This is a genomic window from Streptomyces sp. NPDC041796 (genome assembly GCF_055590785.1).
The window spans coordinates 57,202-114,005 of sequence record NZ_JBVJAH010000014.1; the positions used below are offsets into that span (position 1 = coordinate 57,202).

Below are 56,804 nucleotides of genomic sequence, written 5' to 3' on the forward strand. Positions count from 1 at the left end.
CACCATGTGAGCGGTCCAAGGAAGGCGACCCTTACGGACGTAGGGTGGGCCTTGGGACGGCTGGTGGGCCGGCCGTCTCCCGAGCGTTCTCCCGCCGACGGCGGGGAGGCCCCTTGTCTCGAGGGAGGTCCAGTTCAGTGACCAGCCAGGTCAGTAGCCCAGCCGATCAGGCCGACGGGTCAGATGGGACCCGGAAGGCCAACGAGGCTGTCGTCGGGGAACAGCGTGGCGGCCCCGGCCAGCATGGTGCGGAGAAGGAAGTACGCCGTCTGGACCGGGTGATCATCCGTTTCGCGGGTGACTCGGGCGACGGTATGCAGTTGACGGGTGACCGTTTCACGTCGGAGACGGCGTCGTTCGGCAACGACCTGTCGACCCTGCCCAACTTCCCGGCCGAGATCCGGGCCCCCGCCGGCACCCTGCCGGGTGTCTCCTCGTTCCAGCTGCACTTCGCCGACCACGACATCCTCACGCCGGGCGACGCTCCGAACGTCCTGGTGGCGATGAACCCCGCCGCGCTGAAGGCCAACATCGACGATGTGCCGCGCGGCAGCGAGATCATCGTCAACACCGACGAGTTCGCCAAGCGGGCCATGGCGAAGGTCGGCTACGAGACCTCTCCGCTGGAGGACGGTTCCCTCGACGGGTACCGGGTCCACCCGGTACCGCTCACGACGCTGACGATCGAGGCGCTCAAGGACTTCGGTCTCTCCCGCAAGGAGGCCGAGCGTTCCAAGAACATGTTCGCGCTCGGGCTGCTGAGCTGGATGTACCACCGGCCGACCGAGGGCACGGAGAAGTTCCTGCGGCAGAAGTTCGCCAGGAAGCCGGAGATCGCCGAGGCCAATGTGGCCGCGTTCCGGGCCGGGTGGAACTTCGGCGAGACCACCGAGGACTTCGCGGTCTCCTACGAGGTCGCCCCCGCCACGAAGGCGTTCCCCTCCGGCACCTACCGCAACATCTCCGGGAACCTGGCCCTGGCCTACGGTCTGATCGCCGCGTCCCGGCAGGCGGACCTGCCGCTGTACCTGGGCTCGTACCCGATCACCCCGGCCTCCGACATCCTGCACGAGCTGTCGAAGCACAAGAACTTCGGTGTACGGACCTTCCAGGCCGAGGACGAGATCGCCGGTATCGGCGCCGCGCTGGGCGCGGCCTTCGGCGGGTCGCTGGCCGTCACCACCACCTCCGGCCCCGGTGTGGCGCTGAAGTCCGAGACGATCGGGCTCGCGGTGTCGCTGGAGCTGCCGCTGCTGATCGTGGACATCCAGCGTGGCGGCCCGTCGACCGGCCTGCCGACCAAGACCGAGCAGGCGGACCTCCTCCAGGCGATGTACGGGCGCAACGGAGAGGCCCCGGTGCCGGTCGTGGCGCCGCGGACGCCGGCGGACTGCTTCGACGCGGCGCTGGAGGCGGCGCGTATCGCGCTCACCTACCGCACCCCGGTGTTCCTGCTCTCCGACGGCTACCTGGCCAATGGTTCGGAGCCGTGGCGCATCCCGGACCTGGACGAGCTGCCCGATCTGGGTGTCCGGTTCGCCACCGGCCCCAACCACACCCTGGACGACGGCACCGAGGTCTTCTGGCCGTACAAGCGCGACCCCGAGACGCTCGCCCGCCCATGGGCGCTGCCCGGTACGCCGGGCCTGGAGCACCGCATCGGCGGCATCGAGAAGCAGGACGGCACGGGCAACATCTCCTACGATCCGGCCAACCACGACTTCATGGTCCGCACCCGTCAGGCCAAGGTCGACGGCATCGACGTGCCCGACCTGGACGTCGACGACCCGAGCGGCGCCGCCCGGACCCTGGTGCTGGGGTGGGGGTCGACGTACGGGCCGATCACGGCCGCCGTACGGCGGCTGCGGGCCGCCGGCGAGTCCATCGCCCAGGCCCACCTGCGCAACCTCAACCCCTTCCCGAAGAACCTCGGGGATGTGCTGAAGCGGTACGACAAGGTCGTCGTGCCCGAAATGAACCTGGGCCAGCTCGCCACTCTCATCAGGGCGAAATATCTGGTCGACGCGCACAGCTACAACCAGGTGAACGGTATGCCGTTCAAGGCCGAGCAGCTCGCCACGGCTCTCAAGGAGGCCATCCATGACTGAGGCGCTGAAGCTGGTGCCCAAGGCCGAGGCCAAGCAGTCCATGAAGGACTTCAAGTCCGACCAGGAAGTGCGCTGGTGCCCCGGTTGTGGTGACTACGCGATCCTCGCCGCCGTGCAGGGCTTCATGCCCGAGCTCGGTCTGGCGAAGGAGAACATCGTCTTCGTCTCCGGTATCGGTTGTTCGTCCCGCTTCCCGTACTACATGAACACCTATGGGATGCACTCGATCCACGGCCGTGCGCCGGCGATCGCGACCGGCCTGGCCTCCTCCCGCACGGATCTGTCCGTCTGGGTCGTCACCGGCGACGGAGACGCGCTCTCCATCGGCGGGAACCACCTGATCCACGCCCTGCGGCGCAACGTCAACCTCAAGATCCTGCTGTTCAACAACCGGATCTACGGCCTGACCAAGGGCCAGTACTCCCCGACCTCCGAGGTCGGCAAGATCACCAAGTCGACGCCCATGGGCTCGCTCGACGCACCGTTCAACCCCGTGTCCCTCGCGATCGGTGCCGAGGCGTCCTTCGTGGCACGGACCGTCGACTCCGACCGCAAGCACCTCACGGAGGTCCTGCGACAGGCGGCCGACCACCCCGGCACGGCGCTGGTGGAGATCTACCAGAACTGCAACATCTTCAACGACGGGGCGTTCGACGCCCTGAAGGACAAGGAGAAGGCGGAGGAGGCGGTGATCCGCCTGGAGCACGGGCAGCCGATCCGCTTCGGTCCGGCCGGCGGCAAGGGTGTCGTCCGGGACCCGGCCACCGGTGATCTGCAGGTGGTCACCGTGACTCCGGAGAACGAGAGCCAGGTCGTGGTCCACGACGCGCACAGCGCGAGCCCCACCACGGCCTTCGCGCTGTCCCGGCTCGCGGACCCGGACACGCTGCACCACACACCCATCGGTGTGTTCCGCTCCGTGGCGCGCCCCGTCTACGACACCCAGATGGCCGACCAGCTCGACGCGGCCGTCGAGCAGTACGGCAAGGGTGACCTCGCCGCGCTGCTCGCGGGCAACGACACCTGGACGGTCATCGGCTGACGTCCACCGCCGGCGCCCTCGCCGGCTGCCACGGGCCCGGGTCCTCCGTCAGGAGGCCCGGGCCTCGTCGTGGACGTCCCGCGCCCGCTGGACGGCGTCGACGTTCCGCTCGGTCCACCGCGCGAGGGCCCAGACCTGTTCGGCGACCTCCCGGCCGAGCACGGTGAGCGGAGGCCGTCCGGCAGCTGTGACGCATGTGTCATGACCGTATCGCGGTACGGGCATGACAGGCCGCCCCGCACGGCGCTACCTTCGTCCGCAGGCACGTGCCGGGCGTGTGCAGGACAGGGCAGGGCGGCAGGCGGCGGAAGGGCGGCGGCCAATGGCGGCGAAGAGCGGCGGCGAGCAGCGGGCTGGGTTCCTCTACGGCGTGAGCGCCTACGGCATGTGGGGCCTCGTGCCGCTCTTCTGGCCACTGCTGAAGCCGGCCGGAGCGGTCGAGATGCTGGCCCACCGCATGGTCTGGTCCCTGGTGGTCGTCGGAGTCGCACTCCTCGCGCTGCGCCGCTGGGGGTGGATACGCGAGCTGCTGCGGCAGCCCCGCAAGGTCGGGCTGATCACCCTCGCCGCGGCGGTGATCACCGTCAACTGGGGCCTGTACATCTGGGCCGTGAACGCCGGCCAGGTGGTGGAGGCCTCGCTCGGCTACTTCATCAACCCGCTGGTCACCATCGCCATGGGCGTCCTGCTGCTGAAGGAGCGACTGCGGCCCGCGCAATGGGCGGCGGTCGGCACCGGCTTCGCGGCGGTCGTGGTCCTGGCCGTGGGATACGGCAGGCCGCCGTGGATCTCCCTGGTCCTCGCCTTCTCCTTCGCCATCTACGGCCTCGTGAAGAAGAAGGTCAACATCGGCGGCCTGGAGTCCCTGGCGGCGGAGACGGCCGTCCAGTTCCTGCCGGGGCTGGCCTACCTGCTGTGGCTGAGCTCCCAGGGCTCGGCCCACTTCGGCACGGAGGGTGCGGGCCACGCGGCGCTGCTCGCCGCGACGGGTGTGGTCACCGCCGTACCGCTGGTCTGCTTCGGCGCGGCGGCGATCAGGGTGCCGCTGTCGACGCTGGGGCTGTTGCAGTACCTGGCGCCGGTGTTCCAGTTCCTGCTCGGCGTCGTCTACTTCCACGAGGCGATGCCGCCCGAGCGGTGGGCGGGCTTCTCGCTGGTGTGGCTGGCCCTGACGATCCTGACGTGGGACGCGCTGCGGACATCACGGCGTACGAGGGTGGAGGCGGCCGCCCTGCGCCGGGCGGCGGGCCGCCCCGTGGAGGCGGACGGCGCGCCGGTGGACCTGTCGGCGGGCGTGTCGAAGGCCTAGGCCCGTAGCGCCTCCTCCACCCGGCGCATGACGCCCTGCCAGTGCGTACGGCGTCGCTCGCGCTCCTCGGCGCTCGTGAGGTGCTCCTGGTGGAAGCGGAGTACGGCCTTCCCTGGGCCGGCCCCGGAGACGGCGACCTGGACCGTCGTGCCGCCGCAGGTGAGGCGCACCCGGTCGCCGGGCCGGTAGCCGCGCACCTCGCCGGTCACCCCGTCGGCCGTCCCGTACGCCGCGCCCTTCTCCGTGGGCAGCCCTCCCCGCACGACACCGAGCCACAGCGCGACGCCGTCCGGGCTCACGATGAAGTCCCACACGGCGTCGGCCGGCAGCGGCAGCGTCTTCGACACGCCGATCTCCCAGCCTGCGTCGCGGGTCAGTCCTGTGGGCATCACGTTTCTCCTTCCGTCCGGGTACGGGCGCGGTGGGCCCGGACCTTGTGGCGGTTGCCGCACCGTTCCATCGCGCACCAGCGGCGGCGGCCGGGGCGGGAGGTGTCGACGAAGAGCAGGTAACAGTCGTGGGCGCCGCATTCGCGGATGCGGCCGGCCGCCGCGTACGGACCGGTGAACAGGTCGATCGCGTCACGGGCGATCGTCGACAGCAGCCCCGCCACGCTCGCGCCGGGCGCCCACTCCCTCCCCCCGGCCGCCGTCATGCGCATGCCCAATGGCGGCCCGTGGGCGGCGGCGTTCGCCACGGCGAGGCCGGCCGCCGGGAACGCACGCCCGTGCGCCCGAGCCGCGGTGAGCCCGTGCAGGGCGTCTCGCACTTCCCGTACCGCCGCCAGGTCCGCCGCGCCGACGGGCGGCAACCGCAGACCCGGCGGGTCGAGCCGGCTGGCCGCCACCCAGTCGAGCAGCCCGGCGGGGGTGTCGAGCACCTCGAACCGGGCGAGCGGGCCCGGACCGCCGGTGAGCAGCAACTCCAGGCACAGCGCGCCGGGATCGAAGCGGAAGGAGCCGCCATCCGGCGGGTGCAGGGTCATGCCTATTGCGGGCTCGTTCACGTAACCAATATAAGTGGTTACATGACACCACTCCAGTGGAAGCTCGTGATCGACGCGGCCGATCCCCACCCCCAGGCCGACTTCTGGGCCGAGGCCCTGGGCTATCTGGTCGAGGACAACAGCGCCCACATCGACCGGCTGATGGGCCTCGGGTACGTGACGGACGCGGACACCGTCGAAGCGCACGGCCGTCGCGCGTTCCGGGATCTGGTCGCCGTCCGGCATCCGGACGACCCGTACGACGAGCGGACCGGCACCGGCCTCGGCAGGCGGGTGCTCTTCCAGCGCGTGCCGGAGCCGAAGAGCGGGAAGAACCGCCTCCACCTCGACCTGCACGCTCCGCCCGGCCGGCGGGAGGCGGAGGTGACGCGGCTGGAGGCACTGGGCGCGACCGTACTGCGCCACGTCAAGGAGCCGGGTGGCGAATGGACCGTCATGGCCGACCCGGAGGGCAACGAGTTCTGCGTGCAGTAGGCGCGGCGCCCACCGCCGCCGCTCCGCGCCCGGGGCCGCGCCCGCACTCGCCACCGTCCCGGGGCCCGTGACCGCCCACGGAGGTCCGTGCAAGACGACGAAGGGGTTCTTGGCCGAAAGGCCGTGCAGTGGTGCTCGTTTCGCGACTACTTCGAGGGCACAACGGTCCGATATGCGAACGCTCGTGACCGGATTACGCCCTTGACGGTAGGTCAAACTCTCGTTGAACATTCAGCACGCACATCGCACCAGAAGCTTCATCAGCTCCAACGCCCCGCGCCCCCAAGGCCGCGGGGCGTCTCGCACGTTCCGTTCCCATCCCCGTACGGAATCCGGAGCCCCCACATGAACGTCTCCGCGCGCCACCACATACCCAGACGCACCGCCGCGGCCGCCGCGCTCGTCGTCGCCGGCCTCCTGGCCACCGCCGTCCCGGCAGCCACGGCAGCCCCTGCCGCACCCTCCGCCCCGGCAGCCGCAACAGCGGCCGCGGCCGCCGCGCCCGACATACCTGTCGCCAACGTCAAGGCGCACCTCACCCAGTTCCAGTCCATAGCCGGCGCCAACGGCGGCAACCGCGCCCACGGCCGCCCCGGCTACAAGGCGTCGATCGACTACGTGAAGGCCAAGCTGGACGCGGCCGGATTCACCACCACGGTCCAGCAGTTCACGTACAACGGCACCACCGGCTACAACCTCGTCGCCGACTGGCCCGGCGGCGACGCCAACCAGGTCCTCATGGCCGGTGCCCACCTCGACTCGGTCTCCTCGGGTGCCGGCATCAACGACAACGGGTCCGGCTCCGCCGCCGTGCTGGAGACCGCGCTCGCCGTCTCACGCGCCCAGCTCAAGCCCGCCAAGCACCTCCGCTTCGCGTGGTGGGGCGCCGAGGAGCTCGGCCTGGTCGGCTCCAAGTACTACGTCAACAACCTCCCCGCCACCGAGCGCGCCAAGGTCTCCGGCTACCTCAACTTCGACATGATCGGGTCGCCGAACCCCGGCTACTTCGTCTACGACGACGACCCGACGATCGAGAAGACCTTCAAGGACTACTTCGCCGGCCTCGGCGTCCCGACCGAGATCGAGACCGAGGGCGACGGCCGCTCCGACCACGCCTCGTTCAAGAACGTCGGCATCCCGGTCGGCGGCCTGTTCACCGGCGCGAGCCGTACGAAGACCAGCGCCCAGGCGCAGAAGTGGGGCGGTACGGCGGGCCAGGCCTTCGACCGCTGCTACCACTCCTCGTGCGACAACACGTCCAACATCAACGACACCGCGCTCGACCGGAACAGCGACGCCGTGGCGCACGCCATCTGGACGCTGTCCGCCGGTACGACGGAGCCGCCGACGGGCGACACGTACGAGAACACCGCCGACGTCGCCATCCCGGACAACGGCACGGCCGTGACGTCGACGGTCACCGTCTCCGGCCGCACGGGCAACGCCCCGGCGGCGCTCAAGGTGGGCGTCGACATCATCCACACGTGGCGCGGCGACCTGGTCGTCGACCTGCTGGCGCCGGACGGCACGGCGTACCGCCTCAAGAACTCCAGCGGCAACGACTCGGCCGACAACGTCCAGACCACCTACACGGTCGACGCGTCGAGCGAAGCCGCCAACGGCGCGTGGAAGCTGCGCGTCCAGGACGTGGCGGCCCAGGACACGGGTTACATCAACGCGTTCCGCCTCACGTTCTGAGCAGGCCCGTGCCCCGCTCGGAGAGCGCGAACCGCTCCGAGCGGGGCACGTCCACGCTGTCCGTTACTTCGTGCCGTTCGCCGCGTCGACCAGGGCCTCCGGGGTCACCGCGCCCACGTAGACCTTGCCGTCGTCGGTCATCAGGGCGTTGACCAGACGGGTCTTGAAGACCGTGCCGGAGCCGAACTTCCCGGTCACCTTGTCACCGAGCGCGTCCAGGAACTTCTGCGCCTCCGCGGGGACCTCGGACGGGGCGTCGGACGGGGCGTCGGACGGCACGCCGCCCGTCGGGCCGGTGAGCTGGGCGATGGAGGTCCAGCCCTCGCCGATGACGTTCAGGCCCTCCGCGCCCGGGGACTCCCCGGTTTCGCCCTTCGGCACGAAGGGCGCCACCGCCGGTCCCTCGCCCGGACCCGCACCCTCACCCGGAACCCCGGCCGGCGCCTCCGTCACCTTCGCGCCCTTCGGCGGCGTGAAGTCGAACGTCGACGCGGCCGGCTTGGCGAAGTCCACCTTCGTGAAGCCCGCGTCGATCGCGGCCTTGCCGCCACCGCTCGGGGTGAGCGTGAACTTCAGCGGTACGCCGTTGTCCGCGTCCACCGCGACCTTGATCGAACCGATCGTGGAGCCGCTCTGCTTCGGCTTGATGACGAGCTGGTACGCGTCGCGCCCGGCGATCCGCGCCGTCCCGTCCACCGTCACCGACGTCGTGTCGTCGACGGCCTTCAGCGCCTCGTCCACCATGTCCTTCGGGGTCACCGGCGGGGCCGGCAGCTCGGACTCCGAGGCCTTGCCGCCGCGCTCGGTCGAGTGGACCGCCTCCTTGGACGCGCCGTCGTACGCCCATACGTCGTTCCCGTTGCGCACCAGGCTGTACTCGCCGGAGGCGTCGTCCACGACGGTCAGCCGCTGCTTGTCCGGCCCGTCCGCCGCCACCCGCAGGGTGTGCGTGCCCGAGGCGAACTCCATCAGCTTCCCGACGCCCTCACCGCCGCCCCCGAGGTCTCCCCCGAGGCCCGACAGCGACGGAAGCCCGAGGTCCGCCGTCACCTTCACCGTGCCGGACAGCTGCTGCACGTCCGACGCGGCGATCTTCTCCACCAGTTGCTGTGCCGTGATCTCCGGCAGTTCGGGGTCCCCGGATGCCGCGAGCGCCGGGACGAGCCCGATCGTCGCCGCCGCCACCCCCGCCACCGCGACCGGGACCGCGTACCGTGCCGTCCTCCGGCGCCCGGCGCTGTCGTTCGGTGCCATGTGTGCCTACCTCCGTGGTCAGCGATCCGTCTGCCTCAACGTCCGGTATCCATCTGACCAAGGCGGCACCCCCCGGGGCGTCAGTCCCCGGGCTCAACTTCCGTACTGCTCAGGGATGACACCGACCCCGAGACGCCCAGGGCGCTTCTTTTGGATCAGGCCGGATCAGGGAGCGGGGTCTGGTGCGTGCGGACGCAAGGCGGAGCAGGGAGCCACTGCGGAGCATCGGCGACTGACGACAACGCCACAGACGCGCGTGCCAGGGCGGGCGAGCCCGGCGAAATCTGAAAGAAGCGCCCTAGCCCGCGCGGTGCACCACCAGGTCGCACAGCTCCTCCAGCGCGGCCTTCGCGTAGCAGTCCGGCAGCGGCGCCAGCGTCGCCCGCGCGTCCTGGGCGTACCGGACGGTGTCCCGCCGCGCCTGCTCCAGCGCCGGGTGGACGCGCAGCCGTCGCAGCGCCTCCGCGTGCCGGGCGTCGTCCGTCAGGTCGCCGTCCAGCAGCGCGACCAGCTCCTGGTCCTCCGCCGCGCCGCCCGAGGCCGCGCGGGCGCGCAGGTGGAGCACCGGCAGGGTGGGGATGCCCTCCCGCAGGTCGGTGCCCGGTGTCTTGCCCGACTCGTGGGAGTCGGAGGCGATGTCCAGGACGTCGTCGGCGAGCTGGAAGGCGACGCCGAGCCGCTCGCCGTACTGGGTGAGGATGTCCACGGTCCGCTCGTCGGCGCCCGACATCATCGCGCCGAAGCGCCCCGAGACGGCGATCAGCGAACCGGTCTTGCCCGCGATGACGTCCAGGTAGTGCTCGACCGGGTCGCGTCCGTCGCGCGGGCCGGCCGTCTCCAGGATCTGTCCGGTGACCAGGCGTTCGAATGCCTGCGCCTGGATGCGTACGGCCTCGGGTCCGAGGTCCGCCAGGATGTGCGAGGCGCGGGCGAAGAGGAAGTCACCCGTCAGGACGGCCACCGAGTTGCCCCATCGGGCGTTGGCGCTGTCCACCCCCCGGCGTACGTCGGCCTCGTCCATGACGTCGTCGTGGTAGAGGGTCGCGAGGTGGGTGAGCTCGGCGACGACGGCAGAGGGCACGACGCCGGGGGCGTGCGGGTCGCCGAACTGCGCGGAGAGCATCACCAGCAGCGGGCGGAAGCGCTTGCCCCCGGCCCGTACCAGGTGCTGTGCCGCCTCCGTGATGAACGGCACGTCGCTCTTGGTGGCATCGAGGAGGCCTGCCTCGACGGCCGCCAATCCGGTCTGGACATCGGCCTCAAGAGCCTGGTCCCGCACGCTCAGCCCGAACGGCCCGACTGCGGTCACGAGGGGGTCTCCTGTCTGCTGACGATCACACGGATTGTCGATGTGTCGCTGGATTCACTCAAGTCAGCGTATCCGGTCCCCTTTCGATCACCGTGGGCGCCTTCCACCCTCCCCCGGTATGTTCAAGAACAGCTCATATGATCAGATGCAGCCGTTTTGCCCGATACCACCGAGGAAGACCGTAAAGCCCGAGAAAGCCCACTGAACCCGGAGCACAACCCGGAGCACATCGACGAGACGGGTCCCGAGGCCCCATGAAGATCCGCACCTCCTTCCCCCACGAGACGACCCACGAGGACGTCCGCATCCCCCTCACGGACGGAACGAGGCTCTACGCCCGCGTGTGGCGCCCCCTCACCGACGAGCCCGTTCCGGCCCTCCTCGAGTACCTGCCGTACCGGCTGACCGACTGGACGGCTCCCCGGGACCGGCAACGGCATCCCTGGTACGCGGGCCACGGCTACGCCTCGGTACGGGTCGACGTGCGCGGACACGGCAACAGCGAAGGGGTGCCGGGCGACGTGTACTCCGAGAGCTTGATCACCGACGGCGCCGAGGTGATCGACTGGCTCGCCGCCCAGCCGTGGTGCACCGGCCGTGTCGGGATGTTCGGCATCGGCTGGGGCGGCACCACCGCGCTCCGGATCGCCGCCCTCGCACCCGAGCCGCTCCGGGCGGTCGTCACCGTCTGTTCCACCGACGACCGGTACGACACGGGCGTCCACTACCTGGGCGGCTCCCTCCTCGCCGCGGGCACGCACGCCCGGGCGGCGGCCCTCCTGGCCTTCACCGCCCGCCCGCCGGATCCCCTGTACGCCGGTGACGCCTGGCGCGACATGTGGCTGAAGCGCCTCGAGACGCTGGAGCCGCCCGTCCACACGTGGCTGGCCCACCAGGACCGCGACGAGTACTGGCGGCACGCCGGCGTCCGCGACCGCTACGGCGCCGTGCGGGCCGCGGTCCTCGCGGTGGGCGGCTGGCACGACCCGTACCGCGACAGCGTCCTCCGGCTGGTCGAGCACCTGCCGGACGACCGGGTCCGGGGGATCATCGGGCCCTGGCCGCACCAGTACCCGGACCGGGAGCGGCCGCCCGGACCGGCGATCGGGTTCCTCCAGGAGACGCTCCGCTGGTGGGACCACCACCTCAAGGACGAGCCCACCGGCGTCATGTCCGAGCCCCTCCTCCGCTCCTGGATCAGCGCCCCGCACCCGCCCACGACCGCCCCGCCCGAGCTCCCCGGCCGCTGGGTCGGCGACCCCGCCTGGCCGTCCCCGAACGTCACCCCCGTCACGTACGCCCTCCAGGGCACGCCCGTCCTGGTCCGCTCCCCGCAGCACACCGGCCTGGACGCCGGACGCCTCGTCCCGTCCGGCGACGACGCCGACCTGCCGCCCGACCAGCGCGCCGAGGACGCCCACTCGGCCTGCTTCGACTTTCCCGTCCCACCGGACGGGACACCCCTCGAGATCCTCGGCCGCCCCCGCGTCACCCTCGCCCTGCGCACCGGCGCGTCCACCGGCCGGCTCGTCGCGCGCCTCTGCGACGTCGCCCCGGACGGCACCTCCACCCTGGTCACACGCGGCGCGCTCGCCCTCACCCAGAAGCAGCACGGCGAGGAGCACGTGGACCTCGAACTGAACGGCATCGGCCACACCTTCCCACCCGGCCACCGCGTCCGCCTCGCGGTCTCCTCCGCGTACTGGCCCTGGATCTGGCCCGCCCCGCACGCCACGGGGTTCACCCTCGACCCCGACGCCGGCGCCCTCCGACTCCCGGTCCGGCGGTACACCACCGAGACCGTCGCGTTCGACGCTCCCGAACAGGCCGAACCCCTCGGCGTCACCGTCCCCACCACCCTCGACGACACCGCCACCAGGCGCCCCGGGCGCCTCATCGTCCGTGACGTCGCCAAGGGCGAGTGGCGCCTCGAGGACGACCCCCGCCAGGACGGCACGCGCGCCTACCCGGACGGCCTGGAGGTCACCGAGGAGGCTCTGGAGACCTGCACCATCAACGAACGGGACCCGCTCTCCGCCCGCACCCGCTCCGAGTGGAGGATCCGTCTGCATCGCCCCGACCTGCCCTGGAACGTCACCGTCGAGACGCGCTCGGAGATCGCGTGCGACGCCACGCACTTCCTCACCTCCAACGAGGTGATCTGCGCGGAAGGCTCCGAGGTCCTCTTCCATCACACCTGGGAGAAGCGCGTTGCCCGCCGGCCGGGCTGATCTAACGTGTCCCCCACACACGTGGAAAGCGAGGCAAGCACCGATGCCCGAGCAGAGCCCGCTCGACCTGACCGAAGGCGACCCCTTCGGCCCGCACAACCTTCCGTACGGCGTCTTCACCACCGCCGACGAGCCCGGCCGCCGCCGGCTCGGCGTCCGCATCGGCGACCACGTCCTGGACGCGGGGGCGGCCGCGCAGGCGCTGGGCTCGCCGTACGCGGCACTGCTGGCGCAGCCGAGCCTGAACCCGCTGCTCGCCGCCGGCCGCACCGCCTGGCGCGACGTCCGCCGGGCGCTCACCGCGTGGCTGACGGTTCCGGCCCACCGCCCCGCCATAGAACCGCTGCTGCACCCCCTCACCAGCGTGACGCTCCACCTGCCGTACGAGGTCGCGGACTACGTCGACTTCTACGCCTCGGAGCACCACGCCACCAACGTCGGCAAGATCTTCCGCCCGGACGGGGAGCCCCTCACCCCGAACTGGAAGCACCTGCCGATCGGCTACCACGGCCGCTCCGGCACGGTCGTCGTCTCCGGCACCGACATCGTCCGGCCCAGTGGGCAGCGCAAGGCGCCCTCGGACGCCGCCCCGGTCTTCGGCCCGTCCGTCAAGCTGGACATCGAGGCGGAGGTCGGCTTCCTCGTCGGTGCCCCCTCCGAGCTCGGCCGGCCCGTCCCCCTCGCCTCCTTCCGCGACCACGTCTTCGGCCTGACGCTGCTCAACGACTGGTCGGCGCGTGACATCCAGGCGTGGGAGTACGTTCCCCTCGGCCCCTTCCTGGGCAAGTCCTTCGCGACCTCCGTGTCCCCCTGGGTGACCCCGCTGGAGGCCCTGGACGCCGCCCGGGTGGCGCCGCCCGCCCGGGACTTCCCCCTCCTGCCCTACCTGGACGACAGCTCCGACGAGGAGCCGGGCGGCTTCGACCTCCACATCACGGTGCGCATCAACGGCGAGACGGTCTCGGAACCCCCCTTCTCGTCGATGTACTGGACGGCCGCCCAGCAGCTCGCGCACATGACCGTCAACGGCGCCTCCCTCCGTACGGGCGACCTCTTCGGCTCCGGCACGGTCAGCGGCCCGGAGGTCCACCAGCGCGGCTCGCTCCTGGAGCTCACCTGGAACGGCCAGGAGCCGCTGGAACTGTCCACCGGCAAGCGGACGTTCCTGGAGGACGGCGACGAGGTGACGCTCACCGCCTGGGCACCGGGCCCGGACGGCACGAAGGTCGGCCTCGGCGAGGTGACGGGCAGGATCGCTTCCGCACACTGAGCCGCGACGGCGTACGGCGCGGGCGGGACCACCGGAACGGCAGCCTGGGGGGCGCCCGCAGGGTCTCCGCCCCGCCCTCTCCCGGGAAGCACGAGCCGACACACGTGTGCGGGGGGGGGGGGGGGGGGACCCCCCCCCCCCCCCCCCCCCCCCCCCCCCCCCCCCCCCCCCCCCCCGCACACGCATCCGGTTCCGGTCGGCGCCGCCAGCGCCGTCAGCGAACGAAGACCCCCGCCTGCCCCGCCAGATCGAGGAAGTACTGGGGTGCCACGCCCAGTACCAGCGTCACCGCGACGCCCACACCGATCGTCGTCATCGTCAGCGGTGACGGCACGGCGACCGTCGGACCCTCGGGCTTCGGCTCACTGAAGAACATCAGCACGATGACCCGGATGTAGAAGAACGCGGCGATGGCCGACGAGATGACGCCGATCACCACCAGGGCCCCGGCGCCACCCTCCGCCGCCGCCTTGAAGACGGCGAACTTGCCGGAGAACCCGGAGGTGAGCGGGATTCCGGCGAAGGCCAGCAGGAACACCGCGAAGACAGCCGCCACGAGCGGTGAACGCCGCCCGAGACCGGCCCACTTGGAAAGGTGCGTCGCCTCGCCGCCCGCGTCGCGCACCAGGGTGACGACGGCGAAGGCGCCCACCGTCACGAACGAGTACGCGCCCAGGTAGAAGAGCACCGAGGACACACCGTCCGGCGTCGCCGCGATGACGCCGGCGAGGATGAACCCGGCGTGGGCGATCGACGAGTAGGCGAGCAGCCGCTTGATGTCGGTCTGGGTGATCGCGACGATGGCGCCGGCGAGCATCGTGACGATGGCGACGCCCCACATGACGGGCCGCCAGTCCCAGCGCAGCCCGGGCAGCACCACGTACAGCAGCCGCAGCATCGCGCCGAACGCGGCGACCTTCGTCGCGGCCGCCATGAAGCCGGTGACCGGAGTCGGGGCGCCCTGGTAGACGTCCGGGGTCCACATGTGGAACGGCACCGCGCCGACCTTGAACAGCAACCCCATCAGCACCATCGCGAAGCCGATGAGGAGCAGCACGTCGTTGCCCATGGTCTGGGCGAGCGCCGGGGTGACGGCGGTCACCGACCCGTCCACCACGTCGGCGATACGGGCGTACGACACGGAGCCCGCGTACCCGTACAGCAGGGCGATGCCGAACAGCAGGAACGCTGACGAGAAGGCGCCGAGCAGGAAGTACTTCACGGCGGCTTCCTGCGACATCAGCCGCTTGCGGCGGGCGACCGCGCACAGCAGGTAGAGCGGAAGGGAGAAGACCTCCAGCGCGATGAACAGCGTCAGCAGGTCGTTGGCCGCCGGGAAGACGAGCATCCCGCCCACGGCGAACAGGACCAGTGGGAAGACCTCGGTCGTCGTGAAACCCGCCTTGACGGCGGCCTTCTCGTGGTCGCTGCCGGGTACGGCGGCGGCCTCGGCGGCGAACGAGTCGACCCGGTGGCCGTGATGCGCCGGGTCGAGCCGGCGCTCGGCGAAGGTGAACACCGCGACCAGCGAGGCCAGCAGGATGGTGCCCTGGAGGAACAGCGCGGGCCCGTCGACCGCGATCGCGCCCATCGCGGCGATGCCGGCCTTGGTGGTGGCGTACCCACCGGCCGCCAGGGCGACGACCGCCGCGAAGGCGGCGGCCAGCGCCACGACCGTCAGGAACACCTGCGCGTAGTAGCGGGCGCGGCGCGGTACGAAGGCCTCCAGCAGGATGCCGACCACGGCGGCGCCCACCACGATCAGCGTGGGGGCAAGCTGGCCGTACTCGATGGCCGGCGCCCCGATCTTGTCGGCGGCGGCCGGTTCGGACGCCGTCGTCCACAGGCTGTGGACAGCAACTGCGGCTGTAGCGCTCACTTGGCCGCCTCCACTTCAGGTTGCGGGTCCTTCTGCTGTACGTCGGACATGGTGTGCCGCACCGCCGGGTCGACGATCTCGGTCAGCGGCTTGGGGTAGACGCCGAGGAAGAGCAGCAGGGCGATCAGCGGGGCCACCACAGCCAGCTCGCGCGCCTTGAGGTCGGGCATCGCCCGTACCTCCTCCTTCACCGGCCCCGTCATCGTCCGCTGGTAGAGCACCAGCGTGTAGAGCGCGGCCAGCACGATGCCGAACGTCGCGATGACGCCCGCCACCGGGTACCGGGCGAACGTGCCGACCAGCACCAGGAATTCGGAGACGAACGGCGCGAGACCGGGCAGCGACAGCGTGGCCAGACCGCCCACGAGGAACGTCCCGGCGAGCACCGGCGCCACCTTCTGCACACCGCCGTAGTCGGCGATGAGCCGCGACCCGCGCCGCGAGATCAGGAACCCGGCCACCAGCATCAGCGCGGCCGTCGAGATCCCGTGGTTGACCATGTAGAGGGTGGCCCCGGACTGGCCCTGGCTGGTCATGGCGAAGATGCCCATGATGATGAAGCCGAAGTGGGAGATCGACGCGTAGGCGACCAGCCGTTTGATGTCCCGCTGGCCGACCGCGAGCAGCGCCCCGTAGACGATGCTGATCAGCGCCAGCACGATGATCGCGGGTGTGGCCCACTTCGACGCCTCCGGGAAGAGCTGGAGGCAGAAGCGGAGCATCGCGAAGGTGCCGACCTTGTCGACCACCGCCGTGATGAGCACCGCCACCGGCGCGGTCGCCTCGCCCATCGCGTTGGGCAGCCAGGTGTGCAGCGGCCACAGCGGGGCCTTCACCGCGAAGGCGAAGAAGAACCCGAGGAACAGCAGCCGCTCGGTGTCGGTCGCCATCTCCAGTTCACCGCTCGCCCGTGCGGCGGCGATCTCGGTGAGGGAGAAGCTCCCCGCCACGACGTACAGGCCGATGACGGCGGCCAGCATGATGAGGCCGCCGACCAGGTTGTAGAGCAGGAACTTCACCGCGGCGTACGAGCGCTGGGTCGCCGCGGCCGCATCGCCGCCGGTGTGCGCCCGGTCCCCGAAGCCGCCGATGAGGAAGTACATCGGGATGAGCATGGCTTCGAACAGGATGTAGAAGAGGAAGACGTCGGTGGCCTCGAAGGAGAGGATCACCATCGCCTCGACCATCAGGATCAGGGCGAAGAAGCCCTGCGTCGGCCGCCACCGCTTCGACTGCGTCTCCAGGGGGTCGGCGTCGTGCCAGCCGGCCAGGATGATGAAGGGGATCAGCAGCGCGGTGAGCGCGATGAGCGCCACCCCGATGCCGTCCACGCCCAGTTCGTACCGCACGCCGAAGTCCGCGATCCATGCGTGGGACTCGGTGAGCTGGTAGCGCTCGCCGCCGGGATCGAACCGGACGGCCACCAGCGCGGCCAGGACGAGCGTGCCCAGCGAGACCAGCAGAGCCAGCCACTTGGCGGCCGTGCGGCGGGCCGCCGGAACGGCGGCGGTGAGGATCGCGCCGACGGCCGGCACGGCCGCCGTCAGCGTCAGGAGGGGAAACGACATCGTGGTCACACTCCCCTCATCAGCAGGGTCGCGGCGATCAGCACCGCCGTACCTCCGAACATCGAGACCGCGTAGGAGCGGGCGAAGCCGTTCTGCAGCTTGCGCAGCCGGCCGGACAGTCCGCCGACCGAGGCGGCGGTGCCGTTGACCACCCCGTCGACCAGGGTGTGGTCCATGTACACCAGCGAGCGCGTGAGGTGCTCGCCGCCGCGGACCAGGACGATGTGGTTGAAGTCGTCCTGGAGCAGGTCGCGCCGGGCGGCGCGGGTGAGCAGCGAGCCGCGCGGGGCGACGACCGGGACGGGCCGGCGGCCGTACTGCGCGTACGCGATGCCGACGCCTACCAGCAGGACGACCACCGTGGAGGCGGTCACCGCGCCCGCGCTGATGGGCGGGTGCCCGTGCTCGAACTCGGTGACGGGCTTGAGCCAGTTGACGAACGCGCTGTTGAGCGAGAAGAGCGCGCCCGCGAAGACCGATCCGAAGGCCAGCACGATCATCGGGATGGTCATGGACTTCGGCGACTCGTGGGGATGCGGCATCTCGCCCGGGTGGACCTCGACGCCGGGCTCCACACTGGGCGCCTTGTCCGGGTCCGGGGCGGGCTGCCAGCGCTTCTCGCCGAAGAACGTCATGAGCATCACGCGGGTCATGTAGTACGCGGTGATGCCCGCGCCCAGCAGGGCGACCCCGCCGAGGATCCAGCCCTCCGTACCGCCCTTGGCGAAGGCCGCCTCGATGATCTTGTCCTTGGACCAGAAGCCGGACAGGCCCGGGAAGCCGATGATCGCCAGGTAACCGAGCCCGAAGGTCACGAAGGTGACCGGCATGTACTTCCTGAGGCCGCCGTACTTCCTCATGTCGACCTCGTCGTTCATGCCGTGCATGACCGAACCGGCGCCGAGGAACAGCCCGGCCTTGAAGAAGCCGTGCGTCACCAGGTGCATGATCGCGAAGGCGTACCCGATCGGGCCGAGTCCGGCCGCCAGGATCATGTAGCCGATCTGCGACATCGTCGAACCGGCCAGCGCCTTCTTGATGTCGTCCTTGGCACAACCGACGATCGCACCGAACAGGAGTGTGACCGCGCCGACCACCACGACCGCGAGCTGCGCGTCCGGAGCCGCGTTGAAGATGGCGCCCGACCTGGTGATCAGGTAGACGCCCGCGGTCACCATCGTGGCGGCGTGGATCAGGGCCGAGACGGGGGTCGGGCCCTCCATCGCGTCACCGAGCCAGGACTGCAGCGGCACCTGCGCCGACTTGCCGCACGCGGCGAGCAGCAGCATCAGCCCGATGGCCGTCATCATGCCCTCGCTCGTCTCCCCCGTCGCCGCCAGCACCGGCCCGAAGGTGAACGTCCCGAAGGTGGTGAACATCAGCATGATGGCGATGGACAGGCCCATGTCGCCGACCCGGTTGACCAGGAAGGCCTTCTTCGCGGCGGTGGCCGCGCTGGGCTTGTGCTGCCAGAAGCCGATCAGGAGGTACGAGGCGAGACCGACGCCCTCCCAGCCGAAGTACAGCAGCAGGTAGTTGTCGGCGAGGACCAGCAGCAGCATCGCCGCCAGGAACAGGTTCAGGTAGCCGAAGAAGCGGCGCCTGCGCTCGTCGTGCGCCATGTACCCGATCGAGTACACGTGGATGAGCGTGCCGACACCGGTGATGAGGAGGACGAACGTCATCGACAGCTGGTCGAGCTGGAAGGCGATGTCCGCCCGGAAGCTCTCCACCGGCACCCAGCTGAACAGGTGCTGGTGCAGCGCCCGTTCCTCCGTGCCCCTGCCCAGCATGTCGAAGAAGAGCACCGCCCCGATGACGAAGGAGGCGGCGGCGAGCAGGGTGCCGAGCCAGTGCCCGGCCTTGTCCAGCCGCCGGCCGCCGCACAACAGGACGGCCGCTCCCAGCAGAGGCGCCGCCACGAGCAGCGCGATCAGATTCTCCACTTTCAGCCCCTCACAGCTTCATCAGGCTGGCGTCGTCGACCGAGGCCGAGTGGCGGGAACGGAACAGCGACACGATGATCGCGAGCCCGACCACGACCTCCGCGGCGGCGACGACCATCGTGAAGAAGGCGATGATCTGGCCGTCGAGATTGCCGTGCATACGGGAGAAGGCGACGAGCGCGAGGTTGCAGGCGTTGAGCATCAGCTCGACGCACATGAAGACGACGATCGCGTTCCGCCGGATCAGCACCCCGGCCGCGCCGATGGTGAACAACAGGGCGGCCAGGTACAGGTAGTTGACCGGATTCACTGCGCGTTCTCCTCCTCACGGTCCTGGGGGCGGGACGCCTGCGGCTCCGACGGGCCGCGCCCCAGGCGCTCCTCCGCGCGCTGCTCCAGCGCCTTGAGGTCCTCCAGCGCCTGCCTCGACACATCGCGGATCTGCCCGCGCGCCCGCAGCGTCTTGTTGACGGTGAGCTCGGAGGGCGTGCCGTCGGGCAGCAGACCGGCGATGTCCACGGCGTTGTGCCGGGCGTAGACACCGGGCGCCGGCAGCGGCGGCAGGTGCTTCCCCTCCCGTACGCGCTGCTCGGACAGTTCCCGCTGGGTGCGGGCGCGCTCGGTGCGCTCCCGGTGCGTCAGCAGCATCGCGCCGACGGTCGCGGTGATCAGGAGCGCGCCGGTGATCTCGAAGGCGAAGACGTACGTGGTGAAGATCAGCTCCGCCAGGCCCTCCACATTGCCGCCGGCGTTCGCCGTGCCGAGGCCCTCGAACGTGTCCAGCGACGCCCGGCCGATACCGGCGACCAGGAGGATGCCGAAACCGAGCCCGCAGGCGGCGGCCAGCCAGCGCTGCCCCTTGATGGTCTCCTTCAGCGAGTCGGCGGCGGTGACGCCGACGAGCATGACGACGAAGAGGAACAGCATCATGATCGCGCCGGTGTAGACGATGATCTGCACGACGCCCAGGAAGTACGCCCCGTTGGCGAGGTAGAAGACCGCCAGAATGATCATGGTGGCGGCCAGGCTCAGCGCACTGTGCACGGCCTTCTTCATCAGGATCGTGGCCAGGGCACCGACGACGGCGACGGTGCCCAGCACCCAGAACTGCACGGCCTCACCCGTGGAGGCCGTGGCGGCGAGTGCGCTCATGCGCCGATCACCTTCTTCGACGCGGGCTCGCCCTCTCCGAAGTCCGACGCGCCCTCCTGCGGCTTCTCGTCACCCTTGCTCACGGCGGCCTGCGGGACCGTGCCGGGCGCGGCCTCGGTGACCAGGCCCTTGTAGTAGTCCTGCTCGGTCATGCCGGGGAAGATGGCGTGGGGCGTGTCGACCATGCCCTCCTCCAGACCCGCGAGGAGCTGCTCCTTCGTATAGATCAGGTTCTCGCGGGAGCTGTCGGCGAGCTCGAACTCGTTCGTCATCGTCAGCGCCCGGGTCGGGCAGGCCTCGATGCACAGTCCGCACAGGATGCAGCGGGCGTAGTTGATCTGGTAGACGCGGCCGTACCGCTCGCCCGGCGAGTAGCGCTCCTCGTCCGTGTTGTCCGCGCCCTCCACATAGATGGCGTCGGCCGGACAGGCCCAGGCGCACAGCTCGCACCCGACGCACTTCTCCAGCCCGTCCGGATGCCGGTTGAGCTGGTGCCGGCCGTGGAAGCGCGGCGCCGTCGTCTTCTGCTGCTCCGGATACTGCTCGGTCAGCCGCTTCTTGAACATGGCCTTGAAGGTCACGCCGAAGCCGGCGACCGGATTCTGGAAGTTGCCCTCAGACACCGTCAGCCTCCTTTCCATCACGCTCAGTGTCCGCGCCGCCACTGACAATCAGCTCACGCTCGGAGCGCGGCCGTCGGCGGGGAACCGGCGGCAGGGTCTGTCCGGGCAGCGGCGGTACGGGGAATCCGCCGGCCATCGGGTCGAACTCGGCGGGCGGGGCGGCTGCCTCCGCCTCCTGCTTGGCCTTCTTGTCGCGGAAGATGTCGACGACGAAGGAGAGCAGCAGCACCGCGATGACCGCGCCCGCCACGTACAGCACGATCTCCTGGAAGTCGTAGTTCTCGTTGCGCAGCGCCCGCACGGTCGCGACCAGCATCAGCCAGACGACCGAGACGGGGATGAGGACCTTCCAGCCGAGCTTCATCAGCTGGTCGTAGCGGACGCGGGGCAGCGTGCCGCGCAGCCAGATGAAGAAGAACAGCAGCAGCTGGACCTTGACGACGAACCAGAGCATCGGCCACCAGCCGTGGTTCGCGCCCTCCCAGAAGGTGGAGATCGGGTACGGGGCCCGCCAGCCGCCGAGGAACAGCGTCACCGACACCGCCGAGACGGTCACCATGTTCACGTACTCCGCGAGCATGAACATCGCGAACTTGATGGAGCTGTACTCGGTGTTGAACCCGCCGACCAGGTCGCCCTCGGACTCGGGCATGTCGAAGGGGGCGCGGTTGGTCTCGCCGACCATCGTGACGATGTAGATGATGAAGGAGACCGGCAGCAGGATGATGTACCAGCGGTCCGCCTGCGCCTCGACGATCGCCGAGGTCGACATCGACCCGGAGTAGAGGAAGACGGACGCGAAGGCGGCGCCCATCGCGATCTCGTAGCTGATCATCTGCGCGCACGAGCGCAGGCCGCCGAGGAGCGGGTACGTGGAGCCGGACGACCAGCCGGCCAGCACGATGCCGTAGATGCCGACGGAGGCGACCGCGAGGATGTAGAGCATCGCGATCGGAAGGTCGGTCAGCTGCATCGTGGTGCGCTGCCCGAAGATCGAGACCTCGTTGCCGGCCGGACCGAAGGGGATCACCGCGATCGCCATGAACGCCGGGATGGCGGCGATGATCGGGGCGAGAATGTAGACGACCTTGTCGGCCCGTTTGACGACCACGTCCTCCTTGAGCATCAGCTTGACGCCGTCCGCGAGGGACTGGAGAAGGCCCCAGGGGCCGTGCCGGTTGGGGCCGATGCGCAGCTGCATCCAGGCGACGACCTTGCGCTCCCACACGATGGAGAAGAGCACGGTGATCATCAGGAAGGCGAAGCAGAAGACCGCCTTGATCGCCACGAGCCACCAGGGGTCGCGGCCGAACATGGACAGGTCTTCCGCGGCCAGGGTGTACGGGATCATGCCTCCACCTCCGTGGGGGCCGCGGAGTTCGGGGTCGTCGGGGCGAGGCGGACCAGCCGGCCGGGGACCGTGCCCATGGCGGACAGCACGCCGCCCGGGGTCGAGTTGAGCGGCAGCCACACCACCCGGTCCGGCATGTCGGTGACCTTCAGCGGCAGTTCGACGGAGCCCGCCGGGCCGGTGACCGACAGGAGGTCGCCGTCCTTGACACCCGTTTCCGCCGCCGTGGCGGCCGACAGGCGGGCCACCGAGGCGTGGCGGGTGCCCGCCAGGGCCTCGTCGCCCTCCTGGAGGAGGCCCAGGTCCAGCAGCATCCGGTGGCCGGCCAGCACCGCCTCACCCTCGCCCGCGCGGGGCAGCGGCGCGGCGGACTCCACGGGGTCGCCCGCCCTCGTCCCGTCCCACGCGCCGAGCCGGTCCATCTCGCGCCGTACGGCGTTCACGTCCGGCAGGGCGAAGTGGACGTCGAGGGTGTCGGCCAGCATGTGCAGCACCCGCGCGTCGGCCGGGGCGAGTGTGCGCGTCATGTGCTGGGGCTTCAGCGCGGCCTCGAACATCCGCACCCTGCCCTCCCAGTTGAGGAAGGTGCCGGGCTTCTCCGCCACGGCGGCGACCGGGAGGACCACGTCGGCCCGCTCGGTGACCTCACCCGGCCGCAGCTCCAGCGACACCACGAACGCCGCGTCGAGGGCCTCACGCGCGCGCCGCGGGTCCGGCAGGTCGGCGACCTCGACACCCGCCACGAGCAGGGCCCCCAGCTCGCCGGTGGCCGCGGCCTCCAGGATCTGGCCCGTGTCGCGTCCGTACCGGTGCGGCAGTTCCCGTACGCCCCAGGCGGCGGCGACCTCGTCACGCGCGCGTGGATCGGTCGCGGGCCGCCCGCCCGGCAGCAGCGACGGGATCGCGCCCGCCCACACCGCGCCGCGCTCACCGGCCCGGCGCGGAATCCACACCAGCTCCGCCCCCGTCGCGGCCGCGGCGCGCACGGCCGCGGTCAGCGCGCCCGGCACTCCCGCCGACCGCTCACCGACCAGGATGACCGCGCCGGGCTCCCGCAGCGCCCCCGAGGCGGCGGTCCCGTCCGCGTCCAGCCCCGTCCCGGAGGCGAGCGCGTCCAGCCACTCCGCCTCCGTCCCGGGCGCGGCGGGCAGCAGCGTGCCGCCCGCCTTCTCCAGTCCCCGGGTCGTGTGGGAGGCGAGGGCGAAGGTCCTCTGCCCCCTCTTGCGCCACGCCTTGCGCAGCCGCAGGAAGACGCCCGGCGCCTCCTCCTCCGCCTCCAGCCCGACGAGCAGGACCGCCGGGGCCTTCTCCAGGGAGGTGTACGTGACCCCTTGTCCGTCCAGGTCCCGGCCGCGTCCCGCGACCCGGGCGGCCAGGAAGTCGGCCTCCTCGCTGCTGTGCACCCGCGCGCGGAAGTCGATGTCGTTGGTGTCGAGGGCCACGCGCGCGAACTTGGCGTACGCGTACGCGTCCTCCACCGTCAGCCGCCCGCCGGTGAGGACCCCGGTGCGGCCCTTCACCAGTCCGCGGGCCGCCGCCTCCAGGGCCTCCGGCCAGGAGGCCGGCTCCAGCGCGCCCGTGGAGGCGCTGCGCACCAGAGGCGTCGTGAGCCGGTCACGCTGCTGCGCGTACCGGAACGCGAACCGTCCCTTGTCGCACAGCCACTCCTCGTTGACCTCCGGGTCGTTGGCCGCGAGGCGCCGCATGACCTTGCCGCGCCGGTGGTCGGTGCGGGTGGCGCAGCCGCCGGCGCAGTGCTCGCAGACGCTCGGCGAGGAGACCAGGTCGAAGGGGCGGGAGCGGAACCGGTACGCCGCCGACGTCAGCGCGCCGACGGGGCAGATCTGGATGGTGTTGCCGGAGAAGTACGACTCGAACGGGTCTCCCTCGCCGGTGCCGACCTGCTGGAGCGCGCCGCGCTCGATCAGTTCGATCATCGGGTCGCCCGCGACCTGGTTGGAGAACCGGGTGCAGCGGGCGCACAGCACGCACCGCTCGCGGTCGAGGAGGACCTGGGTGGAGATCGGGACGGGCTTCTCGTAGGTCCGCTTGCGTCCCTCGAAGCGGGAGTCGGCCTGTCCGTGCGACATGGCCTGGTTCTGCAGCGGGCACTCGCCGCCCTTGTCGCAGACGGGGCAGTCCAGCGGGTGGTTGATGAGCAGCAGCTCCATCACCCCCACCTGGGCCTTCTCGGCGACGGGCGAGGTGAGCTGCGACTTGACGACCATGCCGTCGGTGCAGGTGATGGTGCAGGACGCCATCGGCTTGCGCTGGCCCTCGACCTCGACGATGCACTGCCGGCAGGCGCCGGCCGGGTCGAGGAGGGGGTGGTCGCAGAACCGGGGGATCTCGATGCCGAGCTGCTCGGCGGCGCGGATGACCAGCGTCCCCTTGGGGACGGAGATCTCGATCCCGTCGATGGTCAGCGTGACCAGGTCTTCGGGTGGGACGGCCGCGCTGCCGCCCCCGGCGGGGCCGGATGCCATGACGGTCACGCCGTCACCTCCACGTGGTTGTCCGCCCAGGCGGTCGACTTGGCCGGGTCGAAGGGGCAGCCCTTGCCCGTGATGTGCTGCTCGTACTCCCCGCGGAAGTACTTCAGCGACGAGAAGATCGGCGAGGCGGCGCCGTCACCGAGGGCGCAGAACGACTTGCCGTTGATGTTGTCGGCGATGTCGTTCAGCTTGTCGAGGTCGCCCAGGGAGCCCTTGCCGGCCTCGATGTCGCGGAGCAACTGCACGAGCCAGTAGGTGCCTTCCCGGCAGGGGGTGCACTTGCCGCACGACTCGTGGGCGTAGAACTCGGTCCACCGGGTCACCGCCCGCACCACGCACGTCGTCTCGTCGAAGCACTGGAGCGCCTTGGTGCCGAGCATCGAGCCGGCCGCGCCGACGCCCTCGTAGTCGAGGGGCACGTCGAGGTGCTCGTCGGTGAACATCGGGGTGGACGAGCCTCCCGGCGTCCAGAACTTCAGCCGGTGGCCGGGCCGCATGCCGCCGCTCATGTCGAGCAGCTGGCGCAGGGTGATGCCGAGCGGCGCCTCGTACTGGCCGGGCGAGGCGACGTGGCCGCTGAGCGAGTAGAGCGTGAAGCCGGGGGACTTCTCGCTGCCCATCGACCGGAACCAGTCCTTGCCCCGGTTGAGGATCGCGGGAACCGAGGCGATGGACTCGACGTTGTTCACCACAGTGGGGCACGCGTACAGGCCGGCGACCGCGGGGAAGGGGGGACGCAGCCGGGGCTGGCCGCGGCGGCCTTCGAGCGAGTCGAGCAGCGCGGTCTCCTCGCCGCAGATGTACGCGCCGGCGCCCGCGTGCACGGTGAGTTCGAGGTCGAGTCCGCTGCCGAGGATGTCCCGGCCGAGGTAGCCGGCCGCGTACGCCTCGCGTACGGCCTCGTGCAGCCTGCGCAGTACGGGCACGACCTCGCCGCGCAGGTAGATGAAGGCGTGGCTGGACCGGATCGCGTAGCAGGCGATCACGATGCCCTCGATGAGGGAGTGCGGGTTGGCGAAGAGGAGCGGGATGTCCTTGCAGGTCCCGGGCTCCGACTCGTCGGCGTTGACAACGAGATAGTGCGGCTTGCCGTCTCCCTGGGGGATGAACTGCCACTTCATCCCGGTGGGGAAGCCCGCGCCGCCGCGGCCGCGGAGGCCGGAGTCCTTGACGAACGCGATGAGGTCGTCGGGCGTCATGGCGAGGGCCTTCTTGAGCCCCTCGTAGCCCTCGTGCCGCTTGTAGGTCTCCAGCGTCCACGAGTTCGGCTGGTCCCAGAACGCGGACAGGACCGGTGCGAGCAGCTTCTCGGGGCTGGTCATCTCGGGTGCCAACGTCATCACTCCCCCTCCTCGGTGACCGGGCCGGTCGGGTGCTCGGGGTCCGAGGCCGAGGTCGGCTGTGGCGCGTCGTGCGAGCTGAGGTGTCCCGATCCTGGGGTGGGCTCGTCGTGCGGGGCCTCACCTCGCGGGTGGACCACGCGTGCCCCGGGTGCGGCCTCGCCCTTGGCGAGCTTCAGGCCGATCAGCGAGGCGGGTCCCGCGCCACCGGTCGCCTCGACCGCGCCGGGGCGCTCGTCGGGGAAGCCGGCCAGGATGCGGGCGGTCTCCTTGTACGTGCACAGGGGCGCGCCGCGGGTCGGTGCGACGGGGCGGCCGGCACGGAGGTCGTCCACGAGCCGCTTGGCGGACTCGGGCGTCTGGTTGTCGAAGAACTCCCAGTTGACCATCACCACGGGTGCGAAGTCACAGGCCGCGTTGCACTCGATGTGTTCGAGGGTGACCTTGCCGTCCGGGGTGGTCTCGCTGTTGCCGACGCCGAGGTGCTGCTGGAGCTCCTCGAAGATGGCGTCGCCGCCCATGACCGCGCACAGGGTGTTGGTGCACACCCCGACCTGGTAGTCGCCGGAGGGCTTGCGCCGGTACATGGTGTAGAAGGTCGCGACGGCGGTGACCTCGGCGGTGGTCAGGTCCAGCATGTCGGCGCAGAACCGCATGCCGGTGCGGGTCACGTACCCCTCCTCCGACTGCACCAGGTGCAGCAGCGGCAGCAGGGCGGACCGGCTGTCGGGGTAGCGGGCGATGATCTCCCTGGCGTCCGCTTCGAGCCGGGCCCGTACGTCGGCGGGGTAGTCGGGGGCGGGGAGTTGCGGCATCCCCAGGCCGACCTCTTGATTGGCGGTCACCGGTCGACGCCTCCCATCACGGGGTCGATGGACGCGACGGCGACGATGACGTCGGCGACCTGGCCGCCCTCGCACATCGCCGCCATGGCCTGCAGGTTGGTGAACGACGGGTCGCGGAAGTGGACCCGGTAGGGGCGGGTGCCGCCGTCGCTCACGACGTGGACGCCCAGCTCGCCCTTGGGCGACTCGACCGCCGTGTAGGTCTGGCCGGGCGGGACCCGGAAGCCCTCGGTGACCAGCTTGAAGTGGTGGATCAGGGCCTCCATGGACGTGCCCATGATCTTCTTGATGTGGTCGAGGGAGTTGCCGAGTCCGTCCGGGCCGAGGGCAAGCTGGGCGGGCCAGGCGATCTTCTTGTCGGCGACCATCACCGGGCCCGGCTCCAGCCGGTCCAGGCACTGCTCGACGATCCGCAGCGACTGGCGCATCTCCTCCAGCCGGATGAGGAAGCGGCCGTAGGCGTCGCAGGTGTCGGAGGTCGGGACGTCGAACTCGTACGTCTCGTAGCCGCAGTACGGGTCGGTCTTGCGCAGGTCGTGCGGGAGGCCGGCGGAGCGGAGGATCGGGCCGGTGGCGCCGAGGGCCATGCAGCCGGACAGGTCCAGGTAGCCGATGTCCTGCATGCGGGCCTTGAAGATGGGGTTGCCGGTGGCGAGCTTGTCGTACTCCGGCATGTTCTTCTTCATCGTCTTCACGAACTCGCGAAGCTGGTCGATGGCGCCGGGCGGCAGGTCCTGGGCGAGGCCGCCGGGGCGGATGAAGGCGTGGTTCATGCGCAGGCCGGTGATCAGCTCGTACAGGTCCAGGATCATCTCGCGGTCCCGGAAGCCGTAGATCATGATCGTGGTGGCGCCCAGCTCCATGCCGCCGGTGGCGATGCACACCAGGTGGGAGGAGAGCCGGTTGAGCTCCATCAGCAGGACGCGGATGATCGTCGCCCGGTCGGGGATATGGTCCTCGATGCCGAGGAGCTTCTCGACGCCCAGGCAGTACGCCGCCTCGTTGAAGAAGGGCGTCAGGTAATCCATGCGCGTGACGAAGGTCGTGCCCTGCGTCCACGTGCGGTATTCGAGGTTCTTCTCGATGCCGGTGTGGAGGTAGCCGATGCCGCAGCGGGCCTCGGTGACGGTCTCGCCGTCGATCTCCAGGATGAGCCGGAGCACACCGTGGGTGGACGGGTGCTGCGGGCCCATGTTGACGACGATGCGCTCGTCGTCGGCCTTGGCCGCGGACTGGACGACCTCGTCCCAGTCGCCGCCGGTGACCGTGTAGACGGTGCCCTCGGTGGTCTCGCGGGCGCTGGCAGGTGGAGTGGTCACGAGTACGACCTCCGCTGGTCCGGAGCCGGGATCTGGGCGCCCTTGTACTCGACGGGGATGCCGCCGAGGGGGTAGTCCTTGCGCTGCGGGAAGCCCTGCCAGTCGTCCGGCATCATGATCCGGGTGAGGGCGGGGTGGCCGTCGAAGACCAGGCCGAAGAAGTCGTACGTCTCGCGCTCGTGCCAGTCGTTGGTCGGGTAGACCCCGACGAGCGAGGGGACGTGCGGATCGGTGTCCGGGGCGGTGACTTCGAGCCGGATCAGCCGGCCGTGGGTGAGCGAGCGCAGGTGGTAGACCGCGTGCAGTTCGCGGCCCTTGTCCCCGGGGTAGTGGACGCCGCTCACGCCCGTGCAGAGCTCGAAGCGCAGGGCTGGGTCGTCGCGCAGGGTGCGGGCCACGCGTACGAGGTGCTCGCGGGCGATGTGGAAGGTGATCTCGTCCCGGTCGACGACCGTCTTCTCGATGGCGTTCTCCGGGACGAGTCCCTGCTCGTCGAGGGCGCCCTCCAGCTCGTCGGCGACTTCGTCGAACCAGCCGCCGTAGGGACGGGTGGCCGGGCCCGGCAGGCGTACGGAGCGGACGAGGCCGCCGTAGCCGGAGGTGTCGCCGCCGCTGTTCGCGCCGAACATGCCGCGCTGGACGCGAACCTCCTCGCCGTGCGAGCCGCGCTGCCCGGGCAGGTTCTGCGCGCTGAGGTCCTTCTCGGGATTCGGCTGATCGCTCATCGCGCACCCCTCTTCGCTTCTCCGCCCGCGCGGAGCGGAGGCTCGCCCTTCGTCGTCGTCCGCGGCCCGGGGGCCGCCCCGCCGCCGCAGCGGCCGGTGTCGCGCGCGTCGCTCACCTCAGCAGCCCCTTCATCTCGATCGTGGGCAGCGCCTTCAGGGCCGCCTCCTCCGCCTCGCGGGCCGCTTCGCGCGCGTTGACGCCGAGCTTGGAGCTCTGGATCTTCTGGTGGAGCTTGAGGATCGCGTCCATCAACATCTCCGGACGCGGAGGGCAGCCCGGCAAATAGATGTCAACGGGAACAATGTGGTCGACGCCCTGCACAATCGCGTAATTGTTGAACATCCCACCCGACGAGGCACAAACCCCCATGGAAATGACCCACTTGGGGTTGGGCATCTGGTCGTAGACCTGGCGGAGGACGGGCGCCATCTTCTGGCTCACCCGGCCGGCCACGATCATCAGGTCGGCCTGGCGCGGGGAGCCGCGGAAGACCTCCATGCCGAAGCGGGCCAGGTCGTACCGCCCGGCACCGGTCGTCATCATCTCGATCGCGCAGCAGGCGAGGCCGAAGGTCGCGGGGAAGACGGACGCCTTGCGCACCCAGCCCGCGGCCTGTTCGACGGTCGTCAGCAGAAAACCGCTCGGCAGCTTCTCTTCGAGTCCCATTTGGTGCCCCTCAGCCCCTCAGTCCCATTCCAGGCCGCCGCGCCGCCATACATACGCGTAGGCGACGAAGACGGTGAGCACGAAGAGCAGCATCTCCACGAGCCCGAAAAGCCCCAGGGCGTCGAAGCTGACGGCCCAGGGGTAGAGGAAGACGATCTCGATGTCGAAGACGATGAAGAGCATCGCCGTCAGGTAGTACTTGATGGGGAAGCGGCCCCCTCCGGCCGGAGTGGGCGTCGGCTCGATACCGCACTCGTATGCCTGAAGCTTCGCCCGGTTGTACCTCTTTGGGCCGATAAGCGTGGCCATGACCACGGAGAAGATCGCAAACCCTGCCCCGAGGGCGCCGAGCACGAGGATGGGCGCGTAGGCATTCACGCTCCTCGCTCCTTCCAGTCGTCCTTGACCGATGGACCGCACCGGGCACCGTCTCGCCGCCTCGAAGATCGTGCATATGTGAGGCAGTTCACAAGCCCGACTGCTTCGCATCCTATGCCCGTCGATCTGTGATCTGCGACACGGGGTACGGCAACGCTCTTGTGATCTCCACCACCCGACGAAGGATCATGAATCACCGGCAGAGGTGATCTTCATACCGCCCGTGTCCAGACACTCACAAGACGTGACATTTTCGGGGGTCCTGGCAGGTCAGAAGGGCCTCGCCCTATCAAGCGATGGCGGGTACAGGCAAATTCGCCCTGGACTCCTCCGGGTTATAAAGAACCGCGCTTCACTCACGCGGGGGCCCCGCCGGTACCGAAGTGGACACGTGCGCGTTTTCACGATCTTCCGGGCATCCGCGACAGTGACCTTCCCGTGACCTGCGTCACTCCCCTTCCGGGCCGGCGAAAGCGGGCTTGGCCACCGGAGTGAAGGAGTGGTAAGCACACGGCAATTCGGGCGTTTCGCGGAAAACCCATGATCACGGCCCTGATCACCACAGTCCGCAATGTCCGTTACGGCGTCAATAAGAGCCACACGGAAGCGGATTCACCCAATCCACGCGCAACTGTGGCGCAACACACGTTTCTTGAAGGGAACCGTGAAGCCCTGATAGCGGTTGTACTCATGTCCCACACCGCTCACATACCCAGCCACCGGAAGCCCCGCCGCAGCGCTTCGAAGCTCGCGCTGCGGGCCGGAGTTGCCGGTGGCGTCCTCAGCACCATCGCGGTGGCCGGTGCTGCCGGGCCGGCGAACGCCGAGCCGGTGACCGAGACCATCGAGATGCCCACCCTCAACGCGGACCTCTCCGCGGACCTGTCGAGCGCCGTCGCCGCCTCCGCCGAGGCGACCCAGCAGATCGCGCTCGACGAGGAGCTGCAGGCCCAGGAGGACGCCGCGGCCACCAAGGCCGCGAAGGAGGCCAAGAAGGCCAAGGCCGAGGCGGAGCGCAAGGCAGAGGCCGAGGAGGCCCAGCGCAAGGCCGAGGCGAAGGCCAAGGCCGAGGCCGCCGCCGAGCGCGCCTCCCGCTCCTCCGAGCGCACCACGCTGTCCGCGTCCGCCGGTGACTCCTCCGACGACGACGGCGGCTCCTCCTACGACTCCGGCCAGGCGACCGGCTCCGCCGCGGCGATCGTGGCCTTCGCCCGCGCCCAGGTCGGCGACGCCTACGTCATGGGAAGCACCGGTCCGAACTCCTGGGACTGCTCCGGCCTCGTCCAGGCCGCGTACCGCCAGGCCGGCATCGAGCTCCCGCGCGTCTCCGGCGACCAGTCGAGCCGCGGCACTTCCGTCTCGCTGGACAACCTCCAGCCGGGCGACATCCTCTACTGGGGCAGCCGGAGCAACTCGTACCACGTGGCGATCTACGTGGGCGGTGGCATGTTCGTCGGCGCGCAGAACCCCGGCACCGGTGTCGTCGAGCGCTCGCTCGACTACGACCCGCCGTCCGGCGCGGTCCGCGTGCTCTGAGGCGTACGCACAGGGCTTGAAGGGCCGTCGCTCCCCCGCTCGGGGAGGGAGCGACGGCCCTTCGGCGTGCGCCCGCCCAGCAGGAAGTGCGCGGCGACACCCGCGAGCAGGCCCCAGAACGGCGAGCCGATCCCGGCGATCGTGACGCCCGACGCGGTGGCCAGGAACGTGATGACCGAGGCCTCCCGGTCGCGCTCGTCGGCGACGGTACGGGCCAGGCTGCCCGCGATCGAGCCGAGCAGCGCCACCCCGGCGAGCGTGGCGACCAGCGCCCTGGGCAGTCCGGTGAACAGCGCGACCAGCGTGGCGCCGAAGCAGCCGACCACCAGGTACCCGACGCCGCACGTCACCCCGGCGATCCAGCGCTTGGCCGGGTCCCGGTGCGCGTCCGGTCCGGTGCAGATCGCCGCCGTGATGGCCGCCGGGTTGATCGCGTGCGACCCGAACGGCGCGAGGAGCACCGACACCAGGCCGGTCGTCCCGCACACCACCCGGCTGTCGGGCCGGTACCCCGCCGCGTTCAGCACCGCGATGCCCGGCGCGTACTGCCCCGCGAGGGTCGCCACCAGCAGCGGCACACCGATGCCGACGAGCGCCCCGACCGAGAACTGGGGAACCGTGAAATGCGGGACCGCCAGTCCCAGTCCCGGCAAATCGACCCGGAGTCCGCCCGTCGCCCCCGCCACCGCCAGCCCGGCCACGAGCGCGCACACCACCGCGTACGTCGGCGCCAGGCGCCGCGCCAGCAGGTAGGCCAGCAGCATCGCGCCGGCCGGCAGCGGAGCCGCCCGTACCGAGGTGAAGACGGCCGTGCCGAAGGAGAACAGCGTCCCGGCGAGCATCGCCGCGACCACGCCCGCCGGGATGCGGGCCATCACGCGCGCGAACACCCCGGTCGCCGTGAGCGCCGTGGCCGCGACGCCCGCCGCCAGGAAGGCGCCGACGGCCTCGGCGTAGCCGTGCTGGGGAAGGGCGGTGACCAGGATCGCCGCGCCGGGCGTGGAGAACGCGGTGATGACCGGGGCGCGGCTCCACCAGCTGAGGCCGACGCAGGTGACGCCCGCGCCGATGGAGACGGCCCACACCCACGACGACGCTTCCGCCTCGGAGAGACCGGCCGCCGAGGCGGCGGCCAGGACCAGGGCGAGGGGCCCCGCGTACGAGACGACCATCGCCACCGTCCCGGCGGTCACGGCCGTCAGCGGAACGGCTCCACCGGTGGGTATCGGTCCACGGGCTCCACGGATCATGCGCTCATCGTGCCGTACCCGGTTCAGCGCCCGCGGAACGCGTCCACCAGGCGGGCGTAGCTGTCACCGCCGTTGCCCTCCGCGACGGCCTTCGCCATCAACTCCCGGTGCAGTTCCGGGAGCCGGCCGTCGATCCCCCGCTCCCGGCCGGCGTGCAGCAGGTGCTCGACGGCCGCAAGCTGGACGTCGATGGTGGCGTCGTCGCCCGGGTAGTGGCCGGCGTCGATCTGGCCGGCGTACCGCTCCATGAAGCCGCTCACCGTCCCCAGCCAGCGGACCGCGACCGGGGTGAAATCGCTCGCCGCCACCCCGTCCGCGCCGACCAGGGCGGTGGCGTGCAGCCAGCCGCCGAACACCGACCACATCAGCCCCAGCAGCCCCGCGTCGTACAGCGAGGCGAGCCCGGGGTCCGTGCCCAGGTCGACCGGGTCGCCGAGCACCGCCAGGGTGTCGCGGTGGGCGGCCAGCACCTCGGCCGGGCCGCCGTACAGGAACATGCTCGTGGACCGGCCCACGCCCTCCGGCGTCGTCATGATGCCGCCGTCCAGGTAGCCGATGGAGTGCCCGGCGGCCCAGGCGGCCATCTCCCGTGCCTGCTCCGGCGAACCGGACGTGAGATTGACCAGCGTGCGGCCCGCCAGCGACGTGGCCACCGGGTCCAGCAGGGCGCGGACGGCGTCGTAGTCCCAGACGCAGACCAGGACGAGATCGCTCGCGGTGACGGCCCCGGCGACCGTCTCCGCGTGGACGGCGCCGCCGGCGGCGAGGGCTTCGGCCTTGGCGGGGGTGCGGTTCCAGACGGTGGTGGGGTGGCCGGCGGCGAGGAGGGCGGCGGCGAGCGCCGAGCCCATCCGGCCCAGTCCCAGCACGGTGACTTCGGCCTTCGTGGGTGCGTTATTCATGATCACCAGGCTGGCAGCGGGCCGGGAGGGCCGACAGTGGCAGGACTGCCCAGCCCCGCAAAATTCCTGCCGGGCACCCCGTGGACGACGTACGCTCGACGGTCATGAGACCGGGACCGGGGACCGTCGCCATCGCCGTCGTACCGGACCGCGGCACGGGCATCTCGCCGTGGGAGATGTACGAACTCTCCATCGCCCTCGCGGTCTTCGGCATCCCGCACCGGGACCTGGCCGACTCCTGGTACGAGCTCCGCCTCTGCGGCTCCGCCGCGGCCCCGGCGGCCGGCCCCTTCGCACTGCGTACGGATCACGGACTCGACGCCCTCGTCGGCGCCGGCACCGTCATCGTGCCGTCCGTCCCGGAACGGGTGGTGGACGACGGCGAGGACGTCCCCGCGGAGCTCGTCGAGGCGCTGCGCGCGGCCGCCGCTTCCGGGGCGCGCATGGTGTCGCTGTGCACCGGCGCCTTCGCGCTCGCCGCCGCCGGGCTCCTCGACGGTTGCCGGGCCACCGCCCACTGGCAGCACACCGCCGAACTGGCCGCCCGCCATCCCGCCGTGATCGTCGACGACTCGGTCCTCTACACCGACGAGGGCACCGTCCTGACCAGCGCGGGCGCCACCGCGGCCCTCGACCTGTGCCTGCACCTGGTCCGCCGCGACCTCGGCGCCCGGGTCGCCAACCAGCTCGCCCGGCGGCTGGTCGTGCACGCCCACCGGGCCGGCGGCCAGGCGCAGTTCATCGACGCGCCACTGCCACCCGCCGAGGACGACGGCCTCGGCCCCGTACTCCAGTGGGCGACCGAGCACCTCGCCGAACCGCTGACCGTCGACGACCTGGCGCGCCGGGCACGGATGAGCCCGCGCAGCTTCCACCGGCGCCTGCTGGAGGCCACCGGGACGACGCCCTTGCAGTGGCTGCTCCAGCAGCGGATCGCCCACGCCCAGCTACTCCTGGAATCGACCGATCTGCCCGTCGAGCGGATAGGCGAGAGCAGCGGGCTGGGCACGGCGGCGAATCTGCGCCGGCACTTCAGCCGCTCCGTCGGGGTCTCCCCCACCGACTACCGCAAGGCGTTCAGGCCGTCGGGTCCCAAGCCGGCCGGTCCCAAGCCGACCGGTCTCAAGCCGGCGGGTCTCAAGCCGGCCGGTCTCAGGCCTTCGGGGCGACCTTCGACAGACCGTTGATGATGCGGTCCATCGCGTCGCCGCCGGTCGGGTCGGTGAGGTTCGCCAGCATCTTCAGCGTGAACTTCATCAGCAGCGGGTGGGTCAGACCACGCTGCGTCGCGATCTTCATGACCTTCGGGTTGCCGATCAGCTTCACGAAGGCGCGGCCCAGCGTGTAGTAGCCGCCGTAGGTGTCCTTGAGGATCTTCGGGTAGTTGTGCAGGGCCAGTTCGCGCTGTGCCGGGGTGGCGCGTGCGTGCGCCTGGACGATGACGTCGGCGGCGAGCTGCCCGGACTCCATGGCGTACGCGATGCCCTCGCCGTTGAACGGGTTGACCAGGCCGCCCGCGTCGCCGACCAGCAGCAGGCCGCGCGTGTAGTGCGGCTGCCGGTTGAAGGCCATGGGCAGCGCGGCACCGCGGATCGGACCGGTCATGTTCTCCGGGGTGTACCCCCAGTCCTCCGGCATCGAGGCGCACCACGCCTTCAGCACCTCGCGCCAGTCGAGCTCCTTGAAGGAGTCGGAGGTGTTGAGCACGCCGAGACCGACGTTGGACGTGCCGTCACCCATGCCGAAGATCCAGCCGTAGCCGGGCAGCAGCCGGTCCTCGCCGGGACCGCGGCGGTCCCACAGCTCCAGCCAGGACTCCAGGTAGTCGTCGTCGTGGCGGGGGGAGGTGAAGTACGTACGGACGGCCACGCCCATCGGCCGGTCCTCGCGCCGGTGCAGGCCCATGGCGAGTGACAGCCGCGTGGAGTTGCCGTCGGCGGCGACGACGAGCGGCGCGTGGAAGGTGACCGGCGTCTTGTCCTCGCCCAGCTTGGCGTGCACGCCGGTGATCCGGCCGGTGCGGTCGTCGACGACCGGGGCGCCGACGTTGCACCGCTCGTACAGCCGCGCCCCGGCCTTCTGCGCCTGCCGGGCGAGCTGCTCGTCGAAGTCGTCGCGCTTGCGGACCAGTCCGTAGTCCGGGTAGCTGGCCAGCTCCGGCCAGTCGAGCTGGAGGCGGACGCCGCCGCCGATGATGCGCAGCCCCTTGTTGCGCAGCCAGCCCGCCTCCTCGGAGATGTCGATGCCCATGGCCACGAGCTGCTTGGTCGCGCGGGGCGTCAGGCCGTCACCGCAGACCTTCTCGCGCGGGAACGCCGTCTTCTCCAGGAGCAGGACGTCCAGTCCGGCCTTGGCGAGGTAGTACGCGGTCGTCGAACCGGCCGGACCGGCCCCGACGACGATCACATCCGCGGTGTGTTCGGAGAGGGGCTGCTGCTCGGTCACGGCGGGGTCTCCCGAATACTCGAAATTGCGTACCGGACGGCACAGGACGTGTGCAGTCTATGGGGACGTACCGACCACCGACCCGAAGGGCCACCCCGATGACCGAGCTGCTCCCCGATGTTGTCCAGCCCGTTGTCCGGCTGCGTGTGCCGACGGACGAGGACGCGTACGCCTGGCACCGGGTCTTCGACGACCCGGAGGTGATGGAGTACTTCCAGGGCGGCCCCGCCGAGCTGTCCGTCTACCACGAGATCACCGCCCGGCAGCGCCGGCACGACGCCGAACTCGGCTTCTGCCTGTGGACGCTGCTGGACGAGGACGGCGAGGTCATCGGCTTCACGGGCGCGCAGCCGTGGCCGCACGGCTGGGGGCCGGTGGGTGAGACGGAGATCGGCTGGCGGCTGGCGCGGTCCGCGTGGGGCAAGGGGTACGCCACGGCCGCCGCCCGCGCCACGCTGGAGCGGCTGCGGGCCGCGGGGGTGGAGCGGGTGGTCGCCATGGTGAACACCCGCAACGAGCGGTCGATGGCGGTGACGCGGCGGCTCGGGATGACGCGGGCGGAGACGTACGCCATTCCCGGCAGCGGGGGGCAGGAGGGGTACTGCTTCCGCCTGGAGCTCTAAGCCGCCTTCGTGCCCCGGTGCAGCGCCACGACGCCACCGGTCAGGTTCCGCCACGCCACCTTGGACCAGCCGGCCTTCTGGAGGAGCCCGGCGAGCGTCGGCTGGTCGGGCCAGCTCTGGATGGACTCGGCGAGGTACACGTACGCGTCGGGGCTGGACGACACGGCACGCGCGACCGGCGGCAGCGCGCGCATCAGGTACTCCTCGTACACGGTCCGGAACGGCGCCCAGGTGGGGTGCGAGAACTCGCAGATCACGACTCGCCCGCCGGGCTTGGTCACCCGGTACAGCTCGCGCAGCGCGGCGTCCGTGTCCTGGACGTTGCGCAGCCCGAAGGAGATCGTCACCGCGTCGAAGACCCCGTCCCGGAACGGCAGCCTCGTGGCGTCGCCCGCGGTCAGCGGCAGCCACGGGTGGCGCCTCTTGCCCTCGCGCAGCATGCCGAGCGAGAAGTCGCACGGCACGACGTACGCCCCGGCCTGCGCGAACGGCAGCGACGACGTGCCGGTGCCGGCCGCCAGGTCGAGGACCTTCTGCCCGGGCCGCGCGTCGACCGCCTTGGCGACCTCCTTGCGCCACCGCCGGTCCTGGCCGAGTGAGAGCACGTCGTTGGTGAGGTCGTAGTTCGCGGCGACGTCGTCGAACATCGAGGCGACTTCGTGCGGCTGCTTGTCCAGGGATGCTCGGGTCACCCGCCCATTGTGGCAGGCGACCCCCTTCCGCCTACGCGCGCCTGTGGACCAGGCGGCCCGCCACGACGGTCGCCACGCACGTGGAGGCGCCGAGCCGTACGAGGGCGGCCCGGTCCGGTACGTCGAACACCGCGAACCGCGCGGGCCTTCCGGCGCCGAGCGCCGGCAGCAGCACCAGGGGCGTCGGCGAGAAGGACGCCGGCCCCGACAGGCTCGGCGGGCGGCCCGCCATGGCGAGCCCGGCCCGTCGCACCGCGTCCAGGGCGGCGCGGGTGCGCAGTTCACCGGCGACGGCGACCGTGCCGTGCGCCAGCAGACGCTGCACCCCGCGGCGCGCGCTGGCGCCCTGGCGTGACGGGTCGGCCCGGAAGAGGGCCCGGGCCCGTTCACCGGTGAGGGGCTCGGTGCCGAACTCGTCGGCCTCGCGCGGGTCGGGGTGGTACGTCTGCTCCAGCAGCTCGGGGCCGTACGGGTTGAGCAGCCCGGGGGTGAGGATGCCGGGCCACCGCCGCACCCGCGCCGAGGGGTGTGCGGCGGCCAGTTCCTCGTACGGGCCGACGGCGGCGATGTCCGCGCCCTCGACGAGGACAGCGGACTCGGGCGAGGCCTCGGCCACGTGGATCGTCAGCACGGCGGGCTCAGGTGGTGGGGAGCAGCTTGAGTTCCGGGTGGGCGGTGCCGCCCTGGATGGCCGTGGAGGAGATGTGGGAGGCGACACGGTCGTCGACCGGGTCGTTCGCCGGGTCGTCGTGGACGACGATGTGCTCGTACGTCGTCGTGCGCTGCGCCGGGACACGGTCGGCGGTGCGGATCATGTCGATCATCTCGCGGAGGTTGGAGCGGTGCTTCGCGCCCGCCGACGACACCACGTTCTCCTCCAGCATGATCGACCCCAGGTCGTCAGCGCCGTAGTGCAGGGTCAGCTGGCCGATCTCCTTGCCCGTGGTCAGCCACGAGCCCTGGATGTGGGCGATGTTGTCGAAGAACAGCCGGGCGATCGCGATCATCCGCAGGTACTCGAAGATCGTCGCCTGCGTGCGGCCCTTCAGGTGGTTGTTCTCCGGCTGGTACGTGTACGGGATGAACGCCCGGAAGCCGCCCGTGCGGTCCTGGACGTCCCGGATCATCCGCATGTGCTCGATGCGCTCGGCGTTGGTCTCGCCGGTGCCCATGAGCATGGTGGAGGTCGACTCGACGCCCATCCGGTGCGCGGTCTCCATGATCTCCAGCCAGCGCTCGCCCGACTCCTTCAGCGGTGCGATGGCCTTGCGGGGCCGCTCGGGGAGCAGCTCCGCGCCGGCGCCGGCGAACGAGTCGAGACCGGCGGCGTGGATGCGGGAGATCGCCTCCTCGACGGAGACGCCGGAGATGCGGGCCATGTGCTCGACCTCGGAGGCGCCGAGGGAGTGGATGACGAGCTGCGGGAAGGCCTTCTTGATCGCGGCGAAGTGCTTCTCGTAGTACTCGACGCCGTAGTCGGGGTGGTGCCCGCCCTGGAACATGATCTGCGTACCACCCAGCTCGACCGTCTCCGCGCACCGGCGCAGGATGTCGTCGAGGTCCCGGGTCCAGCCCTTGGCGGTGTCCTTCGGCGGCGCGTAGAAGGCACAGAACTTGCACGCCGTCACGCACACGTTGGTGTAGTTGATGTTCCGCTCGATGATGTACGTGGCGATGTGCTCCGTACCGGCGTACCGCCGCCGCCGCACCGCGTCCGCCGCCGCGCCCAGCGCGTGGAGGGGGGCCGACCGGTACAGGTCGAGTGCCTCCTCCGGCGTGATCCGCCCACCCTCGGCGGCACGGTCGAGGACGGCTTGCATATCGGCCTTCTCGGTCACCGGGTGTCCCTTTCGGCAGGGTTGTGGACGGACCGAACCAGCCTACGCCAGCGCTTCCGCGGCCCACCGGCGCACCCCACCCGCCCTCATGGCGTGCGGTGTTCTTCCCGCACGGGTGTCCGCCGGCCCGGCGTGCCGGCTCCGCCGCCGGGTCGTCGCCGGGGTCACGTTCGGGTTCCCGGGCCGCTCAGCCGGTCTTCCGTAGCGTTCCGCGCGGGTTGCCGGCCCCGTCCTCGTCGGACCGGTAGCCGAGGGTGCCGTCCTCGTTGAGGGTGAACGTCAGGGTGGCGGAGGCCCCCGTGCACATGCCGGGGGAACCGGGTCTGGCGGGGTCGGTGCGGTCGGTGACGCGCAGTGTCCTCGGCGCGGCCGAGGTCAGCCTGCCGATGCTGTGGCATTCCACGCGCGCCCCGAGGACGCTCAGGGACGTGGTCATCCGCACCACGTCCTGCCCCGTGGCTCCCGGGGCGAAGACGGCGGTCAGCTCCCCGTGCGGCAGGCCGCTCTCCTCGCGGGTGGGGCCCGTCCAGGTGCCGAGGAACTCCTCGGGTACGGAGGCGGGGGCGGGTGCCCCCGCGTCCGGGGCGCTTCCGCTCCCGCTCACCGACGGCTCGGGCCCGGCGGCGTCGTGATGGCCGCCCTCCTTGTCGAACAGGCCGAGGAGGGACCCGCCGCCGACCGTCACCGCCGCCAGCGCCCCGGCCACCGCCAGGGCGACCGTGCAGCTCAGGCGGCGGCCCCGGCCCGAGGCGGCCGGCTCCGAGGCCGTGGACACCGAGACGGAGAGGGGCGTACGGGGCGGGGGCACGGCGTCCACGGTCGGCACCGGGTCGATCGGCGGACCGAACACCCCAGGCACCGGTGGCGTCCGGGGCACGGGAACCCCCGCGGCCCCGGGCACCCCGTCCGCCCCCACCGCCGGGCTGCTGAACGGCACCGGTCCCGAGCCGGACGGGTCCGCCACCGCCGGCTCCAGGTCCAGCAGCCGGACCGCCGTCCGGCTCACACGCTCCACCAGGGGCCCCGGCAGCCACCCGCCCGCCACCAGCGCGGCGGCCCCGCCCGGCGCCAGCCGCCCGGCCACCTCACCGGGGGCGGGACGGACGGCCGGGTCCTTGGCCAGGCACCCGGCCACCAGGTCCCGCAGCTCACCGGTGAGGGCGTCGCCCAGCTCCGGCTCCTCGTGGACCACCTTGTAGAGGAGGGCGGCCGAGGAGTCGCCGGGGAAGGGCGCTGTGCCCGTCGCCGCGTACGCGAGGACAGCGCCCAGCGAGAAGACGTCCGCGGCGCCGCTCACCCCCGTACCGAGGATCTGCTCGGGCGCCATGTAGCCGGGCGAGCCGACCGAGACGCCGGTGGAGGTGAGCGAGGCGGTGCCGGCCGTCGCGCGGGCGATCCCGAAGTCGATGAGGCGCGGCCCGTCCAGGGCCAGCAGCACGTTCGAGGGCTTGACGTCCCGGTGGACGAGCCCGAGTCCGTGCACGGCCGCCAGTGCCTCCGCCAGCCCGGCGCCCAGCGCCCGTACCGCGTCCGCCGGCAGCGGCCCGTGGTCGGTGACGGCCTGGGCGAGCGAGGGGCCGGGGACGTACCCGGTGGCCACCCACGGGACCGGGGCCTCCGGGTCCGCGTCCAGCACCGGCGCCGTCCAGTGCCCGCCGACCCGCCGCGCCGACTCGACCTCCCGCCGGAACCGCGCCCGGAACTCCTCGTCCAGCGCGAAGTGCGGGTGCACCACCTTGACCGCGACGGTGCGGCCGCCCTCGCTGCGGGCGAGGTAGACCCGGCCCATACCGCCGGCCCCGAGCCTGCCGAGCAGCCGGTACGGACCGATGGCTGCCGGTTCGCCAACTTCCAGCGGCTGCATGCAGCTTCCCCCCGTACGTCGTCGCGTAGAGCAGCGTAGAGGGGTGGCGGAGGAACCGGTCGGCGCGTTCTGCCATCTAGCACGCCGTACAGGCCGCAAATGACCGGAAAAACCCGGAGTGCTCCATGAAACGTCCGTCCAAGGCGCTCATCGCCGCCGTCGCACTCGGCTCCCTCGCCCTGGTCACGGGGTGCTCCGGCGAAGGGGAACCGATGTCCTTCGACGACCCGAGCGCGTCGGCCCACCGTCCCGCGCCGGCCCCGGCCTCGACTCCGGCGGCGGGCAAGGCGATTCCCCGGACCCTGATGCCGGCCGGCCCCAAGGCGGAGTTCACCACCGCCAACACGCTGCCCGACGGTACGAAGATCGGCGTGACGACGCTGCACGGCGCCAAGTCGGGTTTCACGGGCAAGGTCTGGGTCTGGGCGCCCCCGCAGTACTTCGACCCGAAGTACGCGGCCAGCGGCTTCCCGGTCCTCATCGCCCTGCCCGGCGGCAACGGCTATCCGAACAATTACTGGATGGGCACCGACCTCAAGTTGCAGAGCAGCATCAGCGAGTGGTCGAAAGAGGGCAAGAGTCTGCCCTTCGTCGTGGTCATGCCGGTCCTCAACCCGGACGCCGAGCACTACTACGACGGCAGCGATATCCCGGGGCAACCGAAAATGGGCACCTGGATGACGGAGGACGTTCCCGATTTCGTCCGGGCGAATTTCCGTACGTTCGCCTCGCGGGACGGCTGGGCGTTCATGGGGTCGTCGTCCGGCGGGTTCGTGGGCCTCAAGTCGGTGCTGAAGCATCCGGACAAGTTCAAGGCCGTCATCGCCTCCGGGCCTGACCTCGTTCCCGATTCGCCGCTCTGGGCGGGACACGACAAGGAGCGGCAGGCGAACAACCCGGAGAAGCTCGCCGGACTCCTGGGCGCCGGGCCGCACTCCCCGGAACGCGAGGTGTATCTGGCGTTCCAGATCGGCAGCAGGGAATCCGGCGTGGCCGACGTCAAGTCCTTCATCAAGAAGTACACCAAGGGGCCGGTCAAGAGCCGCCTCCAGGTGATCCGGGACGGCGAGCACAACGCCAGGACCTATGTGAAGGGCATGGGCGACGGCTCGATCCAGTGGATCAGCGAGCACATGCAGGCCCCCGTCCCGAGCTCCTAGGCCCTTCGCGGACCGTCCGGCCGGGAGCCCTGGCCCAGCAGCTCGACCGTCACGTCCGCCGGGAACCCGGTCGTCGGGCCGGTCCGGCGGGCGAACTCCCGTACCCCGGCGAGCTGCTCGGCCCCGAAGCGGAAGTCCAGGGTCGTGAAGTACTTCTCCAGCAGCACCGCGTCGAACGCCTCCCACCGCGCGGCCTGCTCGGCGACCTTCGCGACCTCCTCCAGGGACACGTCCCGGGAGGCCAGGAACGCCTCGTGGACCTGGCGCACGACGCGCGGCTCGCGGGCCAGGTAGTCCTTGCGGACCGCCCACACCGCGAAGACGAACGGCAGCCCCGTCCACTCCTTCCACATCTGCCCCAGGTCGTGGACCTGGAGGCCCAGCCTCGGGGCGTCGTGCAGCGAGGCGCGCAGCGCGGCGTCCCCGATCAGGACCGCGGCCTCGGCCTCCTGCATCATCACGCCGAGGTCGGGCGGGCAGGTGTAGTAGTCGGGGGTCACCCCGTACCGCTCGGAGAGCAGCAGCTGCGCCAGGCGCACGGAGGTGCGGGAGGTGGACCCGAGCGCGACGCGCGCCCCGTCCAGGTCCTCCAGCGGCTGCTGCGAGACGATCACGCAGGACATCACGGGCCCGTCGCAGCCGACCGCGAGATCGGGGAAGGCGACGAGGTCGCCGGCGTTGCGGAGGAATTCGACGAGGGTGACCGGGGCGATGTCGAGGTCACCGCGTACGAGCTGGTCGCTGAGCTTCTCCGGGGTGTCCTTCGTGAGGCGCAGGTCCAGGAGGGTGCCGGTGCGGGCCAGGCCCCAGTAGAGGGGGAGGCAGTTCAGGAACTGGATGTGTCCGACGCGGGGCCGGCTCCGGAGCTGGTGGTGGCCGTCGGTTGAATTGTCCACATCGCGAGGCTAGCCCCGTCTCGTTCGGCGGGCCGCGCCGGGTCCGCCGTCAGCGCGGATGAACTCCGTCAAACATCCGGGTGACGTGATCTTTCCCTCTACCCATGCGCACACGCTGCGTGCTAGGCTCGACGCAAGTTGCAGTTTGGTTTCCCTTGCAGTACAGAGCCTGCGGAGCATGTAACCCGCAGGCTTTTGTAGTTTTCAGACTTGTTTGGCAGGTTCTGGAGCAGGGCAACCCTTTGGCCCATAGGAGGGCTTATGGCTACCGGAACCGTCAAGTGGTTCAACGCTGAAAAGGGCTTCGGCTTCATCGCCCAGGACGGCGGCGGCCCGGATGTCTTCGTCCACTACTCCGCGATCAACGCGTCTGGTTTCCGCTCCCTCGAGGAGAACCAGGTCGTGAACTTCGACGTCACCCAGGGCCCGAAGGGCCCGCAGGCGGAGAACGTCACCCCGGCCTAGTTGCCCGGGTCGGCGATCGCGCACGACTTTCAGTACCCGATTGAGCAGTACCCAAGGAGCCTTTTCCGTCCGGCCGCACGGCCGCACGGAAAGGGCTCCTGCCTTTTCCCGCGGTCACTCGTACAAGGTGTCGATCTCCGCCGCGTAGCGCTCCAGCACCGCTTTCCGCCGCACCTTCAGGGTCGGGGTCAGGACGCCGTCGGCCACGCTGAAATCCTTGTCGAGGATCCTGAACGCCCGGATCCGTGAGGGCCGGGACACCTGGGCGTTCGCCCGGTCGACCGCCTCCTGCACCAGGGCCCGTACGGCGGTGTCGTCCAGGCCCCGCACCGCTTCCGGGTCCACGGTGATCAGCGCGACCGGGTAGGGGCGGCGGTCGCCGGCCATGACGGCGTGCGAGACGACCGGCGCCCGCTCGATGAGCACCTGGACCTCCGCCGGGCTGAGGTTCTTGCCCGAGGACGTGATGATCAGGTCCTTCTTGCGGCCCGTGATCGTCAGGAACCCGTCCTCGTCCAGCGCCCCCAGGTCCCCCGTGTGCAGCCACCCGTCGTCCGCGACCTCCCCCGCCGCCACCATCGGACCGCGCGCCAGGATCTCCCCGTCCCCGGCGATCCGCACCTCGCACCCGTCCAGCGGCCTGCCGACGGTCCCCTGGCGCACCGCGCCGGGGTGGTTCAGCGAGATCAGCCCGGCCGACTCGGTCATGCCGTAGCCCTCGAAGACCTGGATGCCGCAGTCCCGCAGGAAGTCCAGCGTCTCCGGCGCGATGGGCGCGGCGCCGGTGAGGGCCACGCGCAGCCGCCCGCCCAGTGCCTCCCGCACCTGCGGCGGGGACGCCCCGAGCGACTGGGCCATGCTGTGCACCTTCTCGAAGAGGCGCGGCACGGACGGCAGGTGCGTGGGCTGCGCCTCCGCCAGGTCCGCGATCACGTTCTCGACGCGCCCGCCGAAGTAGCACAGCTCGCCGCCGTTGAGCAGGGTGGTGAACTGGATCATCTGGGCGAGCAGATGCGCCAGCGGCAGGTAGAGGAAGGTGCGGTCTCCGGGGCCGCCCTCGATCAGCGCGAGCGTGGCGTCCTGGACGGCGCCGAAGTTGCCGTGCGTGAGGCGGACGCCCTTGGGCGGGCCCGTGGTGCCCGAGGTGTACATGATCGACGCGCCGTCGCCGGGGCGGACGGCCGCGGCGCGGGCGAGCAGCGCGTCCGGTGAGCCCGCCGCCCCCGGGAGCGCGCCGAGCTCCACCACGTGCCGCAGCGCGGGCAGCCGCTCGCGTACCGCCGCCACCCGCTCCCCCTGCGCCGCGTCCTCCACGAGCACCACCGAGGCCCCCGAGTCGCCGAGCACCCAGGTCAGCTCCGCCTCCCCGGCCGTCGGGTAGACGGGCACCACGACCGCGCCCGCGGCGAGCACCGCCAGGTGCGCGTACGTCCACTCCACCCGGGTCTCGGACAGGATCGCGACCCGGTCCCCCGGGGCGACGCCCAGCCCGACGACGCTCCGCCCCCAGGCGCGTACGGTCGCGCGCAGTTCGTCGTACGAGGCCGAGGTCCACGTCCCGTCGTGGCGCTTGTGGCGCAGCGCGGGCAGCTCTCCGTACCGTTCGCCCGCCCATTCGGTGAAGACTGCGAGCGTCACAGGCCGTGTGTCATTCATGACCCGACGGTAGGGAGGGCGCGGGCTGTCGTGACATGACGGAAAACGTCAGCCCCGCTGACCGCGGTGCTCAACCCCGGTACGGTCCGGTTCATGGCCAAGCGGACCATCACCGTGCACCACGTACGGGCCCTGCTGCGCGGGGCACGGCGTCACGGGATCGACACCGTGCCGCTCCTCCAGGCCGCCGGCATCCCGCCGCTGCTGCTGGGCGACGACCGGGCGCGGGTCACCTCGGCGCAGTTCGCGCTGCTGTTCCGGGCGCTGTACCAGGCGACGGGCGACGAGTTCCTGGGCCTCGGGCCGGCGCCGAGCAGGCCCGGGACGTTCGCCATGATGTGCTACGCCTCGCTCGGCTGCCGCGACCTGGGGACGGCGGTGGAGCGCGGCACGGCGTTCTACCGGCTCTTCCCCGGCGGTCCGGACCTGGCGCTGACCACGGCCGGCCCGGGCGAGGCCGTCTTCGCCGTACGGGGCGACCTCCACGCACGGGACGAGGACCGGTTCCTCACCGAGTGCCTGGTGATCATCTGGCACCGGTTGTGCAGCTGGCTCGTGGGCCGCCGCATCCCGCTGCTGCGCGCCCGCTTCGCGTACGGGCCGCCCGCGCACGAGGAGGAGTACGCGGGCCTCTTCGGCTGCCCGGTCCGCTTCGGCGCGGAGACGACGGAGGCGGCGTTCCCCGCGCACTGGCTGACCGCCCCGCTGGTGCGCACCGAGGAGGACCTGGAGCGCATGTTGCGCCGCTCGCCCTTCGAGCTGCTCAGCCGCCGGGCGTACGGCACCACCGTGGCCGAGCAGGTGCACAGCGCGCTCGCCCGCGCGCTGCGGACCTCACCCCGGCTGCCGTCGCTGGGCGAGATCGCGGCGCGGCTGGCCGTGAGCCCGGCGACCCTGCGGCGCCGGCTCCAGCAGGAGGGGACCTCGTACCAGCGGCTGAAGGACACGGTCCGGCGGGACGCGGCGATCGCGGGCCTGGTGGAGGGTCACGAGCCGATCGCCGAACTGGCGGCCCGGCTGGGTTTCTCGGAGGACACGTCGTTCCACCGGGCGTTCCGGCGGTGGACGGGGACGACGCCGGGTGCGTACCGGGGCCAGCGAAGCTGAGCGTTCCGGTCAGCCCCGTACTTACTCCGGAGTCACTACGGTCTCCCCACCCCCATCGGACGTAGGGAGAGCCGCACATGCGTGTACGAACGAGGGTGCTGGCCTGCGTGGCCGCACTCGCCCTGACATCCGCCACCCCCGCCCTCGCCGCCGCCGAGGACACGACCGGCCGCCCCGGCGACCTCGTGAGCACCGAGCGTTCCGCCTTCCACCCGCTGCCCGGACAACCGACCGCCACGAAGGCCTGGAAGATCCATTACCGCTCGACGTCGGCGACCGGCGCGCCGAACGTCGTCTCCGGCACGGTCATCGTGCCGCAGGACGGCCGCACCGGACCGCGCCCGCTGATCACATACGCCGTCGGCACGGTCGGGCTCGGCGACTCGTGCGCCCCGAGCGCGGGCTTCCCCCACGGCACCACCATGGAGGCCAACCTGATCCAGCAGCTCACCTGGCGCGGCTGGGCGGTCGTGGTCACCGACTACGAGGGCCTCGGCACGCCCGGCGAGCACACGTACACGGCCGGGCGCTCGGCCGGGCACGCCATGCTGGACGCGGCCCGCGCGGCGATCCGGCTCCCGGAGGCGGGGCTCGGCACGGACACCCCGGTGGGGATCATGGGCTACTCGCAGGGCGGCCAGGCGTCGAGCTGGGCGGCCGAGCTGCACGCCTCCTACGCCCCGGAGCTGAAGGTGAAGGGCACGGCGACCGGTGGCGTACCGGCCCGGTTGGCCAAGCTCGCGCCCGTGCACGACGGGTCGTACGGCTCGGGCCTGCTGTTCATGGCGGCAGCCGGACAGGACGCGGCGTACCCCGAGCTGAAGCTCGACAGCTACCTGAACCCGGCGGGCAAGGCGCTGATCGGCTTCTTCCGGAACAACTGCGTGGCGGTCGACACGACGGTCGGCTCCTTCAAACGGATCTCCGACCTGACGGTGAGGAACCCGCTGGAGACGCCCGAGTGGCAGGCCCGGCTCGCCGAGTCGGACCTCGGCACCAGGGCGCCCGGCCATCCGGTGTACCTGTACCACGCGCTCGCCGACGAGCTGATCCCCTACGCGCTCGGCTCCGGGCTCCGCAAGGACTGGTGCGCCAGGGGCGCCACCGTGAACTGGCGGACCATCGTGGTCGGCGAGCACGTCTCGGGCGTGATCAGCGAGTCCCCGAGGGCGGCCGACTGGCTGGCGGACCGGTTCGCGGGGAAGCCGACGCCCGGGAACTGCTGAACGTACGCTCGGAGGCATGACCGAACGCAAACCGCCCGGGGTCGACTTCGAGTCATGGGTCGACAAGCAGATCCGCGAGGCGACGGAACGCGGCGACTTCCAGAACCTGTCCGGCTTCGGCAAGCCCCTGCCCGACGACACCGCTCCGTACGACGAACTGTGGTGGGTCAAGGGCAAGATGCACCGCGAGGGCATCGTCCCCGTCCTGCCGCCCGCGCTCGCCCTCCGCAAGGAGGCGGAGGACGCGCTGGAGGCGGTGGGACGGGCGGCGAGCGAGGCGGAGGTGCGCCGGATCGTCGCCGACGTCAACGAGAAGATCGCGGAAGCGGTCCGCCGCCCGCCGGCGGGCCCACCGCTGCGCCTCGCACCGTTCGACGTGGAGGAGCTGGTGCGGGACTGGCGGTCGCGCCGCACGGGTCACTAGGGGGCTTCACGCGTACCGCACCCGGTGGCGCAGGGGCGTGACGCCCTTGCCCTCGGCGGCGGGCACCGGCCACCGGGACCTTTGGCGACGGGAAAACTCGTCGCCACGGGCGTAGCGTGAATCGTGTCTCGGGGAGAACGTCCGCCCCCAGGGAGGCACCCCATGGTCACCACCGCACCGGCCTCCGCCCTCGACATCCCCCGTACACACCCGCTGCGGGCGCGGGCGGTGAACGCCGCGGAGGTCCGGGCGATGCTCACCACGCTGGACGGGCTCGCTCCGGGCGACTGGTCCCTCGGCACGGCGTGCGAGGGCTGGACCGTGCGGGATCTCACCGCCCATGTGGTGGGGCAGTACGAGGAGCTGGCCCGGCCGTGGCTGCTGGTCGGGCGGGCGTTGCTCGGCCGACGGCGGCATCCGCGGCTGATGCCCCTCGCCGCGCACAACCAGTGCCAGGTGGACGCCCGCCGCTCCGTACCGCCCCAGGACCTGGTCGGGCTGCTGTCCCGGTTCGGCCCGAGGGGCGTCCACGCGGTGGAACGCATGCCGGTCGCGGTGCGGCGGCGGATCCGCTTGAGCCCGCTCTTCCCCGAGTCGAAGGAACTGCCCGAGGACTCCATGGACTACCTGGCCAGGGTCCTGCTCAGCCGCGACACCTGGATGCACCGGGTCGACATCTGCGACACCACCGGCCGTGAACCCGTCCTGCACGAGCACGACAAGGAGGTCGTCGGCCAGGTGTTGCTGGACCTCGCCCTGGGCTGGAGCGGTCCTCCCACGTTCCTGGACCTGTCGGGACCGGCCGGTGGCCGCTGGGTGCTGGGCCGTGGAACGCCTGCCGTGGTCCTGGAGGCGGACGCCGTGACGCTGATGCGCCACCTTTCGGGCCGTCCGCCGCTGGGCGACATCGCGTGCGACGGCGACCCCGCCGCCGTGGCGGCCGTCATGGCGGCGCGGGTCGTGTTCTGAGCCGCGGTGGCGTGCGGCTGCCGAGGCGTACGGGTACGGGCTCGGGGCCCGCACCCGTACGGGCGGGGGACTCAGCGGGTCCCCACCATGTGGCCGAACCACGACGGGTCGTCCACCCCGCCCTCGTCCTCGTGCCACTGCGGAGGCGCGGAGACCACGAAGCCGGCGGACAGGTCGCCGGCGAGGGCGAAGACGTACTGGCCCTCCTCCAGCTCGATCCCGTGGTCGCGGACCACCGCGCGGCTCTCCTCGTCGGTAGCCCGCCTCACGGCCAGGCCCTGGTAGGCGGGGCGCAGCAGCATCAGTCCCACACCTGCGAAGTGGACCTCGACCCGGGTGGCCGGCGGCCTGTCCCGCGTGCTGCGCAGCAGGAGCCGACGGTGGCCCACGCTGTACTGCCACACCTTGAAGTACCGGTCCGAGCGGAAGAGCTCGCCCGTCGGTTCACTGGTCATCCGGGTGCTCACCACTTCGGCTCGGGGAAATCGGCGTGAGGGATGGCCTTGCCGGCCTCATCGTAGAAAGTGACGTTGGTCCACTCCAAGCTCCCCCGCTGCACGTAAAGGCCGATCTGGCCCATCTCCCACTCGGTGGCACGCCAGTTGTCACCGATGCCGGCCCGGTAGGCGCGCATGAACTTGTCCAGGTGGCTGTCCCCGTCGAACCCCTTGAGGGAGACGGCCACCTTGCCGTTGTTCATGAGGACGTACTTGACCTCCGACATCCACTGGGTGAACGGCTTGCCGTTGACGTTGCCCACAACCCCCGAGTACTTGGGGCCGTTGAAGTTGTAACCGCCCTCAACGGCACCGGTCAGCTCGTCCGCGTGGGCCTGGATGCCGAGAACCATCGTCTTGCAGCCGTTGGAGTTGTGCACCAGGACCGGCGTGGTCCCCGCCAGCACGTAGTACGTGTGGAGGTTCTCGACGGTGAGGTTGTAGGTCGGCGCGCGCTGGGTGTAGGGCCGGTTGGCCTTCACCTCGACGGCCCCGCCCTCGGCGTCGAGCAGGCGGGTGCCCGGAGTCAGCGCGCGCGCCTCGACCCAGCGCTTCTCGGCCGGCACCCAGAACGGGTGCTCGTGCGTGGCGGTCAGCTTTGCGTCACCACGCCCGGAGGCGAGGGTGAGCTCGTGGAAGTTCTTGACCCCCTCGTCGGTGATGAGGCGGGACACGCGGTGCGCCGAGGTGCCGCCGACGGCGGGAGCCGACGCAAGGACGGTGTCGCCGGGGCGGACGTCCTCGATGGCCTTCGTCGAGCGGTCCCCCATCAGCACCTTGGTGCCGGCGGGAAAACATTTGGCGCAGGACGGACGCTGCAGGGAGCGGAGCGTCTCGTAGGCGCCCTTGAGCAGGCGCAACTTGCTGCTGATGGTGACGTCTCGCGTCAGTTCGACGCAGGCCCACAGGTCGTGGTCGAGGCAGTTCTCCAATTCGCTGAGGCCGGTGATCGCCTTGCCGAGCTCCCAGTAGTAATCGATGTACGGCTTCGCCACCTTGGACATGGCCAGCGACGTGCAGAACGGGTCGGTCGGCGGCTTCTTGTCGCAGTAGAACGGGTCGTTCTCCTGAGGGCAACCGAGCAGTCCGCAGCGCAGCCTGCGCTGGGCCGGAGTCTCCGACATCTCGGTGCGCAGCTTCTGCCGCTCCGCCTCGGTCTCCGCCTTGAGCTTGGCGGTGGCGGTGCGCAGGGCGTCCAGGCCGGCCACCCGGGCCGCCTCGGCGTCCTTGCCGGCGGCGGTGGCCGAGTCGCGGGCCTGCTTGGCGGCGGCCCAGGCCGTCGCGGCGGAGGCGTGGGCCAGGTCGGCAGAGACAGTGGCGTCGGCCGCCGATACCGCTGCGGAGGCCGCGGACTGGCGGGCGTTCGCCGCGGCCGCCTTGGCGGTTCGCGCGGACTCCGCCGCCCGGGCCGCGGAGGCCTCGGCCTCCCTGGCGCTCTTCGCGGCGTCGGCGGCGTGGCCCCGCGCTTCCACGGCGGACGCGCCTGCCTGCTCGGCGTACTTGTCGGCGTCCGTCGACGCCTTGCGGGCCAGGGCGGCGACCCTCAGCGCATCGGCGGCGTTCTTCTGGGCGGTGGCCGCGGTGAAGGCCGCCTCGGCGATCAAGTAGTCGACGCGAGCCACATGGGTCGCGGCGAGGAGGTCCTTGCGCTGGGCTGTGTGCTGCCCGCTCACCACGAACTGGTGCAGCTGCGCGGGCGAGCCCTCCAGGGCGACCCGGGCGGCCGCCTTGACCTCGGGGCCGCCGGTGCCGCGGAGCTGGCCGGCGAGGAGGCGTTCGTCCTGGTACTGGGCCTCGTGCCGGCCCGTGGAGAGGAACGCCCGGTACGCGTCGAGCGTGCCCGTGTCGAGGGCCGCGCGGCCGGCCTCCATGACGCCACGACCGCCCTCGGACATGATCTGCGCGATCTGCACACGGTAGTCCTGCTCTCCGGCCTTGTACTGGCCGGTGGCGAGGAACGCCGAGATGCCGGCCGCGTCACCCGCGAGTGTCGCGTCGGCGGCGTCGCGAACGGACTTCAGCGGGCTGTCCGTCGAAAGCAGTTCGACCGTGCCGCGCTCGTCCTGCTGCGCCGCCTCCTTCCAGTGGATGCGGACGTACGCGTCGACATCCGTGTCGGAGCCGGCCAGCGCGGTCTGGGCGGCGGCGCGACTGAAGGGCCCCCCGTCCTCCACGGTCATCAGGGCGAGCTTGCGGCCCTTGGCGGCGACGGTCGCCGGGTCGGCGCCAGGGGCGGCGGCCTCGGCGGCGATGCGTGCGGCCTCCTCGGTCCGGGCCTTCGCCTGCTGGGCGGCGGTGGCCTGGGCGGTCTTGCGCCGCTGGTCCTCCTCCTTGGCGTCGCGGGCTCGCTGGATGGCGGCGCTGGTACGGGCGGTGAGTTCCGCCGTCTCCACCTCACGGGCCAGGGCGTAGGTCGCCTTGGCCTTGGCGACGGCGGTGGTTGCCGCGTCGGCTGCCTCCTTGGCCGCGTTTGCGTGCGCCGTCGACTTCGCGGCCGCCGTGGCTGCCTCACCGGCATGGTCGGCGGCCTCGTCGGCGGCCTTGGCCGCATTGCCGGCGTGGGTGGCGGCGGACCTCGCGGCATCGCGTGCCTCGGCAGCGGCGGCCGCGGAGCGGCGGGCCAGGCCGGCGGCGGTTGCGGCGGCGCGGTTGGCCTCCTCCGCGTGGCGACGGGCGGCCGCGGCGGCTGCCCTGGCCTCGGCGGCACGGGTGTCGCTCTGGTCGGCGTGGTTGGCGGCCTGCCCGGCCGCGTTGGCGGCGGCGAGCGCGTGACCGCCCGCGCCGGCAGCGGCCAGGGCGGCGTCGCCGGCGGCCTTGGCGGCGATGCCTGCCTGGTCGGCGGCCTCGGCACCCTCGGTGGCACTCTTGGCGGCTGCCCGGGCCTTGTCGGCGGCCTGGCGCGCGGCTGAGGCGTTCCTCGCGTCCGTGGCGGCGGCGGCCGCGGCCCCGCGTGCGTCGGCGGCGGCACGGGCGGCTCCGGCAGCGGCCGCGGCGGCACGGGCGGCGGCGTTGGCGGCCACGCGGGCGGAACTGCTGGCGGCCCGAGCGGCGTTGATGGCCTGCTGGGCCGCGGCGGCGGCCTGGCTGGCCGCGCTGGCTGCGCGGCCGGCTGCCTCCGAGGCGGCCAGCGAGCCCTTCTCCGCCTTGGCTGCCTCCTCGGCGGCCTTCAGAGCGGCGGCCTTGGCGAGCTCCGACGCCTTGACCGCGCGGGCGGACTGCTCCCTGGCGGCGGCCGTCTCCGCCGCCGCCTGGCGTCCGGCCTTGCCGGCCTCCGCCGCGAGCTGCGCGACGGTGGAGTACTCCTGGTCGCGGGCGCGGGCCACGTACTGGCCGAGGGACAGGAACTCCTGGACGTCCTCGCGGGTCCCTTCGAGGGCGACCCGGCCGGCCGCCTTGACGGCGTCCCCGCCCCCGCTCATGATCTGCGCGACTTCGACCCGCTCGTCCTGCTCCCGAGCGACGTACTGGCCCTCGGCGAGGAACTTCCTGATGTCGTCCTGCGTGCCGTTGAGGGCGGTCCGGCCTGCCGCCACCACGCCGGGGCCGCCCTCGGACATGATCTGTGCGACATGAACGCGCTCGTCCTCCGCGAGAGGCGCTTTCCAACCACCCTTGAGGAAGTCGCGCAACTGGGTCTGAGTGCCGCTCAGCGCGACCCGGGCCGCCTCCAGCGTCGCTCGGCCGCCGACACTGGCGATCTGGGCGGCGGCGACCTGCTGGTCGCGGTAGGTCAAGTCGTCGGCGCGGTCGAGGAAGGCCAGGACAGCATCGTCGTCGCCGGCGAGAACCTTCTCGGCGGCGTCCCTGACCCCGGGCCCCCCTGAACTCCAGAGGTCGACGGCCATGGCGCGGTGAGTGGCGGTCAGAGTGGCCGTATCGGCCAGGGAGTCGGCGGCTTCCGCGGCGGAGGCCGGGGCGGGACCGAGCAGCCCCGCCGCGCACACGAGGGGTAAAAGGCCGGTGGTCAGGGCGCGGAGGGCGGTACCGGCCCGCCGCGCGCTCCATCTTATTCGCGTATTGCCCTGCAACTGCACTCGAGAACTCGTTTCACTGACTGGCATCTTCTCTACCAGGCACCGGATTTCGGCGGAGGCGAGCATAACCTCACGCCCGCACGCCGACGTTCAACCGGGTTTCTGGTAACCGCCCGAAGTCGCACCACCGACAGCAGCAATCAAGCCATCCGGAGGCTGATTCAACGCCCACCATCCGGAATTTCCCATTCAGCGGCCTTCCGAGCGGGACACCTTCCCCGTCACCACCGAGGATGGACCCTGGCAGAAATCAACTTCCGTGACTCCAGGGGTGAGTGATACGTTGCATACGCCATTGACCAGGCATTTACAGCCGACGAGCTCTCCGCTTTCGGCCCCCCGTGAAAGGTTGAGCCGCGTGAAATTACGCGCCCGCAAACTCATTGTGACCGGCGTACTGGGCGTTCTCGGCGCGTTCGCCGGGGCAGTCGTCGTCGGACCTCAGGAGGATTCGGCAAAACTCGGCTACGCCGCTTCGTCGGTCGCCGCGGACGGCGATCCCATTCCCGTCGCGGTCGAGGATTTCCGCTACCCGGGGGCCGAACAGATCCTGGCGGAGAAGGGGATCAAGCTCATCCGAGGGGATGGCAACATCCTGCTCGCGGAGTGCGGTGCCGCAGCCGACCAGATAAAACTCTGGTCCCGCAAGGGCGACATCTGCTTCCAGACCAGGGGCTCCACCGGGCAGCTCTCGCTGGAGGTGCCCAACGTCTGGGCCCTGGAGACCTCGACCCACCCGATCAGCGCCGACCTCACCACCCAGGGCTCGACGCAGAGCGTCGACGTGCCCAAGGACGGCTACAAGCTCGTGGGCGAGGGCAACAAGGGAACGCCCACCACGGTCGTCGAGATCCGCGTGACGGGCTGACTCCCACCGGCACCCGCCCCGGGTGGCGTTGCACCCTCCGAGTGCCCCGGGCCGGACGCCGGCCTGACGCTCCGGACGCTGCCCGGCCGATCCGGGACCTGTACCGAGGGTCTCCGGGAAGCGGGCGCCCACGCATGTCGGCCCGGTCTTCTCTCTCACGCGCCGCAAGCCACTGCCGACCGCCGTCGTGGAGGCCGGGATCCGGCCCTCCCGGCTGAGCGGTCAGGCCCACGATCACGACGTGAGGCCTGCGGCTTTCCCACTTCTTTCACAGCAAGGATCTTCATCATCGTGTCCCGTGCACGCTCTCGTTCCGAAGTCTTCGCGGCGACGTTGACCGCCATTGCCGGTGCGTCGGTACTTGCCGGAACCCCGGCCACGGCCGCCACCGGTCCGGACGCTCTTGCCGGTACTCAGGCATCCGTGGCCCGTCTCCACATCGGCGACGGCGACAGGACCCGTTCCTGTTCCGGTGCCCTGGTCGACGGTCAGTGGGTGCTGACCGCCGCGGCCTGCTTCGCCACCGACCCCGCCAACCCCACCCAGGTCGCTCCGGGCAAGCCTGCCCTGAAGACCACGGCGAGCGTCGGGCGCAGTTCCCTTTCCGGGACCGGCGGACACGTCGCCGAAGTGGTCGAGCTGGTTCCTTCCCCCACCCGTGACCTGGTGATGGCGCGTCTGGCGACGCCGGCCACCGGCATGGCTCCTCTCGGACTGGCCGCCTCGCCGGCGGGTGAGGGTGACACGCTGCAGGCGACCGGGTTCGGCCGTACCAGGACCGAGTGGGTGCCCGGCTCGGCCCACACTGCCTCGATGAAGGTCAGCGCCCTCTCCGACACCGAGATCACCCTTGCCGGTGCCACCGCGAACGACGCCCTGTGCAAGGGCGACACGGGCGCCCCGCTGCTGCGGGAGGCCGAGGGGCGCCTGGAGCTGGTGGGCGTGGCCACCCGGTCACGGCAGGGCGGCTGTGTGGGCGAGACCGAGACCCGCACCGACGCCGTCGCCACCCGCACGGACGACGTGGCCGACTGGGTCGCCACCACCGTGGGCAGGTCGTGGTCGCAGCTGATGACGGCCACCGACTTCAACGGTGACGGCAAGGCAGACCTACTGACCATCGACGCCGCCGACGACTACCTCTACGCCCAGCCCGGCGACGGCAAGGGCAAGTTCGGCAAGAGGGCCAAGGTCAGCGAGGGCAAGTGGAGCGGGATGCGTCTGCTGGCCGCCACCGACTTCACCGGTGACGGCAAGGGCGACGTTCTCGCCGCCCACACCAACGGCAGCATCTACCTCTACCCGGGCAACGGAAAGAACGGCGTCACCGGCTCCTCCGTCGCCGGAAACGGCTGGGGCGGCATCCGCCTGCTCGCCGCCGCCGACTTCAACGGCGACAACAAGGGCGACCTGATCGCCGCCCACACCAACGGCAACCTCCTCTTCTACCCCGGCAACGGCAAGGGCTTCGGCGCCGGGACCGTGACCAGCTCCGGCTGGTCCAACATGCGCCTGCTCAACGCCGGAGACTTCAACGGCGACAACAGGGCCGACATCTACGCCGTCCACAACACCGGCGCCCTCTACATGTACGCCGGCAAGGGCAACGGCACCTTCCACGGGGCGAAGAAGACCGGCGACGGCTGGCAGAACATGCGCCTGGTCTCCGCCGCGGACTTCAACGGCGACAACAAGGACGACCTGATCGCCATCCACACCACCGGCAGCGTCTACGCCTACCCCGGCACCGGCAACAGCACCGGCGGCTTCGGCACCCCCGTCGTCACCCCCGGCCCGGTCCACTACGCCGACCTGATCCGCAACGGCACCTTCACCACCGACGTCGACGGCTGGTGGGCCACCGAACGCGCCTCCATCGCCCACGCCCAAGGCGCGCTGCTGGCCACCGTCGAGGCCGATGCCGCCGCCTCGTGGGAGGCAATCGCCGGACAGAGCGGCCTCCCCCTGCGCAAGGGCGCCACCTACACCCTCACCTTCGACGCCAAGGCGTCGGCCGCCGCGCAGATCCGCGCCATCGTCCAGCTCGGTGAGGAACCGTACACCTCCACCCTGGACCAGGTCGTCGACCTCGGCACCGGCTTCAAGCGGTACAGCTACACCTTCACCTCGACCATCGACACCACAGCCGCGTCGCTGAACTTCGAAATCGGCGGCAACCCCGTCAAGACAGCCATCACCCTCGACAACGTCTCCCTCACCACCGCGAACTGACACCGACGACCGGTGCGGGATCCGGTGCCCGCGGCCGCACCCCGGCCGCGGGCACCGCGCGTCGGCGCCACCTGCGTGAGTCGTCTCCCGGGGCGGCCGTCAGGACGACGGCGGCCGGGTCTCCAGCATGG

Annotated in this window: 49 protein-coding genes (1 of these 49 running past the window's edge); 18 read left to right on the forward strand and 31 right to left on the reverse strand. The window is 71.2% G+C overall.

Annotation, left to right across the window (positions count from 1 at the left end; all coding sequences use genetic code 11):
* Positions 1 to 137: 137 nt before the first annotated feature.
* Entirely contained in the window at positions 138 to 2,108 is a 1,971-nt protein-coding gene (locus ACZ6C1_RS26600; RefSeq protein WP_469243920.1) for a 2-oxoacid:acceptor oxidoreductase subunit alpha, read from the forward strand.
* Positions 2,101 to 3,150: a 2-oxoacid:ferredoxin oxidoreductase subunit beta gene (locus ACZ6C1_RS26605; RefSeq protein WP_469243922.1), complete on the forward strand. Its 1,050-nt coding sequence runs from the start codon at positions 2,101 to 2,103 to the stop codon at positions 3,148 to 3,150. The genes ACZ6C1_RS26600 and ACZ6C1_RS26605 overlap by 8 nt, the downstream gene beginning before the upstream one ends.
* Before the next feature lie 48 nt (positions 3,151 to 3,198).
* On the opposite strand, the gene ACZ6C1_RS26610 is transcribed toward ACZ6C1_RS26605, so the two are convergent.
* Positions 3,199 to 3,375 carry a hypothetical protein gene (locus tag ACZ6C1_RS26610; RefSeq protein WP_469243924.1) on the reverse strand — a complete coding sequence of 59 codons (177 nt, stop codon included), beginning with the start codon at positions 3,373 to 3,375 and terminating at the stop codon, positions 3,199 to 3,201.
* A 97-nt stretch (positions 3,376 to 3,472) separates the two neighbouring features.
* Between ACZ6C1_RS26610 and rarD the strand changes: the two genes are divergently transcribed.
* Entirely contained in the window at positions 3,473 to 4,459 is a 987-nt protein-coding gene (gene rarD, locus ACZ6C1_RS26615) for an EamA family transporter RarD (protein WP_469243926.1), read from the forward strand.
* Here rarD and ACZ6C1_RS26620 read toward each other — a convergent pair.
* A complete protein-coding gene (locus ACZ6C1_RS26620) occupies positions 4,456 to 4,848 on the reverse strand; it encodes an SRPBCC family protein (RefSeq protein WP_469243927.1) in 393 nt (130 codons plus the stop codon). The genes rarD and ACZ6C1_RS26620 overlap by 4 nt on opposite strands.
* Positions 4,848 to 5,444, reverse strand: a complete 597-nt coding sequence (locus tag ACZ6C1_RS26625) for a CGNR zinc finger domain-containing protein (protein ID WP_469244098.1) — start codon at positions 5,442 to 5,444, stop codon at positions 4,848 to 4,850. The genes ACZ6C1_RS26620 and ACZ6C1_RS26625 overlap by 1 nt, the downstream gene beginning before the upstream one ends.
* Positions 5,445 to 5,486: 42 nt before the next feature.
* Between ACZ6C1_RS26625 and ACZ6C1_RS26630 the strand changes: the two genes are divergently transcribed.
* Together ACZ6C1_RS26630 and ACZ6C1_RS26635 are read left to right on the forward strand one after the other, a co-directional pair.
* The gene (locus ACZ6C1_RS26630; protein ID WP_469243929.1) at positions 5,487 to 5,939 is read left to right on the forward strand and encodes a VOC family protein; all 453 of its coding nucleotides are present in this window, start codon (positions 5,487 to 5,489) and stop codon (positions 5,937 to 5,939) included.
* Between the two features lie 345 nt (positions 5,940 to 6,284).
* Complete coding sequence (locus tag ACZ6C1_RS26635) at positions 6,285 to 7,637, forward strand: M28 family metallopeptidase (RefSeq protein WP_469243931.1); 1,353 nt, start codon at positions 6,285 to 6,287, stop codon at positions 7,635 to 7,637.
* A 63-nt stretch (positions 7,638 to 7,700) separates the two neighbouring features.
* Here ACZ6C1_RS26635 and ACZ6C1_RS26640 read toward each other — a convergent pair whose 3' ends face one another.
* Together ACZ6C1_RS26640 and ACZ6C1_RS26645 are read right to left on the reverse strand one after the other, a co-directional pair.
* Positions 7,701 to 8,891, reverse strand: coding sequence for a LolA family protein (locus ACZ6C1_RS26640; protein ID WP_469243933.1), 1,191 nt, complete (start codon positions 8,889 to 8,891; stop codon positions 7,701 to 7,703).
* 298 nt (positions 8,892 to 9,189) lie between these two features.
* Positions 9,190 to 10,200, reverse strand: coding sequence for a polyprenyl synthetase family protein (locus tag ACZ6C1_RS26645; RefSeq protein ID WP_469243935.1), 1,011 nt, complete (start codon positions 10,198 to 10,200; stop codon positions 9,190 to 9,192).
* 254 nt (positions 10,201 to 10,454) lie between these two features.
* On the opposite strand from ACZ6C1_RS26645, the gene ACZ6C1_RS26650 reads away from it, so the two are divergent.
* Together ACZ6C1_RS26650 and fahA are read left to right on the forward strand one after the other, a co-directional pair.
* Complete coding sequence (locus ACZ6C1_RS26650; protein ID WP_469243936.1) at positions 10,455 to 12,431, forward strand: CocE/NonD family hydrolase; 1,977 nt, start codon at positions 10,455 to 10,457, stop codon at positions 12,429 to 12,431.
* A gap of 43 nt (positions 12,432 to 12,474) precedes the next feature.
* Positions 12,475 to 13,701 carry a fumarylacetoacetase gene (gene fahA, locus ACZ6C1_RS26655; protein WP_469243938.1) on the forward strand — a complete coding sequence of 409 codons (1,227 nt, stop codon included), beginning with the start codon at positions 12,475 to 12,477 and terminating at the stop codon, positions 13,699 to 13,701.
* A gap of 214 nt (positions 13,702 to 13,915) precedes the next feature.
* On the opposite strand, the gene nuoN is transcribed toward fahA, so the two are convergent.
* From nuoN to ACZ6C1_RS26725, 14 genes are all read right to left on the reverse strand, one after another.
* Positions 13,916 to 15,580: an NADH-quinone oxidoreductase subunit NuoN gene (nuoN, locus tag ACZ6C1_RS26660; RefSeq protein WP_469243940.1), complete on the reverse strand. Its 1,665-nt coding sequence runs from the start codon at positions 15,578 to 15,580 to the stop codon at positions 13,916 to 13,918.
* On the reverse strand, positions 15,577 to 17,148 hold the full coding sequence (locus ACZ6C1_RS26665; protein WP_469243942.1) for an NADH-quinone oxidoreductase subunit M: 1,572 nt from the start codon (positions 17,146 to 17,148) through the stop codon (positions 15,577 to 15,579). Before ACZ6C1_RS26665 ends, nuoN begins: the two co-directional genes overlap by 4 nt.
* 5 nt (positions 17,149 to 17,153) lie before the next feature.
* Positions 17,154 to 19,094 carry an NADH-quinone oxidoreductase subunit L gene (gene nuoL / locus ACZ6C1_RS26670; protein WP_469243944.1) on the reverse strand — a complete coding sequence of 647 codons (1,941 nt, stop codon included), beginning with the start codon at positions 19,092 to 19,094 and terminating at the stop codon, positions 17,154 to 17,156.
* A gap of 10 nt (positions 19,095 to 19,104) precedes the next feature.
* Positions 19,105 to 19,404 carry an NADH-quinone oxidoreductase subunit NuoK gene (nuoK, locus tag ACZ6C1_RS26675; protein WP_064070011.1) on the reverse strand — a complete coding sequence of 100 codons (300 nt, stop codon included), beginning with the start codon at positions 19,402 to 19,404 and terminating at the stop codon, positions 19,105 to 19,107.
* A complete protein-coding gene (locus ACZ6C1_RS26680) occupies positions 19,401 to 20,246 on the reverse strand; it encodes an NADH-quinone oxidoreductase subunit J (protein ID WP_469243946.1) in 846 nt (281 codons plus the stop codon). Before ACZ6C1_RS26680 ends, nuoK begins: the two co-directional genes overlap by 4 nt.
* Positions 20,243 to 20,887, reverse strand: a complete 645-nt coding sequence (gene nuoI / locus ACZ6C1_RS26685; protein ID WP_469243948.1) for an NADH-quinone oxidoreductase subunit NuoI — start codon at positions 20,885 to 20,887, stop codon at positions 20,243 to 20,245. Before nuoI ends, ACZ6C1_RS26680 begins: the two co-directional genes overlap by 4 nt.
* Complete coding sequence (gene nuoH, locus ACZ6C1_RS26690; protein WP_469243950.1) at positions 20,862 to 22,220, reverse strand: NADH-quinone oxidoreductase subunit NuoH; 1,359 nt, start codon at positions 22,218 to 22,220, stop codon at positions 20,862 to 20,864. Before nuoH ends, nuoI begins: the two co-directional genes overlap by 26 nt.
* The gene (locus ACZ6C1_RS26695; RefSeq protein WP_469243957.1) at positions 22,217 to 24,715 is read right to left on the reverse strand and encodes an NADH-quinone oxidoreductase subunit G; all 2,499 of its coding nucleotides are present in this window, start codon (positions 24,713 to 24,715) and stop codon (positions 22,217 to 22,219) included. Before ACZ6C1_RS26695 ends, nuoH begins: the two co-directional genes overlap by 4 nt.
* The gene (gene nuoF, locus ACZ6C1_RS26700) at positions 24,712 to 26,055 is read right to left on the reverse strand and encodes an NADH-quinone oxidoreductase subunit NuoF (protein ID WP_469243958.1); all 1,344 of its coding nucleotides are present in this window, start codon (positions 26,053 to 26,055) and stop codon (positions 24,712 to 24,714) included. The genes ACZ6C1_RS26695 and nuoF overlap by 4 nt, the downstream gene beginning before the upstream one ends.
* Entirely contained in the window at positions 26,055 to 26,870 is an 816-nt protein-coding gene (nuoE, locus tag ACZ6C1_RS26705) for an NADH-quinone oxidoreductase subunit NuoE (protein WP_469244100.1), read from the reverse strand. Before nuoE ends, nuoF begins: the two co-directional genes overlap by 1 nt.
* 26 nt (positions 26,871 to 26,896) lie before the next feature.
* Entirely contained in the window at positions 26,897 to 28,219 is a 1,323-nt protein-coding gene (locus ACZ6C1_RS26710) for an NADH-quinone oxidoreductase subunit D (protein ID WP_469243959.1), read from the reverse strand.
* The gene (locus tag ACZ6C1_RS26715) at positions 28,216 to 28,944 is read right to left on the reverse strand and encodes an NADH-quinone oxidoreductase subunit C (protein ID WP_469243960.1); all 729 of its coding nucleotides are present in this window, start codon (positions 28,942 to 28,944) and stop codon (positions 28,216 to 28,218) included. Before ACZ6C1_RS26715 ends, ACZ6C1_RS26710 begins: the two co-directional genes overlap by 4 nt.
* A 112-nt stretch (positions 28,945 to 29,056) precedes the next feature.
* Positions 29,057 to 29,611, reverse strand: coding sequence for a NuoB/complex I 20 kDa subunit family protein (locus ACZ6C1_RS26720; RefSeq protein WP_126885586.1), 555 nt, complete (start codon positions 29,609 to 29,611; stop codon positions 29,057 to 29,059).
* Between the two features lie 18 nt (positions 29,612 to 29,629).
* Complete coding sequence (locus ACZ6C1_RS26725; RefSeq protein ID WP_064070021.1) at positions 29,630 to 29,989, reverse strand: NADH-quinone oxidoreductase subunit A; 360 nt, start codon at positions 29,987 to 29,989, stop codon at positions 29,630 to 29,632.
* Positions 29,990 to 30,679: 690 nt separating this feature from the next.
* On the opposite strand from ACZ6C1_RS26725, the gene ACZ6C1_RS26730 reads away from it, so the two are divergent.
* Positions 30,680 to 31,525: a C40 family peptidase gene (locus ACZ6C1_RS26730; protein ID WP_469243961.1), complete on the forward strand. Its 846-nt coding sequence runs from the start codon at positions 30,680 to 30,682 to the stop codon at positions 31,523 to 31,525.
* Here ACZ6C1_RS26730 and ACZ6C1_RS26735 read toward each other — a convergent pair.
* On the reverse strand, positions 31,489 to 32,775 hold the full coding sequence (locus ACZ6C1_RS26735; protein ID WP_469243962.1) for a benzoate/H(+) symporter BenE family transporter: 1,287 nt from the start codon (positions 32,773 to 32,775) through the stop codon (positions 31,489 to 31,491). The genes ACZ6C1_RS26730 and ACZ6C1_RS26735 overlap by 37 nt on opposite strands.
* Before the next feature lie 23 nt (positions 32,776 to 32,798).
* Positions 32,799 to 33,677 (reverse strand): NAD(P)-dependent oxidoreductase, encoded by an 879-nt coding sequence (locus tag ACZ6C1_RS26740; RefSeq protein WP_469243963.1) that lies wholly within the window; start codon positions 33,675 to 33,677, stop codon positions 32,799 to 32,801.
* Positions 33,678 to 33,781: 104 nt separating this feature from the next.
* Here ACZ6C1_RS26740 and ACZ6C1_RS26745 point away from each other — a divergent pair, with 104 nt between their 5' ends.
* Positions 33,782 to 34,864: a helix-turn-helix domain-containing protein gene (locus ACZ6C1_RS26745; RefSeq protein WP_469243964.1), complete on the forward strand. Its 1,083-nt coding sequence runs from the start codon at positions 33,782 to 33,784 to the stop codon at positions 34,862 to 34,864.
* Here ACZ6C1_RS26745 and ACZ6C1_RS26750 read toward each other — a convergent pair.
* Positions 34,830 to 36,122 carry a geranylgeranyl reductase family protein gene (locus tag ACZ6C1_RS26750; protein ID WP_469243965.1) on the reverse strand — a complete coding sequence of 431 codons (1,293 nt, stop codon included), beginning with the start codon at positions 36,120 to 36,122 and terminating at the stop codon, positions 34,830 to 34,832. The two genes, ACZ6C1_RS26745 and ACZ6C1_RS26750, sit on opposite strands and share 35 nt — an antisense overlap.
* A 98-nt stretch (positions 36,123 to 36,220) precedes the next feature.
* On the opposite strand from ACZ6C1_RS26750, the gene ACZ6C1_RS26755 reads away from it, so the two are divergent.
* On the forward strand, positions 36,221 to 36,745 hold the full coding sequence (locus ACZ6C1_RS26755; RefSeq protein WP_469243966.1) for a GNAT family N-acetyltransferase: 525 nt from the start codon (positions 36,221 to 36,223) through the stop codon (positions 36,743 to 36,745).
* Here ACZ6C1_RS26755 and ACZ6C1_RS26760 read toward each other — a convergent pair.
* From ACZ6C1_RS26760 to ACZ6C1_RS26775, 4 genes are all read right to left on the reverse strand, one after another.
* Positions 36,742 to 37,437, reverse strand: a complete 696-nt coding sequence (locus tag ACZ6C1_RS26760) for a demethylmenaquinone methyltransferase (protein WP_469243967.1) — start codon at positions 37,435 to 37,437, stop codon at positions 36,742 to 36,744. The two genes, ACZ6C1_RS26755 and ACZ6C1_RS26760, sit on opposite strands and share 4 nt — an antisense overlap.
* A 31-nt stretch (positions 37,438 to 37,468) precedes the next feature.
* Positions 37,469 to 38,068, reverse strand: coding sequence for an imidazolonepropionase-like domain-containing protein (locus tag ACZ6C1_RS26765; protein WP_469243968.1), 600 nt, complete (start codon positions 38,066 to 38,068; stop codon positions 37,469 to 37,471).
* A 7-nt stretch (positions 38,069 to 38,075) separates the two neighbouring features.
* Complete coding sequence (gene mqnC / locus ACZ6C1_RS26770; RefSeq protein ID WP_469243969.1) at positions 38,076 to 39,275, reverse strand: cyclic dehypoxanthinyl futalosine synthase; 1,200 nt, start codon at positions 39,273 to 39,275, stop codon at positions 38,076 to 38,078.
* Between the two features lie 187 nt (positions 39,276 to 39,462).
* Positions 39,463 to 41,139 (reverse strand): serine/threonine-protein kinase, encoded by a 1,677-nt coding sequence (locus ACZ6C1_RS26775; RefSeq protein ID WP_469243970.1) that lies wholly within the window; start codon positions 41,137 to 41,139, stop codon positions 39,463 to 39,465.
* A 125-nt stretch (positions 41,140 to 41,264) separates the two neighbouring features.
* Here ACZ6C1_RS26775 and ACZ6C1_RS26780 point away from each other — a divergent pair, with 125 nt between their 5' ends.
* Positions 41,265 to 42,299: an alpha/beta hydrolase gene (locus tag ACZ6C1_RS26780; protein ID WP_469243972.1), complete on the forward strand. Its 1,035-nt coding sequence runs from the start codon at positions 41,265 to 41,267 to the stop codon at positions 42,297 to 42,299.
* Here the strand turns inward: ACZ6C1_RS26780 and ACZ6C1_RS26785 are convergent.
* On the reverse strand, positions 42,296 to 43,195 hold the full coding sequence (locus ACZ6C1_RS26785) for a menaquinone biosynthetic enzyme MqnA/MqnD family protein (protein ID WP_469243974.1): 900 nt from the start codon (positions 43,193 to 43,195) through the stop codon (positions 42,296 to 42,298). The genes ACZ6C1_RS26780 and ACZ6C1_RS26785 overlap by 4 nt on opposite strands.
* A gap of 261 nt (positions 43,196 to 43,456) precedes the next feature.
* Between ACZ6C1_RS26785 and ACZ6C1_RS26790 the strand changes: the two genes are divergently transcribed.
* Entirely contained in the window at positions 43,457 to 43,660 is a 204-nt protein-coding gene (locus ACZ6C1_RS26790; RefSeq protein WP_003967102.1) for a cold-shock protein, read from the forward strand.
* A gap of 114 nt (positions 43,661 to 43,774) precedes the next feature.
* Here the strand turns inward: ACZ6C1_RS26790 and ACZ6C1_RS26795 are convergent, their stop codons facing one another.
* Positions 43,775 to 45,316 carry an AMP-dependent synthetase/ligase gene (locus ACZ6C1_RS26795; RefSeq protein WP_469243976.1) on the reverse strand — a complete coding sequence of 514 codons (1,542 nt, stop codon included), beginning with the start codon at positions 45,314 to 45,316 and terminating at the stop codon, positions 43,775 to 43,777.
* A gap of 93 nt (positions 45,317 to 45,409) precedes the next feature.
* Here ACZ6C1_RS26795 and ACZ6C1_RS26800 point away from each other — a divergent pair, with 93 nt between their 5' ends.
* The 4 genes from ACZ6C1_RS26800 to ACZ6C1_RS26815 all read left to right on the forward strand — a co-directional run bounded on the left by ACZ6C1_RS26800 (position 45,410) and on the right by ACZ6C1_RS26815 (position 49,042).
* Positions 45,410 to 46,423 carry an AraC family transcriptional regulator ligand-binding domain-containing protein gene (locus ACZ6C1_RS26800; protein ID WP_469243978.1) on the forward strand — a complete coding sequence of 338 codons (1,014 nt, stop codon included), beginning with the start codon at positions 45,410 to 45,412 and terminating at the stop codon, positions 46,421 to 46,423.
* 77 nt (positions 46,424 to 46,500) lie between these two features.
* Positions 46,501 to 47,649 (forward strand): lipase family protein, encoded by a 1,149-nt coding sequence (locus ACZ6C1_RS26805; protein WP_469243980.1) that lies wholly within the window; start codon positions 46,501 to 46,503, stop codon positions 47,647 to 47,649.
* A 16-nt stretch (positions 47,650 to 47,665) separates the two neighbouring features.
* Entirely contained in the window at positions 47,666 to 48,073 is a 408-nt protein-coding gene (locus ACZ6C1_RS26810) for a DnaJ family domain-containing protein (RefSeq protein WP_469243982.1), read from the forward strand.
* A gap of 162 nt (positions 48,074 to 48,235) precedes the next feature.
* Positions 48,236 to 49,042, forward strand: coding sequence for a maleylpyruvate isomerase family mycothiol-dependent enzyme (locus ACZ6C1_RS26815; protein ID WP_469243985.1), 807 nt, complete (start codon positions 48,236 to 48,238; stop codon positions 49,040 to 49,042).
* A 71-nt stretch (positions 49,043 to 49,113) separates the two neighbouring features.
* Here the strand turns inward: ACZ6C1_RS26815 and ACZ6C1_RS26820 are convergent, their stop codons facing one another.
* The gene (locus ACZ6C1_RS26820; RefSeq protein WP_469243987.1) at positions 49,114 to 49,497 is read right to left on the reverse strand and encodes a hypothetical protein; all 384 of its coding nucleotides are present in this window, start codon (positions 49,495 to 49,497) and stop codon (positions 49,114 to 49,116) included.
* Between the two features lie 8 nt (positions 49,498 to 49,505).
* On the reverse strand, positions 49,506 to 53,573 hold the full coding sequence (locus ACZ6C1_RS26825) for a polymorphic toxin-type HINT domain-containing protein (protein ID WP_469243989.1): 4,068 nt from the start codon (positions 53,571 to 53,573) through the stop codon (positions 49,506 to 49,508).
* A gap of 358 nt (positions 53,574 to 53,931) precedes the next feature.
* Between ACZ6C1_RS26825 and ACZ6C1_RS26830 the strand changes: the two genes are divergently transcribed.
* Together ACZ6C1_RS26830 and ACZ6C1_RS26835 are read left to right on the forward strand one after the other, a co-directional pair.
* Positions 53,932 to 54,441 carry a hypothetical protein gene (locus ACZ6C1_RS26830; RefSeq protein ID WP_469243991.1) on the forward strand — a complete coding sequence of 170 codons (510 nt, stop codon included), beginning with the start codon at positions 53,932 to 53,934 and terminating at the stop codon, positions 54,439 to 54,441.
* Positions 54,442 to 54,864: 423 nt separating this feature from the next.
* On the forward strand, positions 54,865 to 56,673 hold the full coding sequence (locus ACZ6C1_RS26835) for an FG-GAP-like repeat-containing protein (protein ID WP_469243993.1): 1,809 nt from the start codon (positions 54,865 to 54,867) through the stop codon (positions 56,671 to 56,673).
* Positions 56,674 to 56,772: 99 nt separating this feature from the next.
* On the opposite strand, the gene ACZ6C1_RS26840 is transcribed toward ACZ6C1_RS26835, so the two are convergent.
* Positions 56,773 to 56,804, reverse strand: partial view of an antibiotic biosynthesis monooxygenase gene (locus tag ACZ6C1_RS26840; RefSeq protein ID WP_469243995.1) — the end only. The gene runs 586 nt beyond the window's last position; the window shows 32 of its 618 coding nt (coding positions 587-618); the start codon falls outside the window, past its right edge; it ends in the stop codon at positions 56,773 to 56,775.

Coding starts and splice junctions, on each gene's coding strand:
- ACZ6C1_RS26605 (WP_469243922.1), top strand. CDS start 2,101: ATGACTGAGGCGCTGAAGCTGGTGCCCAAGGCCGAGGCCAAGCAGTCC.
- ACZ6C1_RS26610 (WP_469243924.1), bottom strand. CDS start 3,375: ATGCCCGTACCGCGATACGGTCATGACACATGCGTCACAGCTGCCGGA.
- rarD (WP_469243926.1), top strand. CDS start 3,473: ATGGCGGCGAAGAGCGGCGGCGAGCAGCGGGCTGGGTTCCTCTACGGC.
- ACZ6C1_RS26620 (WP_469243927.1), bottom strand. CDS start 4,848: ATGCCCACAGGACTGACCCGCGACGCAGGCTGGGAGATCGGCGTGTCG.
- ACZ6C1_RS26625 (WP_469244098.1), bottom strand. CDS start 5,444: ATGACCCTGCACCCGCCGGATGGCGGCTCCTTCCGCTTCGATCCCGGC.
- ACZ6C1_RS26630 (WP_469243929.1), top strand. CDS start 5,487: ATGACACCACTCCAGTGGAAGCTCGTGATCGACGCGGCCGATCCCCAC.
- ACZ6C1_RS26635 (WP_469243931.1), top strand. CDS start 6,285: ATGAACGTCTCCGCGCGCCACCACATACCCAGACGCACCGCCGCGGCC.
- ACZ6C1_RS26640 (WP_469243933.1), bottom strand. CDS start 8,891: ATGGCACCGAACGACAGCGCCGGGCGCCGGAGGACGGCACGGTACGCG.
- ACZ6C1_RS26650 (WP_469243936.1), top strand. CDS start 10,455: ATGAAGATCCGCACCTCCTTCCCCCACGAGACGACCCACGAGGACGTC.
- fahA (WP_469243938.1), top strand. CDS start 12,475: ATGCCCGAGCAGAGCCCGCTCGACCTGACCGAAGGCGACCCCTTCGGC.
- ACZ6C1_RS26665 (WP_469243942.1), bottom strand. CDS start 17,148: ATGTCGTTTCCCCTCCTGACGCTGACGGCGGCCGTGCCGGCCGTCGGC.
- ACZ6C1_RS26680 (WP_469243946.1), bottom strand. CDS start 20,246: ATGAGCGCACTCGCCGCCACGGCCTCCACGGGTGAGGCCGTGCAGTTC.
- nuoI (WP_469243948.1), bottom strand. CDS start 20,887: ATGGAAAGGAGGCTGACGGTGTCTGAGGGCAACTTCCAGAATCCGGTC.
- nuoH (WP_469243950.1), bottom strand. CDS start 22,220: ATGATCCCGTACACCCTGGCCGCGGAAGACCTGTCCATGTTCGGCCGC.
- nuoF (WP_469243958.1), bottom strand. CDS start 26,055: ATGACGTTGGCACCCGAGATGACCAGCCCCGAGAAGCTGCTCGCACCG.
- nuoE (WP_469244100.1), bottom strand. CDS start 26,870: ATGCCGCAACTCCCCGCCCCCGACTACCCCGCCGACGTACGGGCCCGG.
- ACZ6C1_RS26715 (WP_469243960.1), bottom strand. CDS start 28,944: ATGAGCGATCAGCCGAATCCCGAGAAGGACCTCAGCGCGCAGAACCTG.
- ACZ6C1_RS26720 (WP_126885586.1), bottom strand. CDS start 29,611: ATGGGACTCGAAGAGAAGCTGCCGAGCGGTTTTCTGCTGACGACCGTC.
- ACZ6C1_RS26730 (WP_469243961.1), top strand. CDS start 30,680: ATGTCCCACACCGCTCACATACCCAGCCACCGGAAGCCCCGCCGCAGC.
- ACZ6C1_RS26735 (WP_469243962.1), bottom strand. CDS start 32,775: ATGATCCGTGGAGCCCGTGGACCGATACCCACCGGTGGAGCCGTTCCG.
- ACZ6C1_RS26740 (WP_469243963.1), bottom strand. CDS start 33,677: ATGAATAACGCACCCACGAAGGCCGAAGTCACCGTGCTGGGACTGGGC.
- ACZ6C1_RS26745 (WP_469243964.1), top strand. CDS start 33,782: ATGAGACCGGGACCGGGGACCGTCGCCATCGCCGTCGTACCGGACCGC.
- ACZ6C1_RS26755 (WP_469243966.1), top strand. CDS start 36,221: ATGACCGAGCTGCTCCCCGATGTTGTCCAGCCCGTTGTCCGGCTGCGT.
- ACZ6C1_RS26775 (WP_469243970.1), bottom strand. CDS start 41,139: ATGCAGCCGCTGGAAGTTGGCGAACCGGCAGCCATCGGTCCGTACCGG.
- ACZ6C1_RS26780 (WP_469243972.1), top strand. CDS start 41,265: ATGAAACGTCCGTCCAAGGCGCTCATCGCCGCCGTCGCACTCGGCTCC.
- ACZ6C1_RS26790 (WP_003967102.1), top strand. CDS start 43,457: ATGGCTACCGGAACCGTCAAGTGGTTCAACGCTGAAAAGGGCTTCGGC.
- ACZ6C1_RS26795 (WP_469243976.1), bottom strand. CDS start 45,316: ATGAATGACACACGGCCTGTGACGCTCGCAGTCTTCACCGAATGGGCG.
- ACZ6C1_RS26800 (WP_469243978.1), top strand. CDS start 45,410: ATGGCCAAGCGGACCATCACCGTGCACCACGTACGGGCCCTGCTGCGC.
- ACZ6C1_RS26805 (WP_469243980.1), top strand. CDS start 46,501: ATGCGTGTACGAACGAGGGTGCTGGCCTGCGTGGCCGCACTCGCCCTG.
- ACZ6C1_RS26810 (WP_469243982.1), top strand. CDS start 47,666: ATGACCGAACGCAAACCGCCCGGGGTCGACTTCGAGTCATGGGTCGAC.
- ACZ6C1_RS26815 (WP_469243985.1), top strand. CDS start 48,236: ATGGTCACCACCGCACCGGCCTCCGCCCTCGACATCCCCCGTACACAC.
- ACZ6C1_RS26820 (WP_469243987.1), bottom strand. CDS start 49,497: ATGACCAGTGAACCGACGGGCGAGCTCTTCCGCTCGGACCGGTACTTC.